Annotated in this window: 51 protein-coding genes and 1 tRNA gene; 35 read left to right on the top strand and 17 right to left on the bottom strand. The window is 65.6% G+C overall.

The genetic code is table 11. The features are described from left to right. The first annotated feature begins 449 nt into the window (after positions 1–449). From AB0N24_RS20810 to recN, 6 genes are read left to right on the top strand one after another with little or no spacing between them, the layout of a single operon-like run. Entirely contained in the window at positions 450–2,312 is a 1,863-nt protein-coding gene (locus AB0N24_RS20810) for a hypothetical protein (protein ID WP_364128478.1), read from the top strand. Positions 2,313–2,318: 6 nt separating this feature from the next. Further along, on the top strand, positions 2,319–3,311 hold the full coding sequence (locus tag AB0N24_RS20815; RefSeq protein WP_364128481.1) for an HAD-IIA family hydrolase: 993 nt from the start codon (positions 2,319–2,321) through the stop codon (positions 3,309–3,311). Between the two features lie 22 nt (positions 3,312–3,333). Continuing rightward, entirely contained in the window at positions 3,334–3,594 is a 261-nt protein-coding gene (locus AB0N24_RS20820; RefSeq protein ID WP_364128484.1) for a hypothetical protein, read from the top strand. A 2-nt stretch (positions 3,595–3,596) separates the two neighbouring features. Beyond that, a complete protein-coding gene (locus tag AB0N24_RS20825) occupies positions 3,597–4,409 on the top strand; it encodes a TlyA family RNA methyltransferase (protein ID WP_364128487.1) in 813 nt (270 codons plus the stop codon). Positions 4,410–4,422: 13 nt separating this feature from the next. After that, entirely contained in the window at positions 4,423–5,445 is a 1,023-nt protein-coding gene (locus AB0N24_RS20830; RefSeq protein WP_364128490.1) for an NAD kinase, read from the top strand. A 3-nt stretch (positions 5,446–5,448) separates the two neighbouring features. Then, positions 5,449–7,188, top strand: a complete 1,740-nt coding sequence (recN, locus tag AB0N24_RS20835) for a DNA repair protein RecN (RefSeq protein WP_364128493.1) — start codon at positions 5,449–5,451, stop codon at positions 7,186–7,188. Positions 7,189–7,211: 23 nt separating this feature from the next. Here recN and AB0N24_RS20840 read toward each other — a convergent pair whose 3' ends face one another. Further along, a complete protein-coding gene (locus AB0N24_RS20840; RefSeq protein WP_364128495.1) occupies positions 7,212–7,730 on the bottom strand; it encodes a DUF2867 domain-containing protein in 519 nt (172 codons plus the stop codon). A 78-nt stretch (positions 7,731–7,808) separates the two neighbouring features. On the opposite strand from AB0N24_RS20840, the gene AB0N24_RS20845 reads away from it, so the two are divergent. From AB0N24_RS20845 to AB0N24_RS20880, 8 genes are all read left to right on the top strand, one after another. Next, on the top strand, positions 7,809–9,602 hold the full coding sequence (locus tag AB0N24_RS20845; protein WP_364128498.1) for a CTP synthase: 1,794 nt from the start codon (positions 7,809–7,811) through the stop codon (positions 9,600–9,602). Between the two features lie 90 nt (positions 9,603–9,692). Next, positions 9,693–10,355 carry an NUDIX hydrolase gene (locus AB0N24_RS20850; protein WP_364128501.1) on the top strand — a complete coding sequence of 221 codons (663 nt, stop codon included), beginning with the start codon at positions 9,693–9,695 and terminating at the stop codon, positions 10,353–10,355. Continuing rightward, positions 10,355–11,410, top strand: coding sequence for a site-specific tyrosine recombinase XerD (xerD, locus tag AB0N24_RS20855; protein ID WP_364128504.1), 1,056 nt, complete (start codon positions 10,355–10,357; stop codon positions 11,408–11,410). Before AB0N24_RS20850 ends, xerD begins: the two co-directional genes overlap by 1 nt. A 107-nt stretch (positions 11,411–11,517) precedes the next feature. Beyond that, a complete protein-coding gene (locus AB0N24_RS20860) occupies positions 11,518–12,018 on the top strand; it encodes a sigma-70 family RNA polymerase sigma factor (protein ID WP_364128507.1) in 501 nt (166 codons plus the stop codon). A 2-nt stretch (positions 12,019–12,020) separates the two neighbouring features. Continuing rightward, positions 12,021–13,040, top strand: coding sequence for a hypothetical protein (locus AB0N24_RS20865; RefSeq protein WP_364128510.1), 1,020 nt, complete (start codon positions 12,021–12,023; stop codon positions 13,038–13,040). Between the two features lie 25 nt (positions 13,041–13,065). Next, entirely contained in the window at positions 13,066–13,554 is a 489-nt protein-coding gene (locus AB0N24_RS20870) for an 8-oxo-dGTP diphosphatase (RefSeq protein WP_364128513.1), read from the top strand. 174 nt (positions 13,555–13,728) lie between these two features. After that, positions 13,729–14,235, top strand: coding sequence for a sigma-70 family RNA polymerase sigma factor (locus tag AB0N24_RS20875; protein WP_364128516.1), 507 nt, complete (start codon positions 13,729–13,731; stop codon positions 14,233–14,235). Then, entirely contained in the window at positions 14,232–15,722 is a 1,491-nt protein-coding gene (locus tag AB0N24_RS20880; RefSeq protein ID WP_364128519.1) for a hypothetical protein, read from the top strand. Before AB0N24_RS20875 ends, AB0N24_RS20880 begins: the two co-directional genes overlap by 4 nt. Before the next feature lie 106 nt (positions 15,723–15,828). Here AB0N24_RS20880 and AB0N24_RS20885 read toward each other — a convergent pair whose 3' ends face one another. The 4 genes from AB0N24_RS20885 to AB0N24_RS20900 all read right to left on the bottom strand — a co-directional run bounded on the left by AB0N24_RS20885 (position 15,829) and on the right by AB0N24_RS20900 (position 20,113). Further along, the gene (locus AB0N24_RS20885) at positions 15,829–16,968 is read right to left on the bottom strand and encodes a bifunctional 2-methylcitrate synthase/citrate synthase (RefSeq protein ID WP_364128522.1); all 1,140 of its coding nucleotides are present in this window, start codon (positions 16,966–16,968) and stop codon (positions 15,829–15,831) included. A gap of 66 nt (positions 16,969–17,034) precedes the next feature. Next, positions 17,035–17,940 (bottom strand): methylisocitrate lyase, encoded by a 906-nt coding sequence (gene prpB / locus AB0N24_RS20890; RefSeq protein WP_364128524.1) that lies wholly within the window; start codon positions 17,938–17,940, stop codon positions 17,035–17,037. Next, a complete protein-coding gene (locus AB0N24_RS20895; protein ID WP_364128526.1) occupies positions 17,941–19,461 on the bottom strand; it encodes an MmgE/PrpD family protein in 1,521 nt (506 codons plus the stop codon). A 10-nt stretch (positions 19,462–19,471) separates the two neighbouring features. Further along, positions 19,472–20,113, bottom strand: a complete 642-nt coding sequence (locus AB0N24_RS20900; protein WP_364128529.1) for a GntR family transcriptional regulator — start codon at positions 20,111–20,113, stop codon at positions 19,472–19,474. A gap of 174 nt (positions 20,114–20,287) precedes the next feature. Here AB0N24_RS20900 and AB0N24_RS20905 point away from each other — a divergent pair, with 174 nt between their 5' ends. Further along, positions 20,288–22,189: an acetate--CoA ligase gene (locus tag AB0N24_RS20905; protein ID WP_364128532.1), complete on the top strand. Its 1,902-nt coding sequence runs from the start codon at positions 20,288–20,290 to the stop codon at positions 22,187–22,189. Between the two features lie 37 nt (positions 22,190–22,226). Here the strand turns inward: AB0N24_RS20905 and AB0N24_RS20910 are convergent, their stop codons facing one another. Next, positions 22,227–22,937 (bottom strand): response regulator, encoded by a 711-nt coding sequence (locus AB0N24_RS20910; RefSeq protein ID WP_364128535.1) that lies wholly within the window; start codon positions 22,935–22,937, stop codon positions 22,227–22,229. Then, positions 22,937–24,646, bottom strand: a complete 1,710-nt coding sequence (locus tag AB0N24_RS20915) for a sensor histidine kinase (protein ID WP_364128538.1) — start codon at positions 24,644–24,646, stop codon at positions 22,937–22,939. Before AB0N24_RS20915 ends, AB0N24_RS20910 begins: the two co-directional genes overlap by 1 nt. Positions 24,647–24,786: 140 nt before the next feature. Between AB0N24_RS20915 and AB0N24_RS20920 the strand changes: the two genes are divergently transcribed. The 10 genes from AB0N24_RS20920 (at position 24,787) to AB0N24_RS20965 (ending at position 34,531) form a co-directional block, all read left to right on the top strand. After that, on the top strand, positions 24,787–26,133 hold the full coding sequence (locus tag AB0N24_RS20920; protein WP_364128541.1) for a cation:dicarboxylase symporter family transporter: 1,347 nt from the start codon (positions 24,787–24,789) through the stop codon (positions 26,131–26,133). A gap of 233 nt (positions 26,134–26,366) precedes the next feature. Then, positions 26,367–27,266 (top strand): AAA family ATPase, encoded by a 900-nt coding sequence (locus AB0N24_RS20925; protein ID WP_364128689.1) that lies wholly within the window; start codon positions 26,367–26,369, stop codon positions 27,264–27,266. A gap of 71 nt (positions 27,267–27,337) precedes the next feature. Beyond that, complete coding sequence (locus AB0N24_RS20930) at positions 27,338–28,180, top strand: ScpA family protein (protein ID WP_364128692.1); 843 nt, start codon at positions 27,338–27,340, stop codon at positions 28,178–28,180. Between the two features lie 101 nt (positions 28,181–28,281). Next, complete coding sequence (locus tag AB0N24_RS20935; RefSeq protein ID WP_364128694.1) at positions 28,282–28,866, top strand: SMC-Scp complex subunit ScpB; 585 nt, start codon at positions 28,282–28,284, stop codon at positions 28,864–28,866. A 109-nt stretch (positions 28,867–28,975) separates the two neighbouring features. Beyond that, entirely contained in the window at positions 28,976–30,169 is a 1,194-nt protein-coding gene (locus AB0N24_RS20940; protein ID WP_364128544.1) for a pseudouridine synthase, read from the top strand. A gap of 3 nt (positions 30,170–30,172) precedes the next feature. Further along, positions 30,173–31,282, top strand: coding sequence for a prephenate dehydrogenase (locus AB0N24_RS20945; protein WP_364128547.1), 1,110 nt, complete (start codon positions 30,173–30,175; stop codon positions 31,280–31,282). Then, a complete protein-coding gene (cmk, locus tag AB0N24_RS20950) occupies positions 31,282–31,995 on the top strand; it encodes a (d)CMP kinase (protein WP_364128550.1) in 714 nt (237 codons plus the stop codon). The genes AB0N24_RS20945 and cmk overlap by 1 nt, the downstream gene beginning before the upstream one ends. A 64-nt stretch (positions 31,996–32,059) precedes the next feature. Then, positions 32,060–32,743, top strand: a complete 684-nt coding sequence (locus tag AB0N24_RS20955; protein WP_364128696.1) for a lysophospholipid acyltransferase family protein — start codon at positions 32,060–32,062, stop codon at positions 32,741–32,743. 10 nt (positions 32,744–32,753) lie between these two features. After that, positions 32,754–34,304 carry a ribosome biogenesis GTPase Der gene (gene der, locus AB0N24_RS20960; RefSeq protein WP_364128553.1) on the top strand — a complete coding sequence of 517 codons (1,551 nt, stop codon included), beginning with the start codon at positions 32,754–32,756 and terminating at the stop codon, positions 34,302–34,304. Positions 34,305–34,454: 150 nt separating this feature from the next. Next, positions 34,455–34,531: transfer RNA gene (locus tag AB0N24_RS20965), tRNA-Pro, on the top strand. A gap of 88 nt (positions 34,532–34,619) precedes the next feature. Here the strand turns inward: AB0N24_RS20965 and AB0N24_RS20970 are convergent. Beyond that, positions 34,620–35,510 (bottom strand): DNA-formamidopyrimidine glycosylase family protein, encoded by an 891-nt coding sequence (locus tag AB0N24_RS20970; RefSeq protein ID WP_364128556.1) that lies wholly within the window; start codon positions 35,508–35,510, stop codon positions 34,620–34,622. A 147-nt stretch (positions 35,511–35,657) separates the two neighbouring features. On the opposite strand from AB0N24_RS20970, the gene gcvH reads away from it, so the two are divergent. The 5 genes from gcvH to AB0N24_RS20995 all read left to right on the top strand — a co-directional run bounded on the left by gcvH (position 35,658) and on the right by AB0N24_RS20995 (position 38,732). Continuing rightward, the gene (gene gcvH / locus AB0N24_RS20975; protein ID WP_104175459.1) at positions 35,658–36,044 is read left to right on the top strand and encodes a glycine cleavage system protein GcvH; all 387 of its coding nucleotides are present in this window, start codon (positions 35,658–35,660) and stop codon (positions 36,042–36,044) included. Between the two features lie 134 nt (positions 36,045–36,178). Beyond that, on the top strand, positions 36,179–36,655 hold the full coding sequence (locus AB0N24_RS20980) for an FHA domain-containing protein (protein ID WP_104175460.1): 477 nt from the start codon (positions 36,179–36,181) through the stop codon (positions 36,653–36,655). 23 nt (positions 36,656–36,678) lie between these two features. Then, positions 36,679–37,395, top strand: coding sequence for a MerR family transcriptional regulator (locus tag AB0N24_RS20985; protein ID WP_214955041.1), 717 nt, complete (start codon positions 36,679–36,681; stop codon positions 37,393–37,395). Continuing rightward, complete coding sequence (locus AB0N24_RS20990; RefSeq protein WP_364128560.1) at positions 37,395–37,895, top strand: bifunctional nuclease family protein; 501 nt, start codon at positions 37,395–37,397, stop codon at positions 37,893–37,895. Before AB0N24_RS20985 ends, AB0N24_RS20990 begins: the two co-directional genes overlap by 1 nt. A gap of 240 nt (positions 37,896–38,135) precedes the next feature. After that, a complete protein-coding gene (locus AB0N24_RS20995; protein WP_307050961.1) occupies positions 38,136–38,732 on the top strand; it encodes a MerR family transcriptional regulator in 597 nt (198 codons plus the stop codon). A gap of 110 nt (positions 38,733–38,842) precedes the next feature. Here AB0N24_RS20995 and AB0N24_RS21000 read toward each other — a convergent pair whose 3' ends face one another. Beyond that, on the bottom strand, positions 38,843–39,679 hold the full coding sequence (locus AB0N24_RS21000) for a ParA family protein (protein ID WP_364128563.1): 837 nt from the start codon (positions 39,677–39,679) through the stop codon (positions 38,843–38,845). 310 nt (positions 39,680–39,989) lie between these two features. Here AB0N24_RS21000 and AB0N24_RS21005 point away from each other — a divergent pair, with 310 nt between their 5' ends. After that, the gene (locus AB0N24_RS21005) at positions 39,990–43,385 is read left to right on the top strand and encodes a pyruvate carboxylase (RefSeq protein ID WP_364128565.1); all 3,396 of its coding nucleotides are present in this window, start codon (positions 39,990–39,992) and stop codon (positions 43,383–43,385) included. Between the two features lie 113 nt (positions 43,386–43,498). Here the strand turns inward: AB0N24_RS21005 and AB0N24_RS21010 are convergent, their stop codons facing one another. Continuing rightward, a complete protein-coding gene (locus AB0N24_RS21010; protein ID WP_364128568.1) occupies positions 43,499–45,337 on the bottom strand; it encodes an AMP-dependent synthetase/ligase in 1,839 nt (612 codons plus the stop codon). A gap of 226 nt (positions 45,338–45,563) precedes the next feature. Here AB0N24_RS21010 and AB0N24_RS21015 point away from each other — a divergent pair, with 226 nt between their 5' ends. After that, complete coding sequence (locus AB0N24_RS21015; protein ID WP_364128571.1) at positions 45,564–46,655, top strand: ROK family glucokinase; 1,092 nt, start codon at positions 45,564–45,566, stop codon at positions 46,653–46,655. Between the two features lie 3 nt (positions 46,656–46,658). On the opposite strand, the gene AB0N24_RS21020 is transcribed toward AB0N24_RS21015, so the two are convergent. Genes AB0N24_RS21020 through AB0N24_RS21030 form a run of 3 tightly spaced genes read right to left on the bottom strand, consistent with a single transcriptional unit; the run spans position 46,659 to position 48,762 of the window. Beyond that, positions 46,659–47,183 (bottom strand): hypothetical protein, encoded by a 525-nt coding sequence (locus AB0N24_RS21020; protein ID WP_364128574.1) that lies wholly within the window; start codon positions 47,181–47,183, stop codon positions 46,659–46,661. After that, positions 47,183–47,977 carry an alpha/beta fold hydrolase gene (locus AB0N24_RS21025; RefSeq protein WP_364128577.1) on the bottom strand — a complete coding sequence of 265 codons (795 nt, stop codon included), beginning with the start codon at positions 47,975–47,977 and terminating at the stop codon, positions 47,183–47,185. Before AB0N24_RS21025 ends, AB0N24_RS21020 begins: the two co-directional genes overlap by 1 nt. Next, positions 47,974–48,762 (bottom strand): alpha/beta fold hydrolase, encoded by a 789-nt coding sequence (locus AB0N24_RS21030; RefSeq protein ID WP_364128580.1) that lies wholly within the window; start codon positions 48,760–48,762, stop codon positions 47,974–47,976. Before AB0N24_RS21030 ends, AB0N24_RS21025 begins: the two co-directional genes overlap by 4 nt. 111 nt (positions 48,763–48,873) lie before the next feature. Here AB0N24_RS21030 and AB0N24_RS21035 point away from each other — a divergent pair, with 111 nt between their 5' ends. After that, positions 48,874–49,617, top strand: a complete 744-nt coding sequence (locus AB0N24_RS21035) for a lysophospholipid acyltransferase family protein (protein WP_364128583.1) — start codon at positions 48,874–48,876, stop codon at positions 49,615–49,617. Positions 49,618–49,722: 105 nt separating this feature from the next. Further along, the gene (locus tag AB0N24_RS21040; protein WP_364128586.1) at positions 49,723–51,114 is read left to right on the top strand and encodes a class II 3-deoxy-7-phosphoheptulonate synthase; all 1,392 of its coding nucleotides are present in this window, start codon (positions 49,723–49,725) and stop codon (positions 51,112–51,114) included. 71 nt (positions 51,115–51,185) lie between these two features. Here the strand turns inward: AB0N24_RS21040 and pknB are convergent, their stop codons facing one another. After that, complete coding sequence (pknB, locus tag AB0N24_RS21045) at positions 51,186–53,309, bottom strand: Stk1 family PASTA domain-containing Ser/Thr kinase (protein WP_364128588.1); 2,124 nt, start codon at positions 53,307–53,309, stop codon at positions 51,186–51,188. A 103-nt stretch (positions 53,310–53,412) separates the two neighbouring features. Next, positions 53,413–54,762: a LysM peptidoglycan-binding domain-containing protein gene (locus AB0N24_RS21050; protein WP_364128591.1), complete on the bottom strand. Its 1,350-nt coding sequence runs from the start codon at positions 54,760–54,762 to the stop codon at positions 53,413–53,415. Positions 54,763–55,003: 241 nt separating this feature from the next. On the opposite strand from AB0N24_RS21050, the gene AB0N24_RS21055 reads away from it, so the two are divergent. Continuing rightward, on the top strand, positions 55,004–55,357 hold the full coding sequence (locus AB0N24_RS21055; RefSeq protein ID WP_364128594.1) for an Rv2175c family DNA-binding protein: 354 nt from the start codon (positions 55,004–55,006) through the stop codon (positions 55,355–55,357). A 54-nt stretch (positions 55,358–55,411) separates the two neighbouring features. Here AB0N24_RS21055 and AB0N24_RS21060 read toward each other — a convergent pair whose 3' ends face one another. Together AB0N24_RS21060 and AB0N24_RS21065 are read right to left on the bottom strand one after the other, a co-directional pair. Beyond that, the gene (locus tag AB0N24_RS21060) at positions 55,412–56,506 is read right to left on the bottom strand and encodes a polyprenyl synthetase family protein (RefSeq protein ID WP_364128596.1); all 1,095 of its coding nucleotides are present in this window, start codon (positions 56,504–56,506) and stop codon (positions 55,412–55,414) included. Continuing rightward, entirely contained in the window at positions 56,503–57,033 is a 531-nt protein-coding gene (locus AB0N24_RS21065) for a hypothetical protein (RefSeq protein WP_364128599.1), read from the bottom strand. The genes AB0N24_RS21060 and AB0N24_RS21065 overlap by 4 nt, the downstream gene beginning before the upstream one ends. Between the last annotated feature and the right edge of the window lie 29 nt (positions 57,034–57,062).

A 57,062-nucleotide genomic window follows, 5' to 3' on the forward strand; every position in this document is an offset into this window, starting at 1 on the left:
TCTCTCACTCCCTGCAAAGACCGGCCGGGCACCCAAACCCCGCACCGCCGTCGTAAACTCACCGGAAACTGAGAGAGCGTCCGGGATTCTCCCGCGGAAAGTGAGAGAGCGTCGCCCTGAGATTTAGCTGGGATCCGGGAACCCGTTCCTCTATTGCCCTAGGGTGCGCGCCCCGGGGGCGCGCCTCGGTCCAGTGTCCCCAGGTTCCGTCCACCAGGCCGAAGGCTGAACCGGCTCGCTATTGAGCTGGATTCGTTGGCCTTGTGAGGCTTGACACGAGAGTGCCTTGCGGGGCCGGGACGGTTAGTTCGTGAGCGGTGACTCGCCTAGAATTGCATGAGATGTACGGACTTGGAAGCGCTTTATTTCGGGTTGCGTAGGAAAACGAAACACGGATATGAGCGGCTGCGATTGCGCCAGTGGTCGGCTCACAACAGGAGGAATCCAACATGGCTGAGCACAACGGCGGAAATCGAAGCGGCAAGGATCGCGGCAGTTACGGAGGCGGCCGACCGTCAGGTGGGGGCCCGTTCCGGGCATCAAATAATTCAGGCGGCGATCCCCGCGGATTCCGCGCCAAGGATGACCGCGGCGAGCGGCCGTCGCGCGAGGGGACCGGGGATCGTAAGCCGTTTGGTGACCGTCCGTCCCGTGAGGGCGACCGTGACCGTAAGCCGTTTGGTGCGGGTGACCGCGACCGTAAGCCGTTCGGTGACCGTCCGTCCCGTGCGGGTGACCGTGACCGTAAGCCGTTTGGTGCGGGTGACCGTGACCGTAAGCCGTTTGGTGCGGGTGACCGTGACCGTAAGCCGTTTGGTGCGGGTGACCGTGACCGTAAGCCGTTCGGTGACCGTCCGTCCCGTGAGGGCGGAGCAGAGCGTCGCAGCTTTGGTGCGGGTGACCGTGATCGTAAGCCGTTCGGTGAGCGTCCGTCCCGTGAGGGTGGCGGTGAGCGTCGGAGCTTTGGTGCGGGCGATCGTGACCGTAAGCCGTTTGGTGCGGGTGACCGCGACCGTAAGCCGTTCGGTGACCGTCCGTCCCGTGAGGGAGACCGCGACCGTAAGCCGTATGGCGACCGTCCGCGCCGTGAAGGCGACGGCGAACGTCGTAGCTTTGGCGGCGGCGACAACCGCAAGCCCTTCGGTGACCGCCAGGAGCGTGCCCCCCGTAGTTTTGACCGTGGCGAATCAGGCCCTCGCGAGTTCGGCCGTGACCGTCCCGAGGACCGTCCCGCCCGCGTCCCGAACGCCCGCGACCTGCGCAGTGCCAACCGTCCCGACCGTGAGCGATCTCCCGAGATCGACGATGACGTCACGGGCCAGGAGCTGGACCGCGCCACCAAACACGAGATCAAGACCCTCGAAGCCAACAGTGCAGAGTGGGTTGCGCGCCACCTGGTAATGGCCGGGCGCCTCATCGACGAAGAACCGGAACTCGCGTTCCAGCACGCCCTTGCCGCCAGCCGCCGTGGCGGACGCCTGTCAGCAGTCCGCGAAGCCGTGGGTCTGACCGCCTACGCCGCGGGCCACTACGGCGAAGCCCTGCGGGAATTCCGCACCTACCGCCGGATCAGCGGCTCCAACGTGCACCTGCCCGTTATGGCCGACTGCGAGCGGGGCCTGGGCCGTCCCGACCGCGCCCTCGACGTCGCACGTTCCGAGGAGGCCAACGACCTCGACGCACCCGGCAAGGTTGAACTGGCCATCGTGGCCGCCGGCGCCCGTACGGACCTTGGCCAGCTGGATGCTGCCGTGGCCGAACTGGAAATCGCGCAGCTGGACATGAACCGCGCCTTCTCCTACAGCCCGCGTCTCTTCCGGGCCTACGCAGATGCCCTTGCAGCTGTAGGCCGCGAACAGGAAGCCGGGAAGTGGCAGCGCCAGGCCGTTGTTGCGGAGAATGCGCTCGGTCTCGGAGGCGACGAGGAACCCGACATCATCGACCTCGGCTGGGACGAGGAAGAGGAAGCCCGCGAGGAGGAAGCACGGCGCCGCCTGCTCGCCGAGCAGAAGGCTGACAGCGCTCCCGCCCCCTCCGCGGCCGTTCCGGACGCAACTCAGGCAGCCGTTGTCGAGGCCGCCGCGTCCGACGCCGCCGCTCTCGATGAAGGTTCCGACGACGCCGAGTCTGATTACTTTGAGTCCGACGACGCTGAATCGGACGAGGACTCCGTAGAGGAAGACGAGTTCGAGGCCCGCAGCACCGATGAGGCCGGCAGCGATGAAGCCGGCACCCATGAAGCAGGTACCGACGAAGGCGCCCACGATGCCGGCGATACCGATTCCGCACAGTCGGATAGCGAGAAGGAATAGCCGCGCATGAGCGCTGATTCATTGATCTCAAGGTTCGACGCCCTACTGTCGGACCTCGACGGTGTTGTCTATGCCGGCCCCCACGCGATTCCGGGTGCCGTTGAGGCACTCCGCCAGCTGGCCGGAATCGACGTCGGGCTTGGCTACGTGACCAACAACGCCTCCCGGACACCCGCGCAGGTGGCGGCTCACCTGCGCGATCTTGGCGCTCCCGCTGAAGACGAACAGGTTGTCAGTTCGTCGCAGGCTGCCGGCGAGCTGCTGGCCGGGCTCCTCCCTGCAGGGGCCCGGGTGCTGGTAACGGGCAGCCCGGCGTTGGCGCATGAGGTGGAGCTAGTGGGGCTGACCCCGGTTCACAGCGCCAAGGACAATCCGGTGGCCGTGGTCCAGGGTTTCAATCCCGAGATCGGCTGGAAAGACCTCGCCGAAGCCTCGTACGTCATTGCCGGCGGCGCCCTCTGGGTCGCCACCAACACGGACATGTCCATCCCGCAGGCCCGCGGCATCGCTCCGGGCAACGGAACCCTGGTGGCTGCCGTGGCGGCGGCCACCGGGCAGCGGCCGCTGGTTGCCGGAAAACCCGAGGCCCCGCTGTTCCGCACCGCCGCCAAGCGGCTCAGTTCCGAGCGGCCGCTCGTTGTCGGCGACAGGCTGGACACCGACATCCTCGGCGGGAACAACGCCGGGTTCGCCACCGTGGCGGTGCTCACCGGCGTCGACACGCGAGAGTCGATCCTCGCCGCCCGCACTGCCGAGCGGCCTGACTACCTCATCAATGACCTCAGCGATCTGTACCGCCCGTACCCTGCTGTAGAGGAGCACGACGGCGGCACGTTCCGTTGCGGTGCGGCCTCCGCCGTCGTGCGGGGGGAAGCGGTCCACATCAGCGGAGTTCCGGGGGACCTGGACTCGTGGCGTGCGGCCTGCTCGGCGTGGTGGACAGCCAATCCGGAGGCAGCCGCTCGTCAGGCGCCGGCCGTCGAGTGGCTGACGCCCTAAGCCGACTCACTAGACTGGGAATATGACCGAGCTGAACAATTTTCCGGAAACGGACTCAGATCGGGCTGGGGTCAGCTGGCCTGCAGCTCCGGCCGGCAACGGCGAGCCGGCCAGCCACAACACGGGCGCAGTCCGGGACGCCACAGTTGCCGCTGTGCTGGGCCGCCTGGCCGGCATTCCGGAGCTGCCCGTTGGCGGGCACGCGGAGGCCTATTCGGCACTTCACGATGCACTGCTGGACGCACTGAACGAAGACGACCCGTCGGCTGCGGGTGACGACTGAGGATGGCCAGGCTGGACCAAATGCTCGTCACCCGGGGACTGGCGAGATCACGCACCCATGCCGCGCGACTGATTGCCGGCGGCAAAGTCAGCTCGGACGGCACCGTTTTCGTGAAAGCCTCCACCCAAGTGGACGACCTCACACCCCTGGACATCGCTGACGACGGGCAGGACACCTACGTCAGCAGGGCGGGCCACAAACTGGCCGGGGCGCTGGACGCCTTCCCGGAGGTCATTGCGGAAGGAAAACGCTGCCTGGACGCCGGCGCCTCCACCGGCGGCTTCACGCAGGTCCTGCTTAGGCGCGGCGCGGAACACGTGGTCGCTGTCGACGTCGGGCACGGCCAGCTGGTTCCCGAGCTCAGGAACGACGCACGGGTCGCGGTGCACGAAGGCCTGAACGTGCGCTACATGACGCCGGATCAGATCGGCGGCCCGGCCGCGCTGACTGTGGCTGACCTGTCGTTCATCTCGCTGACCCTCGTAGTGGCGCCGCTCGCGGCGTGCACGCATCCCGGCGGCGACCTCGTGCTGATGGTCAAGCCGCAGTTCGAGATCGGCAAGGACCGCCTGGGCCGCACCGGAGTGGTGAATTCCGAGCGTGAACGCCGGATGGCGGTGGAAAAAGTCGCCAATGCGGCGCTCGACGCCGGGCTGGATCTGCACGGCCTCGCGGCGAGCCCGCTGCCGGGCCAGGACGGAAACGTCGAATACTTCCTGTGGATAAAGCGCAGGATCACCACAGACTTGCCTAAGATCGAAGAGCGGGACGCAGCCGTTGCTGCGTTGCTCGGAACAATCTGGCCGAACCACTAGAAAGCGGAACCCGATGAGCAGGCGTGTACTGGTCCTTGCCCACACCGGCCGCGAGGAATCACTGAAGGCTGCCTGGGAGGCGTGCATCCAGCTGCATGCCTCCGGCATTGTCCCCGTGATGCAAAAATCAGAGCTCGAGGACATGGAGGGGTTGTTCGGCAGACTCGAAGACCCCGTGGAGATCCTCCACGACCACATCCAGCTTCCCGACGTCGAGCTGGTCATGGTCCTCGGCGGGGACGGCACCATCCTCCGGGCCGCGGAACTCGTCAGGGAAGTGGATGTGCCTCTTTTGGGCGTCAACCTGGGCCATGTTGGATTCCTGGCCGAAAGCGAACGGGCCGACCTTGCCCAGACCGTGGAATGGATCGCGAGCCGCGACTACACGGTGGAAGAACGGATGACCATAGACGTCCAGGTCTGGGTCAGGGGACAGAAAATCTGGCACACCTGGGCCCTGAACGAGGCCGCCATCGAGAAGGGCAACCGGGAACGGATGCTCGAAGTGGTCACCGAAGTGGATGAGCGCCCGCTGACATCGTTCGGCTGCGACGGCGTGGTGATGGCTACGCCCACCGGTTCAACCGCCTATGCCTTCTCCGCCGGCGGCCCGGTGGTGTGGCCGGAAGTTGAAGCCCTGGTGATTGTTCCCATCAGCGCCCACGCGCTGTTCGCCAAGCCCCTGGTGGTCTCGCCCCGTTCCAGGCTGGCCGTGGAGGTCCTGAACCGGACCGATGCCCAGGGTGTCCTGTGGTGTGACGGTCGCCGTTCGGTGGACCTCCCGCCGGGCGCCCGCGTCGAAGTGACCCGCTCGGCCACGCCGGTCAGGCTGGCGCGGACGCACCAGACACCGTTTTCGGCGAGGCTGGTCCGTAAATTCCAGCTCCCCATCCACGGCTGGCGCGGGCCCATGCCGCAGGCAGAGTCCGTCCATACCGGGCCCGTACCCATCATCCGTACCCCCAGGCCCATGGTGCCGCCTGCGGGTCCCCGGCCCGCCGGGACGTCCGAGACTGATCCGACGACTGCGAAGTGAACCATGCTTGAAGAACTGAGAATCCGCGACCTCGGCGTCATCACCGACGCAACCCTCCCGCTCGGCCCGGGCCTCAGCGTGGTGACCGGTGAAACCGGCGCCGGCAAGACCATGGTGGTCACCGCCGTCGGACTCCTTTTGGGTGCCCGGTCGGATGCGGGCGCCGTGCGGAGCGGCGCGAAAAGCGCCTCCGCGGAGGCCGTGCTCAAACTCGACGCCGGACACGTGGCCGTCGTCCGCGCGCTGGAGGCGGGTGCGGAGGTGGAGGAGTTCGACGGCGGCGCTGAACTGATCCTTGCCCGTCGCCTGGGTGCGGACGGACGCAGCCGTGCGTACCTTGGCGGCCGCGCCGCCCCCGTGGGGGTCCTCGCGGAGATCGGCGAAAGCCTGGTGGTGGTCCATGGCCAGTCGGACCAGATCAGGCTGAAGGGGGCGCTTGCCCAGCGCGGTGCCCTGGACAAGTTTGCCGGCGACACCCTGGCAGGCCCGCTGGGTGCATACCAGGCCCTGTACAGCCACTGGAAAGCCAGCCAGACGGAGCTGGACACGCTGCGGGGCGCAGCACGGGACAGGCTGCGGGAAGCCGAATCGCTGGAGATCGCGCTGGCTGAAATCGACGAGGTGGACCCGCAGCCGGGTGAGGACGAGTCCCTCAAGGCGGAGGCCGTGAAACTGGCCAACGTCGAGGAACTCAGGATCGCGGCAAACACCGCGCACCAGGCGCTCATCGCGGAGGACTACGGTGATGAGGGCGACGCCACCACCCTGGTGGACGCGGCGAAGCGGACCCTGGAACATGTGGCCGAGCACGACGCCGAACTCGGCGCGGCAGCCGCCCGTCTGGCAGAGGTGGGCTTCCTGCTGAACGACATCGCCACGGACCTGGCGAGCTACCAGGCAGGACTGGACTCAGAGGGTCCGGAGCGGCTCGCTGAAATCGAGGACCGGCGCGCGGGCCTGGCCAAGCTGGTCCGCAAGTATGCCCCCAGCATCGACGAGGTCCTGGTGTGGGCGGAGAACGCGCGCGTCCGGTTCGACGAACTGCAGGACGACTCCACCCGGATCGAGGCGCTCGATGCGGAAGTCGCCCGGACCGAGGCGGAACTGAAGAAGCAGGCCGCCGCGATCAGCAAGGTCCGGGGCAAGGCCGCCAAGGATCTCTCGGCACGGGTCAGCGCCGAACTGAAGGCGCTTGCCATGGCCGATGCGACCCTGGTGATCACCATCGAGCCGGCCGCCCAGCTGATGCCGTACGGCGCGGACGAGATCTCGTTCCTGCTCCAGCCCCACTCCGGTGCGCCGGCCCGGCCGCTCGGCAAGGGCGCCTCAGGCGGTGAACTGTCCCGCGTGATGCTGGCCATCGAGGTGGTGCTCGCCGCAGTGGATCCGGTGCCCACCTTTGTGTTCGACGAAGTGGACGCCGGCGTGGGCGGGCGGGCCGCCGTCGAGATCGGCCGCCGGCTGGCCATGCTGGCCCAGCATGTGCAGGTCCTGGTGGTCACGCACCTGCCTCAGGTCGCCGCGTTCGCCGACCAGCACATCACCGTCACCAAAACATCAGTCAGGGGGGCCGACGGCGGCACCGCCACCGGGTTCACCTCCAGCGACGTGCGGCTGCTCGATGGCCCCGAAAGGGTCAAGGAGCTCGCCCGGATGCTTGCCGGCCAGGAGGATTCCGAGACAGCCCAGGCGCACGCCCAGGAGCTGCTGGACGACGCCAAGCTGCTGCCCCAGCGGGCCTGAGGGCGGGAAGTGGGAGGCGCGGCCTAGGGACGCTGCAGGCGGCCCGCCGCCCGGACCATCATCGCGTGCACCACCAGGGGGTGCAGCGCGCGGACAGGCGCGAAGTACAGCCGGCCCCGCCAGCCCTTGAGCCGCACTGTGGTGGTGACCCGAAGGAGCCGGGCTCCGGCGTCGAACGCCACCCCGCAGCGGAAGTCCAGGTGCTTGTCGTCGGCGCTGATGAGCGCCTCCTCGCCGCGGACATCCGAGACGGCGAAGACACCCTGCGGGGCCCTGTTGATTCCGGCCAGGCCCACCAGGCCCTGGCGCAGGCCCATCAGGGCCGTCACCCATGCCGGTATTGACTGCGGCGAGAAGAGCGTCTCCGCCCAGACCCGCGGATCGGAAGGGCACCCCGCCGGTACTGGGACAACAATCACATCGGCATAGTCCGGGACCGGGATCGAGTCGAGCGCGAGGGACCTGAAGACGGGGCTGGAGCCTGCCCGGGCCAGGTCCTGCGGGTGTTCCGGGGTTTCGCCGGACAGATCCTCGGTGGTCACCCCTTGATCGTAGGGGGACGGCACGGGAGACTGAAGCATTTGGGGAATCCGATTTTCGACCCGTGGAAGGCTCAATTGATGATAGGCTCGAATTCCGTGGTGCAGCGATCAAATTCCCGTGTAAATTCCCGGTTCCCGGGCTCGTCCAAGACGACCAAACACATCTTCGTCACCGGCGGTGTGGCGTCCTCGCTAGGCAAGGGACTGACGGCTTCGAGCCTCGGACACCTGCTGCGGGCACGCGGTTTGTCTGTAACTATGCAAAAGCTCGATCCTTATCTGAACGTGGATCCGGGCACGATGAACCCCTTCCAGCACGGCGAAGTCTTCGTGACTGACGACGGTGCCGAAACGGACCTCGACGTCGGCCACTACGAGCGCTTCCTCGATGAGAACCTCGAAGGCTCGGCCAACGTGACCACCGGCCAGGTCTACTCCACGGTCATCGCCAAGGAACGCCGCGGCGAGTACCTCGGCGACACCGTTCAGGTCATTCCTCACATCACCGATGAAATCAAGCGCCGGATGCGCCTGCCCGCCGAGGGCAAGAACGCCCCGGACGTCATCATCACCGAGATCGGCGGCACCGTAGGCGACATCGAGTCGCAGCCGTTCCTCGAATCCGCCCGCCAGGTGCGCCAGGACATCGGCCGCGGAAATGTCTTCTTCCTGCACGTTTCCCTCGTGCCGTACATTGGCCCGTCGCAGGAACTGAAGACCAAGCCCACGCAGCACTCCGTTGCCGCCCTGCGCTCCATCGGCATCCAGCCGGAGGCCATCGTGATCCGTTCGGACCGCGAAGTCCCGCAGCCGATGCGCGACAAGATCGGCCGCATGTGCGACGTCGACATCGACGCGGTCATCGGCTGCCCGGATGCCCCGAGCATCTACGACATCCCGAAGACCCTGCACACGCAGGGCCTGGATTCCTACATCGTCCGTGCCCTTGATCTTCCGTTCAAGGATGTTGACTGGACCAGCTGGGACAAGCTGCTCGAAGCGGTCCACAACCCCAAGCACGAGGTTGAAGTCGCCCTGGTCGGAAAGTACATCGACCTCCCGGACGCCTACCTGTCGGTCACTGAGGCCCTCCGTGCCGGCGGTTTCGCCAACGACACCAAGGTCAAGATCCGCTGGGTCCCGTCAGACGAGTGCGAAACCCACGAGGGAGCGGTTAACTCACTCTTCGGCGTTGACGCCATCTGCGTGCCCGGCGGGTTCGGCATCCGCGGCCTCGAAGGCAAACTTGGCGCGCTGAAGTTCGCCCGCGAAACCAAGCTGCCGGTCCTGGGCCTTTGCCTGGGCCTGCAGTGCATGGTCATTGAGTACGCCCGGAACGTGGTGGGACTCGAAGGCGCATCGTCCAGCGAATTCGAACCGGACTCCAAGTACCCGGTTATCGCCACCATGGAAGAGCAGCTGGACATCGTCGACGGCAAGGGCGACCTTGGCGGCACCATGCGCCTTGGCCTCTACGAAGCCAAGCTCGACGAGGGTTCCGTGATCGCCGAGACCTACGGCAAGACCACCGTCAGCGAACGGCACCGTCACCGCTACGAAGTCAACAACAAGTACCGTGACCAGATCGCGTCGAAGGGCCTCGTGTTCTCCGGAACATCCCCGGATGGCAAGCTCGTGGAGTACGTTGAGCTTCCCCGTGAAGTCCACCCGTACTATGTGGCCACCCAGGCGCACCCGGAGCTCAGCTCCCGGCCCACCCGGCCGCACCCGCTGTTCGCGGGCCTGGTCAAGGCCGCCCTGGACCACCAGAAGGGCGGGGACGTCCTCCCCGCCGCCAAGGGTGAGGCAACACCCAGTGCGGAAACACCGGCTGGGACCGGCGGCACTGCCCGCAAGGTCTCGGCCAAGTAAACACCCAGTGCGGAAACACCGGCTGGGACCGGCGGCACTGCCCGCAAGGTCTCGGCCAAGTAAACACCAACTAAATCAAAGGACGGCGCGATGCCCGGTATGCCTGAAACCCCCAATGCTGCACGGCAGGTTTCGGATGCGCCGAGCCCGCGCCGTCTTTTGTCGTCCCGGAAGGTGTACGAAGGACGCATCTGGGACGTCGTCAGCGACAGCTTCCAGCTCAGTGAACACGGCGACGAACTGGTCCGTGACTACATCGACCACCCGGGTGCGGTGGCCGTCCTGCCGATGAATGACGCCGGCGAGGTGCTCCTGATGAAGCAATACCGGCATCCCGTGGGCATGGACCTGTGGGAGATCCCGGCCGGGCTGCTGGACGTCGAGGGCGAGGACTTCGTAGTGGGCGCCGCGCGCGAGCTTGCTGAGGAAGCGGACCTGGTGGCCGGGACCTGGAACGTGCTGGCGGACTTCTTCAACTCACCGGGATCTTCCAGTGAGGCGATCCGTATCTACCTGGCCCGGGACCTGAGCGACGTGCCCGATCACGAACTCCACGTCCGCACGGATGAGGAAGCCGAGATCGAGCTGCACTGGACGCCCTTGGACGAAGCGGTGGCGGCCGTCCTGGCAGGCAGGCTGCACAACCCGTCCGCCGTCGTCGGAATTCTTGCCGCAGCGGCTGCCCGCGCCGACGGCTTCGAGCATCTGCGTCCGGCAAACGCCGCCTGGCCCGCCCATCCCAGCCAGCGCTGATGGGCAGCACCGTCACTCCCGCGCCGGAACGTACCGGTGCCGAGAACACGCTGGCGGAACGTCCCGTTGCCCCGGCTTTAAAAACCGCCCCGGCGGACACCGGCCAGGCTGACCGGCCGCGCAATGCCATTGACCGCGCCGTCAACGACTATCTCCAGCACATGGGCGTGGAGCGCGGGCTCGCAGCGAACACGCTCTCCGCCTACCGCCGGGACCTGGCCCGCTACGCAAACTACCTCGCCGCGTGCGGCCCTGACCGCCCCGGCGAGGTCACCCGCCGGCACGTCACCGGGTTCGTGCAGGCACTCTCCGACGGCTCCGACGGCGGGACAGCCCTCGGCGTCAGGTCCGCTGCAAGGACCGTGGTGGCGGTCCGCGGCCTGCACAAGTTCTGGGCCCTGGAAGGAATCACGACGGCGGATCCCGCCAGCGATGTTCACCCGCCGATGCCCGGCAAGCGGCTGCCCAGGGCTATCAGCGTCGACGAGGTCACCCGGATCCTCGAAGCGGCCGGCACGGACACGGCAACAGGCCTGAGGGACCGGGCGCTGCTCGAATTCCTCTACTCCACCGGCGCGCGCATCAGTGAAGCGGTGGGCCTGGACGTCGACGATATTTCGCTGCAGCCGGACCAGGCCGGCCCGGCGATCGTCAGGCTGTTCGGCAAGGGGTCCAAGGAACGCCTGGTGCCCCTTGGCTCATACGGCGCACGTGCCCTAGACGCCTACCTGGTGCGCGGACGGCCGCTGCTCGCCGCCAAGGGCAAGGGCACGCCGGCGCTGTTCCTGAACGCCCGCGGCGGGCGCATCAGCAGGCAAAGCGCCTGGACCATCCTCAAAGCCGCGGCGGACAAGGCCAGCATCACCAAGGACGTTTCCCCCCACACCCTCCGCCATTCCTTTGCCACGCACCTGCTGGAAGGCGGGGCGGATGTCCGGGTGGTCCAGGAGCTCCTGGGACATGCCTCGGTCACCACCACGCAGGTCTACACGCTGGTCACGGCCGATACCCTGCGCGAGATTTACGCCGCGGCCCACCCCCGCGCACTCGGCTGACACCCTCGGCGACACAAGGGGAGAATTGTTTTTCCGCCGACTGTAATAACCGTGCCCCCGCCAGACACTTAACGGTTAGCAAGTGAGTCAGGATTTTAGGGGGAGGAATGTTGGTTACAAGGGAGCGCTCATTCACGGCGTTGCACTCGGAGAACTTCGGACGTATCTACCGGTACATCGCTTATCGAATCAGCGATACAGACCGGGCGGAGGAGCTTGCCGGGGACGTCTTCAGGATTGCCTGGGAGAAAGACCTCCCGGAAGAACCCGGGATTGGCTGGCTCATTGCCGCCGCCCGGAACGTTGTGGCCAACGAATACAAGGGCCGCAACCGCCAGCAGCTTCTGCGGGAAGGGCTGCAGGAGCGGGCGAGGGTCGCAGCGGCGACCAATGACAATGAAAGCGACGCCGTGGCAGACGTCCTTGCGAAGCTGAATGACAAGCATCGGGAGGTCCTGATGCTCGCCTACTGGGATGGGCTCACCACAGCTGAACTCGCCGAAAGCCTCGGCTGCTCCATCTCCGCTGCAGGCGTCCGCCTGCACAGAGCCAGGAAAGCATTCGCCGGCGTGGTCCCGGCACACCTGATGAACGAAAGGACGGCCTAGCCATGGATCGGATCGAACAGCTCATGAAGAACGCAAAACCGCAGATTCCCGGTCCCCGGCAGCAGACCGTCCCGGCCAACCCTGAGCCCGCCGGCGACGAAGCGGAGGCACAGGCTGCCCACACGTTCTCCGGAACCTTCACCGACGGCGACGGCGTCACTTCCCTGGACCGTGCACGGCAGTCCAAACGCCGAACCGCCATTCGCGCCGGCGTCGCAGGACTTGCAGCCGCGGCCGTCGTGACGCTGGCGGTCGTGGCCGGCAACATGGGAGCCATTAACTCTCCGGCACCCGGACCGGCCGCCAGCAACACGGACAGCGATGCAGCTCCGTCGCCCAGCCCGTCTGCAAGCCAGACTGCCACTGCGGCAACAACTCCGGCCTCACCGTCCGCGTCCGCAGCACAGTCATCCGCGCCGTCGTCGGAACCGGCGTCTGTCCCGGGAGCAGCAGCCTGGCAGACCTTCGCCAGCGCCAACGGAAAGGTCGCCTTTGACCACCCGGCAGGCTGGAAGGTTGTGCCGCTTTCGGGGGACGGAGTTGGCAACGTTGTGAAGCTCCAGGTGACCGACAGTGCCGGCAAGCCCGTCGCGGACCTCGTCTACGGTGATACCGGCGGCGCCCTGGGCGGCGCGTGCAGCAGCGAACCCCGGGCGTACACCGTCCTGGACACCGTGGAGATGCAGTTGCCGTACAACTCCGGGGCAAGCGATGTCACGCCAAGATTCACCTTCCGCGCCCTCGAGACCGGATCCGGCGTCAACGCGTCATTCGGCATCACTACACGCAAGGCCGGTGCAGACGGACAGTCGTGCATGTTCTACAACGTGGTGAACGGCCCCCAGGAGTCGCCGGTCTACATGTTCGCGGACTCGCTGCAGGTGAACTCCGCTCCTTCGCCGGACGGCGCAACGGGTGTCAAGTCGTTCAGCAGCGTTGCCGAAGCCCGGGCATACATGCAGACATCCGGATACCTCGACGCCAAACGCATGATCACGTCGCTGAAGATCACTGCCGGCTGAACCCGGCCGGGTTACGCTGTTGACCATGACCTCCGTTCCCGTGACCCTGTGTTTCCTGCTTCGGGACGCCGAAGCAGGGCTCGAGGTCCTGCTCGGCCTGAAGAAAACCGGATTCGGCACCGGCAAGATCGTGGGCCTCGGCGGTCACGTCGAAGCAGGCGAAAGCGACGCCGAAGCAGTGTGCCGGGAGGTTCTCGAGGAAGCAGGCGTCATGGTCCGGGAGGAGGACCTCCGGCACGCCGGCGTAGTGGAATTCGTGTTTCCCTCGCGGCCGGAATGGAACATGCGTACGCGCCTGTTCACCACGCGGCGCTGGGAAGGCGAGCCGACCGAGAGCGCCGAAATCGCACCGGAATGGTTCCGTGCGGCGGCGCTTCCCGCGGACCGCATGTGGCAGGACGCTGATCATTGGCTCCCGGTGGTGCTCTCGGGAACGGAGATCGACATTGTGATTGTCCTCAACGATGACAACGAAACGGTCCGGAAAGTGCTGGACAAGGCGGCCAACCGCTAGACGGCACATCAGGTATATGGCAAGGCGCCGGCGTAATCCGCCGGCGCCTTTGCCGTCCCCGGCAATCGGCAAAAACAGCAGGAGAATAATTCCAACGGAATGTAACCGCACCACCGCCTGCCGGAAACTACACAGTTAACCTGCAGATCAGGGCACTACGTAATAGGGGGAACCGTGCTTTCTGAGCGCGAACTGGCATTTATTGCCCTTCACAAGGACAACTACCCGCGCGTGTACTCGTACATCCGGCGCCGGATCGATGATGCGGAACTCGCTCAGGAGCTCGCCGCCGATGTCTTCCGTGTGGTCTGGCAGAAGCCGCAGACGACAGGGTCTGAAATCGCCTGGCTGCTGACAATTGCCCGGAACCTGGTGGGAAACGCCTACCGGGCAAGGGACCGCCAGCAGGCGCTCCAGGAGAAGCTTCGCTTCGCCACCACAACCACTTTCGAAGGCAGCGACGAGAACGCGGCAGTACACGATGCCATGGCAACGTTGCGCGACAAGGACCGGGACATCCTGCAGTTGGCATATTGGGACGGGCTGACCATGGCCGAAATAGCCGGAGTGCTGCAGTGCAGCGAATCTGCGGCCAAGGTCCGGCTGCACCGGGCACGGACGGCATTCAGAAAGCATCTGCCCGCCCACTCGGAATCGATCACACAGAAAATGGGTGCATGACCATGGATCCGATCAAGAGCCTGATTGAAGGCACGGACCCGCTCCACGCCGATTCTGGCGGCGTCCCTGACGGTGAAACCGCCCTGCGCCGCATGCTCTCCGAGCCGGCAGCCTTCAGCGACGACGCAACCGTGGGTATCGCCTCCATGGATGACGCCCGACGGCGCCGCCGCGCCAAAGTTGCCGGGCTGCTGACTATTGCGGCAGCGGCCGTCGCCGCCGGTGTGCTGGTGGCCGGCAACCTCGGAGCCCTGACCTCAGCGCCGGAGCCCGCAAGCACCGGGACAGCCACGGACAGCGCCGCCCCGACACCGACTCCTTCGGCCACTGACACGCGCACTGCCACGCCTACCCCCACGCCCAGTGCTGCGCCCGTCGCGTGGACGAAATTCACCGACGCCACCGGCCAGGCGACGTTCGAACTCCCGGCCGGTTGGACGGTGACGGAGGCACCGACCACGATCCAAGGGGCCGGATACAACGTCATTGAGGTCAAAAATACCGATGGCAAGAAAGTCGCGAGCCTGGACCTGATTTATGACCGGGCGGCAGGCTACACCTGCCCGGCGCCTAAGCCCTTCTCCACCTTGGATGCTGTGGTCGTGGACATTCCCCAGAAGGCGGCGAAGCTGAAGGAACGGGGTCCCTCGGAGTTTGTGTTCCGCGTCATTCAGTCTGACAAGGTCTACGGAAGCATGGCACTCAATGATGCTGAACTGGCGCCCGGGACGACGACGTGTGTCCTCCACAACAGCATCCTGGGACCCGAGGACGTTCCCATTGTCAGCTTCGGCGATACGTGGTCCCTGCAACAGGACGGCAAGGACGCTCCACTGACGTTCGCCTCCATGGCAGAAGCTGAGGCCTTCATGCAGACCCAGGAGTACCGGGACATCAAGCGGATGCTGATCTCCCTTGAATTGCGGTCCGTCACGAAGCAGGTGGAGTGGAAGAGCTACACCAGCGGGAATGGACTGGGCACTTTCGAGTACCCGGACAACTGGACGGTCGCCGGCCGGGAAAACGGCCGCTATTCGGACGTCGTCAACGCATCGGGCCGGACGCTGCTGACGCTCGGCTTCAACCAGACCCGGAATACTCCGAACCTCATTTCTCCCTGCCCGCCTTTCACCGTCCTGGACAGCGCCCCCATGTCCTTCCCGAGCACGCGCCAAGGGGAGCGGGCAATTCCGCCGCAGTTTATCTTCCGGGTATGGGATGTGACGTCTATTGCCGGTGACTCAGCCCCCTTCGCGGCCAACCTGGGCATCGCCGATGAGAGCTGGGGCGTGGACGGCACCACCTGTGACCCCCAGAATGTGGTGGACGGCCTGCCGTCAGGCGAGTATTTCTTCGCCCAGAACTACAACACCGGCGCCGCGTCGGACCTGAAGTTCTATTCCATGGACGAGGCCCGCGCCTACATGGAAACCGAAGAGTTCAAGACACTCAAGCGCATCGTAATGTCCCTGAAGATCAACGGCTGAGAGCCCTGCTACCAGACGAACGACGGCGGGGCCGGTCACCTGTGAAAGGTGGCCGGCCCCGCCGTCGTGCTCCGTCCCTAAGCCCGTGTGGCCCCGGGCGGGGAGTTTACGAAAGGTGCCGTTCCTCCACGCCGTTGTACTCGCTCAACGGACGGATGAGGGAGTTGGCATCGAGCTGCTCCATGATGTGCGCGGTCCAGCCAGTGATGCGGCTGGCAACGAACAGGGGAGTGAAGGTATCAGTGTCGAAGCCCATGAGGTGATACGTGGGGCCCGTGGGGTAGTCGAGGTTCGGTTTGATTCCCTTGGCCTCGTCCATGGCGGTCTCCAGCCCGTTGTAGAGCCCCAGGAGTTCCGGACGGCCGTAGTGCGCGATCATCTTGTCCAGCGCGGCCTTCATGGTGGGGACGCGCGAGTCGCCGTGCTTGTAGACACGGTGGCCGAAACCCATGACCTTCTTCTTCTGGGCCAGGGCATCCTCCATCCACGCCTTCGCCCGGACGGCGGCGTCCTCCAGGGATTCCTCCGGCCGGATGCCGATCTCGTCGAAGGTGTGCATCACGGCTTCGTTGGCGCCGCCGTGGAGCGTTCCCTTAAGAGCGCCGATGGCGCCGGTCACGGCCGAATGCAGGTCCGACAGCGTGGACGTGATCACGCGGGCCGTGAACGTGGAAGCGTTGAAGGAGTGCTCGGCGTACAAAATCATGGACACGTTGAATGCATCGACAACTTCGGGAACGGACTCCTCACCGAATGTCATCCAGAGGAAGTTGGCGTCGTAGCCCAGGTCATCGCGGGGCTCTACCAGGTCCTGGCCGTGGCGGCGGCGCTGGTCGTAGGCCACGACGGCGGGCATCGCGGCGAACAGGTCCATGGCCTTGGCCAGGTTGGCATCGCGCGAGGAGTCCTCGGCGAGTGGGTGCCGTGCGCCCATGACCGATGCTGCCGTCCGGCAGACATCCATCGGGTGGGAGGTGGTGGGCAGGGCGTCGATCACCTGTTTGACCACCGGGTCCAGGGCACGTCCGGCGCGTTCCTTTGCCGTGAACTCGGCCAGTTGCTCCGGCGTGGGCAGTTCACCGTTCCAGAGCAGGTAGGCCACTTCCTCGAAGCTGCACCTGGCGGCCAGTTCCTGGACGGGGTAGCCGCGGTAGAGCAGCGAGTTCGTGTCTGAATTGACCTTGGACACCGCGGTGTAGTCCACCACGACGCCGGCGAGGCCCTTTTTGATCTCATTTTCAGCCATGCTGAAACTCCTTCGTTCCTTGTGCCTGTGGGCCGGCCGAAGCCGGAAGTCCGGGATGGTTGGGGGTCAGTGGGTACCTGGAATCTTGAAATTGAAGACTCCGGTGTCAAAGCGGTTGTAGGCTTCGTAATCCACGAGGTCGTACAGCCGCGCACGGGTCAGCATGCTCTCTACCTGTGCCTCCTGGGTGCCGTCGGACCTGATCGATTCCAGAGTACGCTCCGCGGCGCCCATGGCACTACGGAGCAGCGTGACCGGATAGATGACCATGTTGACGCCGACGCCCTGGAGCTGGTCGACCGTGAACAGATCGCTCTTGCCGAACTCGGTCATGTTGGCCAGGATCGGTACATCCACTGCATCACGGATGGCTTGGAATTCGCTGAGATCCTTCATGGCCTCCGGGAAGATGGCGTCCGCCCCGGCCTCGACGAGTGCCTTGGCGCGTTGTTGTGCCGCTTCCAGCCCGTCCGTGGCGCGGATGTCCGTCCGGGCCATGATCAGGAAGTTGGCGTCGCGCCGGGCGTCCGCCGCGGCGCGGATGCGCTTGGTGGCGGTGTCCAGGTCCACCACGTTCTTGCCGTCGAGGTGGCCGCACCGTTTGGGGTTGAACTGGTCCTCGATGTGGCAGCCGGCAAGGCCGGCGTTTTCGAGTTCCTGGACGCTGCGGGCAACGTTCATCGGTTCGCCGAAGCCGGTGTCCGCGTCCACGATGGAGGGCAGGTCGGTCATCCGGGCGATCTGCCCGGCCCGGGTTGCCACCTCGGTGAGCGTGGTCAGGCCGATGTCCGGCAGGCCGAGGTCGTTGGCCAGGACCGCGCCGGAAATGTAGACACCGGCGAAGCCCTTCTCCTCGATCAGCCGGGCCGAGAGCGGGTTGAACGCACCGGGGAACTGGGCGATGGTCCCGGACGCCAGCAGCTCGCGGAACCGGATCCGCTTCTGTTCCGGAGTGACCTTCGAGTACAGCATTTAGAACAGTCCCTTGGGGGCGGCGGCGAGGTCGATGACGCCGTCGGCTGCTTTGATGTTGAGCTGGTCCAGCTCGCCGGCGGCCAGTTCCGGGAGCCGGGCTGCGGCGGCGAGGAACCGTTCGATCTCCTCTTCCGCCACCAGCCCCGCGGCGAGTGTCCGGAATTTGTTGACGTACTGTTCCCGGGCGAACGGCCGGGCGCCGAGCGGGTGGGCGTCGGCCACGGCGATCTGATCGGTGATGACGGTGCCGTCGTTGAGCGTGATCTCCACGGTACCGCCGAAGGCCTTCTCCGCGATGTCCAGGGAGTGGTAGCGGCGGGTCCATTCCGGGTCTTCGACTGTGGTGACCTTGTGCCACAGCTCCACGGTGTCCGGGCGGGCCGCACGTTCCGGTGCGTAGGAGTCCACGTGGTGCCAGGCGCCGTCCTGCAGCGCGACGGTGAAGATGTACGGGATGGAGTGGTCCAGCGTTTCGCGGCTGGCCGTGGGGCTGTACTTCTGGGGGTCGTTCGCGCCGGAGCCGATCACGTAGTGGGTGTGGTGGCTGGTTTTGATCAGCACGGACTTCACGTTGGCGGGGTCGGTCACCTCGGGGTGTTCGCCGTGTAGCTTGCGCGCCAGGTCGATCCATGCCTGGGCCTGGTACTCGGCGGAGTGTTCCTTCGTGTAGGTGTCCAGGATGGCGCGCTTGGCCTCGCCGGGCGTGGGCAGCGGCACCAGGTAGGACGCGTCGGGGCCGTCCAGCATCCAGGCGATGACGCCGTCTTCGCCTTCGTAGATCGGGACGGGGGAGGTCTGCCCGCGCATGGAGCGGTCGACGGCTTCGACGGCCATCTTCCCGGCGAAGGCCGGGGCGTGGGCCTTCCAGGTGGAGATCTCGCCTTTGCGGGACTGCCGGGTGGCGGTAGTGGTGTGCAGCGCCTGGCCCACGGACTGGAAGATGGTCTCCACATCGAGGCCCAGCAGGGTACCGATGCCGGCGGCGGCGGACGGGCCGAGGTGGGCCACATGGTCGATCTTGTGCTTGTGCAGGCAGATGGCCTTGACCAGGTTCACCTGGATTTCGTAGCCGGTGGCGATGCCGCGGACCAGGTCCGCTCCGCTGGAACCGACGTGCTGGGCGACGGCCAGGAGGGGCGGGATGTTGTCGCCGGGGTGGGAGTAGTCCGCGGACAGGAAGGTGTCGTGGTAGTCGAGCTCGCGGACAGCCACGCCGTTGGCCCAGGCGGCCCACTCAGGGGATACACGCTCGTCGATGCCGAAGACCTTGGATCCCTGGCCGCCGGTGGTGGGTCCGTGCGTCAGGGCCTGGGCGCGCGCGGCAACGATCGGAGCGCGGTTCAGGGAGGCGATGGCCACCGAGGCGTTGTCGATCACGCGGTTGATCACCATGTCAATGACCTCATCGGAAACGGCGACAGAATCAGCCGCGACCTTCGCGATCTTGTAGGCGAGCTGGTCCTCGCGGGGCAGGTTTTCCTCGCTCTTGTAAACGCGGACGTGGTGTTCCTTGACCATGGTGCTCCTTTTAGTGAGGTGTATGCGCGACTTTGACGTGGGAAAGACTTCGGTGCAGGTGAAGAGTGGTGGCAGCCTGGGCCAGGCGCGGATTCCGGGCGGCGATCGCTTCTGCAATGGCGGCGTGCTCGGCGGCTGCGGCCGTGAGCCGCTGCGCGTCGTCGGCGGCAAGCCTGCGGACCCGGACCAGGTGCACCCGCAGGCTGCGCATCGCCTGGGCGAGGTAGGCGTTGGATATTGCCGCATCGATGGCTGTGTCGAGCCGGCCCACGAGCTCGTAGTAGGCGTGGCGGTTGGGATCGCTGCCGTTGATCAGTGCCGGGGCCTGTAGCAGTTCGAGACGGAGTTGCTCGAAGGTCGCGGCTTCCCCGCGCTCGGCGGCCAGCGCCGCCGCCTTTCCTTCGAGGGTTTCGCGCAGTTCGAACAGTTCGTCGATATCCTCCAGCGAAATATCGGTGACGACGACGCCGCGGCTTCCCGCCGTCGTCGTCAGGCCTTCTGCGGTCAGCCGGCCCAGGGCCTCCCGAAGGGGAGTGCGCGAGATGCCGAGCCGTGCCGACTGCTCCACTTCCGCGAGCACCGTTCCGGGCAGGAGGCGCCATTCGATGATGTCGTCGCGGAGGGCCGCGTAGGCCTTGTCGCTGGCGCGCATCACTACCTCCTTCATTGGTTGACGATCATCAGTGTATACACAGAAGGCTCATTTGCCCAGTAAAAGCTCCGCCGTCGCTAAATTCCTTCCTTCTGTGTATACAAAGAGCTTGTGCGTGCCACCGCCCGGGGCTAGCATGGGCGTCATCACAATGTCGTGGACGGGATGCATCTCATGGTTACCAGGAGTTATCAGGACACTTATGCACAGAGCCAGGAGGAGCCGGATAGATTCTGGCTGGATGCTGCCGGAAGGATCTCCTGGGCAAGGCCTCCGCAGCAGGCCCTGGATTCCAGCCGGGCACCGCTGTACAGCTGGTTTCCGGACGGCGTCCTGAACACCTCCTACAACGCCCTCGACCGCCACGTGGCAGCCGGGCGGGGCGAACAGGATGCGCTCATATACGACTCCGCCATGCTCGGGACCCGGCGCCGCTACAGCTACGCGGAGCTCACCGAACTGGTGGCCCGCTTTGCCGGTGTGCTGCGCAGCCAGGGTGTGGGCAAAGGGGACCGGGTGGTCATCTACATGCCAATGATTCCCGAAGCCGCCATCGCCATGCTGGCAACGGCGCGGCTTGGTGCGGTCCATTCCGTGGTCTTCGGCGGTTTCGCGCCCAAGGAGCTGGCCGCCCGTATCCGGGACGCCGCGCCATCCGTGTTGGTCACGGCGTCCGGCGGCATCGAACCTTCGCGCCGGATCGAATACCTGCCCGCGGTGGAGGAAGCCGTCCGCCTGGCCGGCGCCCCCGGGGTCCCCGTGATTGTCACGGCGCGGGATGGATTTGCCTCCGCAGCTTCGGACTACCCCGGCTGGCTGGACTGGGAAACGGAGATGGCGGCTGCAGCGCTGGCAGCGCCGGTCGACGTCAAAGCCACAGATCCGCTCTACATCCTCTACACGTCCGGAACCACAGGCACTCCCAAGGGAGTGGTGCGGGACAACGGCGGCCATGCCGTGGCGCTGAGCTGGACCATGGAAAACGTCTACGACATCGGGCCCGGGGACGTTATGTGGACCGCTTCCGACGTCGGCTGGGTGGTGGGGCACTCCTACATCGTCTACGGCCCGCTGCTGGCCGGCGCCACCACCGTCCTGTACGAAGGGAAACCGGTGGGCACACCTGATGCTGGATCCTTCTGGCGGGTGATCCAGGATCACAAGGTCAATGTCCTTTTCACCGCGCCCACCGCGCTCCGTGCCATCCGGAAGGCCGACCCTGAGGCGAATCTGTTGGGGGACTATGACATCTCCAGCCTCCGGACACTCTTCGCCGCGGGGGAACGGCTCGACACGGACACCTTCCACTGGGCCTCACACGCACTGGGCGTCCCGGTGGTGGACCACTGGTGGCAGACCGAGACGGGCTGGGCCATCTGCGCCAACCCGCGGGGACTGGAAGAGCTGCCGATCAAAGCAGGATCGCCGAGCGTTCCGATGCCGGGGTTCAAACTCAACATCGTCGACGGGCTGGGGGAGGATGTCGGGGCCGGGACTGAAGGCAACATAGTGCTGGGTCTGCCGCTGCCGCCCGGAACGTTGACCACCCTCTGGGGCAACGACGAACGCTATGTCTCCTCCTACCTGCAGGCGTTCGAGGGCAGCTATGCCACAGGTGACTCCGGTTACCGGGACGAGGACGGCTACGTCTTCGTGATGGGCCGCACTGACGACATCATCAATGTGGCGGGACACCGGCTGTCCACCGGTGCCATGGAGCAGGTCCTCGGCCAGCACCCCGCGGTGGCCGAGTGCGCGGTGATCGGCCTCTCGGATCCGCTGAAGGGCCAGCGGCCCAGCGGATACGTGGTGCTCAAGGCGGGCGTGGACGTGCCCGAGGACATTCTGGTTAAGGACCTGATCGCGCTGGTCCGCCGGGACATCGGGGCGGTTGCGGACTTCAAGCACGTGGCAGTGGTGGAGGCCCTGCCCAAAACCCGTTCGGGCAAGATCCTCCGCAAGACCATGCGGCAGATCGCCGACGGCGAGGAGTACGTGGTGCCGTCCACGATTGAGGACGCCGGGGTCATCGACCAGCTGATCGGGACCCTTCGCGCCGCCGGCCCCCGGAAGTAACAGGGCGGGATCAGCCCTGCGCTCGCCGCTCCGGACGTCAGCCCCGGTTCCAGCGGTACTCGTTCTCGGGCCTGCCCGGCGCGCCGTACCGGGCGGTCCGGGAGACGGTTCCGGCGTCAGCCAGGTATTCGAGGTAGCGCCGGGCGGTCACGCGGGACATCCCCAGGGAGTCCATCACCTCCGTGGCCGAAACTGCGTGCTGCTGCTGCTTCATGAACTCCTTCACGGCGTCGAGGGTCGACGTCGACAGGCCCTTGGGAAGCGGCAGCTCGCTCGGGGCCCGCAGGCTCGCGAAAGCCTGGTCAACGTCGCTCTGTGAGGCCCCGGACCTGGCCCCTCCCGAGCCGGCGCCAAGCTGCTCCCGGAACTGCTGGTAGCTGGCCAGCTTGTCCGCAAACGTGGCGAAGGTGAAGGGCTTGATGAGGTACTGGACAACGCCAATCGACACGGCGCTGCGCACGATGTTGAGTTCGCGAACGGCCGTAATGGCAATAATGTCGGCCAGCAGGCCTGAAGCCCGCATCCGCCGGGCAATGTCCAGGCCATGGAGATCGGGAAGGTTCATGTCCAGCAGGACCAGCTCCACCGGGTTGCCGGCGGCCGAGAATTCTGCCAGCAGACGCAGCGCCGATTGACCGTCGGGGGCCGTGCCGGCAAGCGAAAAGCCTTTGAGCCTCCCCACGTAGGCGCCGTGCGCCGCCGCTGCTACGGGTTCATCCTCAACGACGAGGACCCTGATATCGCTCATTAAAGCTCCTTGGTGGTGCCGGCTGTGGTGCCGGCTGTGGTGCCGGCCGGGGCGCCTGGTGCGGCGTCGGAGGCGGTGCCCGAACCGGTGCCTGAACCGGTGGCGGCGGGGAGGTGAATGTGGAAATGCGCCCCGCGGGGATTCGTGATGGTCATGGTGCCGCCGAGCCGGTGGACCGCCTGCCGCACCAGCGCCAGGCCGAGCCCCCGCCCGTACTTCCCGGGCGCCTTTGTGCTGAAACCGTATCGGAACACGTCGTCCACCGCATCGGGGTCGATTCCGCGGCCGGAGTCCTCCACGGTGATATCCACGCCCCGGACGCCCGTATCCACCGACAATTCGACCCACTTGGGGGCCGGGGCCTCGGCTGCTGCGTCAATGGCGTTGTCCAGCAGGTTGCCGAGGATGGTCACCAGGTCCTGCACGGCCACGCCGGCAGTCCCGGCCGTACTGTTTGCCTGCAGGCCAAGTTCGACGCCGCGCTCGTGCGCTTCTGCCGCCTTGCCCATGACGAGGGCGCTCAGGACCGGTTCCTCCATGGAGCCCACCATCTCGTCCGTGAGCTGCTGGCTGAGCTCCAGGTCCTTGGTGGCAAAATCCAAGGCTTCGTCCGCCCGCCCCAGTTCCATCAGCGAAACGATCGTGTGGAGCCGGTTCGCGTGCTCATGGGTCTGGGCCCGCAGGGCGTCGGAAAGAGTGCGCATGGTTTCCAGTTCGCTGCCCAGGGACTCGATCTCCGTACGGTCGCGGATGGTTGCGACCGTCCCAAACACCGCCGGGCGCTGCCGGCCGGCAGAGGATGCGGGTCCCACCGCAGGCCCCTGGTTGATCACCAGGACGCGGGGTCCGGCCAAATGGATTTCATCCAGCACGGTCCTCCCGGATTCGAACAGGTCCTTCAGGCTGGTTGCCAGCGGGAGGTCACTGATCAGGACGGCGTCGGCAGGGTCCACCCCCGAGGAGCGCGGGGCCAGCCCCAGGAGTTCCGCGGCCTTGTCGTTGTACATCACCACACGGCCCTTGGGATCGATGAGGATGACGCCTTCCCGGACGGAGTGCAGGACGGACTCGTAGTAGGCGAACAGCTGGGCGAGCTGTTCGGGCCCCCAGCCCCGGGTGACATTGCGCAGGTAGCGGCCCAGCAGCCAGGACGCCACTGAGCCTCCCACCAGGAGGGCAAACGCAATCGCCAGGATCGCCGGCAGCCGGCCGGCGAGAGCAACGTCCACTGTATTTACCGTCACTCCGGCGGCCACCAGGGCCTTCACGTTTCCCGATGCGTCCTTGACGGGTGCGATGGTCCGTACGGAAGGCCCCAGCGTGCCGGCCGTGATTTCGGTGAACACCTGGCCGTTCAGGGCGGCGTCAATGGATCCGATGTAGGGCTTGCCGAGTTCCTCGTTCCGCGGGTGGGTCCACCTGGTCCGGTCCGGAGCCATGATGGTGATGAAATCCGCGTCGGCGTCGCCCATGACATCCAGCGCGTAGGGCTGAAGCACGGCGGATGGGTTGGCCGACCCGGCGGCCTGCAGCACGAGGGGATTGTCGGCAATGGCCGTGGCAATGCCCGACATGCGCCGTCCTGCCTCGTTGTAGGCATGGTCCCGGGCATCAATGAAGGTGGCCGTCCCTACTGTTGCGGTCAGCGCGAGCATGAACAGCAAATGCGCCACGAACAGCCGGCGCGCAATGCTCCACCTATGCCTCATTCCAACCTTTCATGACCAATATGAACGCAACGGTGAGCCAGGTCACGCCATGCCCAATGATGGATATCACACCGGACGGACGTGAAGAGCCCAGAGAATGTGCCGCAACGTCTTCCAGATTATCCATAAGGAGACACATCATGGCTTCTCAACGAGGAGAGTCAACCGCGCCTGTAAAAGCAAAGCGCAAGGGACTCGACAAGTCGCACTACCTCTACATGGCCGTCATCGTCGCCGTCATCCTCGGTGCAGTGATCGGATTGCTGTTCCCGGAGGTCGGCAAGTCACTGAAACCGCTGGGCGACGGCTTCATCAAGCTGATCAAGATGATGATCGCCCCCATCATTTTCTGCACCATCGTGCTCGGCATCGGTTCCATCGCCAAGGCTGCCACCGTAGGCAAAGTCGGCGGCCTGGCCCTGGGCTACTTCATCCTGATGTCCACCTTCGCCCTGGCCATCGGCCTGGTCGTAGGCAACATCATCCACCCGGGCGAAGGGCTCAATCTGACCCCGTACGATCCCAACAAGAAGGCGGCCACGGACAGCACCGTCGACTTCCTGCTTGGCATCATCCCCAGCGACATTCCGGTGCTCCCCACACTCCTGGCTGCCATCCTGGTCGGCTTCGCCCTCCAGAAGATGGGCCCCCAGGGTGCACCCATCCTCAAAGCCATCGGGCACGGACAGGCACTGGTCTTCCGCATCCTCATCATGATCATGTGGCTTGCTCCCGTCGGCGCCTTCGGTGCGATCGCCGCCGTCGTTGGTGCCACCGGCTTCCAGGCAATCGTGAGCATGTTCACCCTTATGATCGCCTTCTACATCACCTGTGCACTGTTCATCGTCGTGATCCTTGGCGGACTGCTGCAGGTCGTGGCTGGGGTCAACATCTTCCGGCTCATGAAGTACCTGGCCCGGGAGTACCTGCTGATCTTCTCCACGTCTTCCTCCGAGGCCGCACTGCCCCGCCTGATCGCCAAGCTGGAACACCTGGGTGTCTCCAAGCCGGTTGTCGGCGTCACGGTTCCCACGGGCTACTCGTTCAACCTCGACGGAACCGCCATCTACCTGACCATGGCGTCGTTGTTCGTGGCCAACGCCATGGGCACCCCGCTGGACCTGGGCGCCCAGATTTCCCTGCTGGTCTTCATGATCATCGCTTCCAAGGGCGCCGCCGGTGTCACCGGCGCCGGCCTGGCAACCCTGGCGGCCGGCCTCCAGGCCCATGCACCGCAGCTGCTGGGCGGCGTGGGCATGATCGTCGGCATTGACCGGTTCATGTCCGAGGCCCGTGCCCTGACCAACTTCACCGGTAACGCGGTGGCCACGGTCCTGATCGGCACCTGGGTCAAGGAGATCGACGGCGGCCAGGTGGAGCGTGTCCTGTCCGGCGAAGAGCCCTTCGACGAGCAGACCATGATCGCCGGCCACCACCACGTCGCTGAACCGGAAGCTCCGGCCAAGCCGGTTGCCGCGAACGCCTGAGCCAGTACCTGAGCCGGAACCGAAACCGCCCGTGCAGGATCATCCTGCACGGGCGGTTTTTCGTGCCCGCGGCATCAACCTTCGACCTTTACCAGAAGGTAAAGGCTCAATCAAGGGCGCGTGTCAAGTTCCGTTGAATCACGGTTGCGGCGCTGTAACCTTGGGTGGAAGAACCATCGGCGCTGAACATTCAGCGGCAGGACATCAACGTCATCGAAAGTGTGGATAGATACGTGAGCAGCGAACAGGGTTCCGCAACTCTGGAAGGCACCGAACTCGACCTGGAAGACGCCGTTATGGGTCCCACCGGGCGCCCCTACCGCGAATTTCCCGAGCCTGCGCCGCTGTCGTCCCACGGCCCCGCCCGTGTGATCGCCATGGTGAACCAGAAGGGCGGAGTCGGTAAGACGACCTCAACCATCAATCTGGCCGCCGCGCTTGCCGAATACGGCCGCCGTGTCCTGCTGGTGGATTTCGACCCCCAGGGGGCGCTGTCCGCCGGTCTCGGGACGAATCCTCATGAACTGGACCTGACGGTCTACAACGTCCTGATGGACCGCAAAGTGGACATCCGCGACGCCATCCAGCACACCGGCGTCGAGAACGTTGACCTTTTGCCGGCCAACATCGACCTCTCCGCCGCGGAAGTGCAGCTGGTCAACGAGGTTGCGCGTGAACAGGTGCTGGACCGTGCCTTGAAGAAGGTCGAGGACGACTACGACGTCGTCCTGATCGACTGCCAGCCGTCGCTTGGCCTGTTGACGGTCAACGCCCTCACCGCCGCCCACGGCGTCATCATCCCGCTGATCTGCGAATTCTTTGCCCTGCGCGCAGTCGCGCTGCTGGTGGAAACCATCGACAAGGTCCAGGACCGGCTGAACCCCCGGCTGCAGGTGGACGGGGTGCTTGCCACGATGTACGACGCCCGCACACTGCACAGCCGCGAGGTCATCAGCAGGCTGGTGGAGGCGTTCGGGGACAAGGTCTTCGAGACCGTCATCAAGCGCTCCATTAAGTTTGCCGACGCCACAGTGGCCGCGGAACCGATCACCAGCTACGCCGCCACCCACATCGGTGCCGACGCCTACCGCCGCCTGGCCAAAGAGCTGATTTCGCGCGGCGGCGCGCCCTAGCCAAGGCTGTGGCACTGGCAGGCTCCCCGCTCGCTCCCAGCCGCCCCCAGGCACAGCCAGAGGCAGGGCCGCTGGCGGATTCTCCGGCAGGCCCGGCGGCGGAGCCGGCCAAAAAACCCGGCTTCGAAGTCAGGCTTGCCAACTTCACGGGTCCCTTTGACCTGCTGCTCGGCCTGATCACCAAGCACCAGCTGGACATTACGGAAGTGGCCCTGGCCACCGTGACCGATGAATTCATCAAGTACATCAAGAACCTGCAGCAGCTGGGCGAGGAATGGGCGCTCGATGAGGCCAGCGAATTCCTGGTGATCGCAGCCACCCTCCTGGACCTCAAGGCCGCCCGGCTCCTGCCGGCGGGCGAGGTCGAGGACGATGAGGACATCGCCTTGCTCGAGGCGCGGGACCTCCTCTTCGCCCGGTTGCTTCAATACAAGGCCTTCAAGCACGTGGCCGGACTGATCAATACCACCCTGGAGCTCGAAGCCCGCAGCTACCCCCGCCAGGTGGCCCTGGAAGGCCACTTCGCCGCGCTGCTGCCGGAACTGGTGTGGCGCCATACGCCGGGGCAGTTCGCTGCCTTGGCGGAAGCCGCCCTGAAACCCAGGGAAGCCGCCCCGACCCAGGTTGGCCTGGCACACCTCCACGGCGGCACCGTCAGCGTCAAGGAGCAGGCCGAAATCCTTGGACTGAAACTCCAGCAGGGAAGGCCGCTGTCCTTCCGGGCACTGATCGCCGACGCCGAGTCCACGCTCGTCGTCGTGGCCCGTTTCCTGGCCCTCCTGGAAATGTTCCGGGACAAGGTGGTTGCGTTCGACCAGCTCCTGCCGCTGGGCGACCTCACGGTGCACTGGACGGCAGCGGACGATGAGTGGAGCAGCCAACATCTCAGCGAGGAATACGAGGAACAGCCGTGAGCGCTACGTCGCCGGATCCAGCCACCAGCGGGGACGGGGAGAGCGGACTGAATGTGGCCGATCTCCCCGGCGGCGCACGCGCCGCCATCGAGGCAGTGTTGATGGTGATTGACCAGCCGGCCACCGCCACGGAGCTCGCCGCCGGGCTGAACCTGACGGTCGACGCCGTCGAGAAGCTGCTCGCGGAACTTCAGCGCGAGTATAACGGCTATACTGTTAATGCCCCGGACACGGACGTTGCCAGTACTGTGTGTATCAACACTGCTGGCCACAAATCCAGCCCCCGGGGTTTTGAATTGCGGAATATCGCCGGAGGCTGGCGCATCTATTCCCGCGCGGAGTTCGCCGATGTCGTCGGCGGGTTCGTGCTGGAAGGACAGACAGCCAGGCTGACGCAGGCGGCGTTGGAAACGCTCGCCGTCATCGCATACCGCCAGCCCGTATCAAGGGCCAGGGTGTCTGCAATTCGAGGAGTTAATGTTGACTCTGTCGTGCGGACGCTGCTGCAGCGGGGAATGATCGAAGACTCGGGAACCGATCCCGAGTCCGGAGCCATCCTTTACCGCACGACGTCTTATTTCCTGGAACGCATGGGAATCGGCTCGGTGGCTGAGTTGCCGCAGCTTTCACCCCATCTTCCGGGGCTTGAAGGCATCGAAGAGTTCTACGACGCCGGAAGAATGTAGGCAGTATCCCTGCCTGCGCACGAATATCCACCAGGGCGGACTTAATCCGCCCGGCTGGCCAGTGTTGTCGGGAGACAACCTCGCCGGCCAACATAACGAAGGACGGGTCATGACACAGGCGGGACGCCAGGGTTCACCACGTAACGGTTCGGGACGCAACAGCGCCGGACAAAGCAAAGCCGGACGCAATCCGGCACAGGGCGGCAGCCGTGCAGGCGGTGCCGGCTACAAGGGCGGCAGCGACCGTCCCTTCAAGCACCCCAAGCCTCGGGAAGAGGCCTTCATCGATCCGGACCTGCAGGGTCCGGCCGGTGAGTCGGCAGACCGCCCGGCATCCGGTGACTGGAAGCAGGGCAAGCCTGCAGCCCGGAAGCCCGGTTCACGCAAGCCCGGCGCCGGCAAGGCGCCCGGCACTCCCGGAGCCCTCAAGCCCAAGCCGCGGTCCGCTGCGGCCAAGACGTTCGGTACGCGCGCATTCGGTGGCGAACGGTTCGGCCAGAACCTCGGAGCCGTCCGCAAGCCTTCGCGCAAGCGCGGACCCCGGGGCGATGTTCCGCAGTCCGAAATGCACGATGCCGACGGCATCCGCCTGCAGAAGGTCATGGCCTCCGCCGGCGTCGCATCACGCCGCGTCTGCGAGGAAATGATCGCCGAAGGCCGCGTTGAAGTGGACGGCAAGGTGGTCACCGAACTCGGTGTCCGCGTCGATCCGAAGACTGCCGTGATCCACGTTGACGGCCTGCGCATCCAGCTGGACGAAAACATGGTCTACATGGTGTTCAACAAGCCCAAGGGCGTTGTGTCCACCATGGAGGATCCGGACGGCCGTCCGTGCATCAGCGATTTCGTCCGCAACAGCCACGGCGAACGCCTCTTCCACGTGGGACGCCTCGACGTCGCCACCGAGGGACTGCTGCTGTTGACCAACGACGGCGAACTCGCCAACCGTTTGACGCACCCGTCCTACGAGGTGCCCAAGACATACCTGGTCCAGGTCCGCGGCCCGTTCCCGCAGGGAATCGGCGCGCAGCTGAAGTCAGGCGTTGAACTCGAGGACGGATTCGCGTCGGTGGATTCGTTCAAGCTGGTGGACTCCACCCCGGGCCACGTGCTGATCGAGGTTGTGCTGCACTCCGGCAAGAACCGCATCGTACGCCGCCTCTTCGACGCCGTCGGCTTCCCTGTCCTGCGGCTCGTGCGGGTCAAGGTGGGCCCCATCGGCCTGGGAGACCAGCGCCAGGGGAGCATCCGCAACCTCGGCAAGCAGGAAGTCGGCCACCTGCTGGCATCCGTAGGGCTGTAGCGCATGTCAGCCTTTCGTACCCACGGCCGGGGGCACCTGAACGGCCCGGCGGTGGTTATCGGAACGGGACTGCTGGGAACGAGCATCGGCCTCGGGCTCCGGGGGCGCGGCGTGTCCGTGTTCCTGTCCGATCCGTCACCCACCAACCAGGCGGTCGCCGTTGACATCGGGGCAGGCCTTCCCTTGTCGCGCCTTGGCGACGAACAGCCTGAACTCGTTGTGGTCGCCGCGCCGCCGGACGTAACAGCTGACGTGGTGGAACGGTCGCTGGCCGACTACCCGGCCGCAACCGTCGTGGACATCGCCAGCGTCAAGGCCGGTATCCTGGCCGACCTGCGCGGTCGCGGCGTGGATCTTTCCCGCTACGTGGGGACGCATCCGATGGCCGGCCGGGAAAAGTCAGGACCTGTGGCGGCCCGTGGCGAACTCTTTACTTCCATGCCGTGGGTGGTGTGCCCGTCGGAGGAAACGTCGCCCGCCGCACTGGAGGCTGCCCGTGCCTTGGCGACGGACCTCGGTGCCATGGTCACCCAGTTCGGCGCCGAGGAACACGACCAGGCTGTGGCACTCGTGTCGCACCTTCCCCAGGTCATGTCCTCCCTCGTTGCCAGCCGGCTGCAGGGTACGCCCGTACACGCCTTGTCGCTTGCCGGCAACGGCCTGCGCGATGTCACGCGGATTGCGGCCAGCGATCCCACGCTGTGGGTCCAGATCCTTGGCGGCAACGCGGGGCAGTTGGTCGACATCCTGCACGGGGTCCGCGAGGACCTCAACCGGCTGATCGGTACCCTCGAAGATCCGACGGCACCGGGCGCCCGCCTTGACCTGGCACAGCTGATCAGCGAGGGTAATGCCGGGCAGTCCCGCATTCCGGGAAAGCACGGCGGCCCCCCGCAGGCGTACTCCTGGCTGACCGTCCTCGTGGACGACCGGCCGGGGCAGATCGCCCGCCTCCTGACGGAGATCGGCGAGATCGGTGTCAACCTCGAGGACCTGCGGCTGGACCATTCCTCCGGGCAGAATGTAGGAATGGTGGAACTGTCGGTTTTGCCCAACAAGCATGATCTGCTGATCGAAGCACTCAACGACCGTGGATGGCGGGTACTGCAGTAATGACACAGGAACTCATCGATACCGTACCCATGCTCCGCCAAGGCAGGCCGTTGGTTGTTGCCATCGACGGCCCTTCGGGGTCCGGAAAATCAAGCGTCAGCCGCGAAGTGGCACGCCGCCTGCGCCTCGCCTACCTGGACACGGGCGCCATGTATCGTGCCCTGACCTGGTACTGCCTGCAGCAGGGCATTGACCTGAACGATGCCGCCGCCATCGAGCAGGCCTCCGAAGACCTGCCGCTGGAAGTCAGCACCACCCCGAACGAGGAATACGTACGGGTCGGTGGAACAGACGTCACCCTGGCCATCCGGGAACCGGCCATCTCCTCGGCCGTCAGTGCCATCGCCACCACTCTCGGTGCGCGGAAGGAACTGGTGCGCCGGCAGCGTGAGCTGATCGAGGTCCACCACCGCCGCATCGTGGTGGAAGGACGCGACATCACGACCGTCGTCGCGCCCGGCGCAGAAGTCCGCATGCTGCTGACTGCCAGCGAGGAGGCCAGGCTTCGCCGCCGGGGCGTCCAGCTTGGCGGCACGCAGAGCGCAGAACAGCTGGCTGCCCAGGTCACCCAGCGCGATGCCAAGGACTCCACCGTGGTGAACTTCACCACAGCGGCGGACGGCGTTGTCACCTTGGATTCTTCGGATCTGGACTTCGACGGCACAGTTGACGCGGCCCTGGGCATAGTCAACAAGGTCGTTAATCGTGACTGACGCCGAAGGGCACCTGCCCCGCCCGTTCCCCGGGGGCGCTTCCGTCCTTCCGGGCGCCTGGACCATGGCCTGGAGCCGGCCCGTCGGCTGGTTCCTCGACCACGTCGTCTACCGGACAACTGTCCACGGACGGGAGAACGTTCCAACCGCGGGTCCCGTGATCTTCGCGGGGAACCACATCAGTTTCCTGGACGGGCCGGTGATGTTCGGCGCCTCACCGCGTCCCATGCACATCCTGGTCAAGAAGGAAATGTTCAAGGGTTTCCTGGGGCAGGTTCTCAAGGCCTCGGGCCAGCTGCCGGTGGACCGGTCCGGTGACCGCGCCGCACTGCAGATAAGCAAGTGCGCGCTCGACGCCGGCCGCTGCGTCGGTATCCTCCCGGAAGGAACCCGGGGGAGCGGCGAGGCATCCACCATCAACAACGGGGTGGCCTGGCTCGCGCTCAACTCGGGTGCGACGGTGGTTCCGGTTGCCATCCTGGGCACCAGGATCGCCGGCGAGCACCTCGACGCAGTTCCCCGGCCCGGCCGGAGACTGCACGTCAGTTTCGGCGAGGCCGTAGCAGTGGGCCGCAGGCCCGGCGAGACAGGCCGTGTTTCAATGGACAGGGCGGGAAACGAGATCCGCGCTGCTCTGGCACGGCATGTCCAGCAAACGATTCAACTCAGCGGGCAGCCTTTGCCCGGCGCGGATTCCCCGCAAGAACGTCATGAAGAAGTAGCCGGGACGCCGGCAGATCACCACTAAGGAAAGTGCAATGAGCGATACGACTCAAGCCTCCGGCAAATTTGGCGCCGGCGAAGACGAATACACGCCCACCGGCACGGACCAGGTGGCAGAGCATCTTGCTGCCCTGGACGATGACGAGGCCGAGCGTCGTGCTGCCTCCCTCCGGGCAGGCCTGGACGACTACGATCTGGACGAGGAAGACGCCGCCCTCCTGAGCGGCGAATATGACGACCACGACTTCGACGGCCCGGTCAAACTGGATCCCGTCCTGGCGATCATCGGCCGGCCCAACGTGGGTAAGTCCACCCTGGTGAACCGTATCCTCGGACGCCGCGAAGCCGTCGTGGAGGACACCCCCGGCGTCACGCGTGACCGTGTTATGTACTCGGCCACCTGGAACGGGCGGAACTTCACCGTCGTCGACACCGGCGGCTGGGAGCACGATGCCCGCGGCATCCACGCCCGCGTAGCCGAACAGGCCGAGATGGCCGTGGAGCTTGCCGACGCCGTGCTGTTCGTCGTTGACTCCGCCGTCGGCGCCACCGCCACGGACGAAGCCGTTGTGAAGATGCTCCGCAAGAGCAAGAAACCGGTCATCATGGTGGCCAACAAGGTGGACGACTTTGCCCAGGAAGCCGATTCGGCAACCCTGTGGGGCCTCGGCTTCGGCGAACCGTACCCGGTGTCCGCACTGCACGGCCGGGGCGTCGCCGACCTCCTGGACCACGTCATGGACACCCTGCCTGAGTTCTCCACCATTGAAGGCCTGGAGCGCTCCGGCGGTCCGCGCCGCATCGCCCTGATCGGGCGTCCCAACGTGGGCAAGTCGTCGCTGCTGAACAAGCTGGCCGGCTCCGAGCGCGTTGTGGTGGACAACACCGCCGGCACCACGCGTGACCCGGTCGATGAGTTCATCGAGCTCGGCGGGCGCACCTGGCGCTTCGTGGATACCGCTGGCATCCGCCGCCGCCAGCACATGGCACAGGGCGCTGACTTCTACGCCTCGCTCCGTACCCAGAGCGCCCTGGAAAAGGCGGAGGTCGCCGTCGTGCTCCTGGCCGTGGATGAAGTGCTCAGCGAGCAGGACGTCCGCATCTTGCAGCTTGCCATCGAATCCGGCCGAGCGCTGGTTCTCGCATTCAACAAATGGGACCTGCTGGACGACGAACGACGCACTTACCTCGAGCGTGAAATTGAGCAGGACCTGGCTCACGTGGCCTGGGCTCCGCGTGTAAACATTTCGGCGCTGACCGGCTGGCATAAGGACCGTTTGGTTCCTGCCTTGGATACGGCACTGGAAAGCTGGGACAAGCGCATCCCCACCGGCCGCCTGAACGCGTTCCTCGGCGAACTGGTGGCGGCTCACCCGCACCCGGTCCGCGGCGGCAAGCAGCCCCGCATCCTCTTCGGCACCCAGGCTTCCAGCCGTCCGCCCAAGTTTGTGCTCTTCACCACCGGTTTCCTGGATCCGGGATACCGTCGTTTCATCACCCGGCGCCTCCGCGAAACCTTCGGTTTCGAGGGCACACCCATTGAGGTCAACATGCGTGTCCGCGAAAAGCGGGGCAAGAAGCGTTAATTCCGACACACCCTTGCCCGTGACACCCACAAAGTGTCACGAGCACCCTCCGGAATCGTGTAAGCTTTTGGAGGTGGTTCGGCCGGACTGCTGAGGTGAAAATCCCGGGGAAACCCGAGAGTAAACCGAGGCGGAGAACGGCGGAACTAACGGGCTGTAGCGCAGCTTGGTAGCGCACTTGACTGGGGGTCAAGGGGTCGCAGGTTCAAATCCTGTCAGCCCGACCAAAGAAACCGCTCCACCGCAGGGAAGAATCCCGGCGGCGGGGCGGTTTTTCTTTGTGCCGGTTTTTGCCGCCCGTGCCTTTGTGCGGCGCTACTTCAGGAAACGCGAGGTCCGCCGGTCGGCCAGGATCTTCCCTCCGGTCTGGCATGTAGGGCAGTACTGCAGGGCACTGTCGGCAAAAGACACTTCCCGGACCGTGTCCCCGCAGACGGGGCAGGGCTGCCCGGTCCGGCCGTGGACCCGCATGGTGCTCCGCTTTGCATCCTTCAGTTCGTTGGGCGCCTTGCCGACGGCGTCCGTTACGGCCGCACCCAGGACACTGTGAACGGCGTCGTACAGGACGCGGACAGTGTCCGGATCCAACGACTTTGCGATGGCGAAGGGCGAGATCCGGGCAGCGTGCAGGATTTCGTCGCTGTAGGCGTTGCCGATCCCCGCGATCACCCCCTGATTGCGTAACAGTCCCTTAATCTGCTGGGTGCTGGCGGAAAGAATTCCGGCGAACGCACCCAGCCCGAACGAATCGCCCAACGGGTCGGGACCCAGGCTGGCGACCCCCGGGATATCCGCCGGATCCCTGACCACGTAGAGCGCAAGACTCTTCTTGGTGCCGGCCTCGGTCAGGTCGATTCCGAGATGGGTTTCGCCGCTGTCGGTTTCCGGGCTGTTCCTGGCGAATTCCAGCCGCGCGGCGATATACCCCTTGCCCCGCGGCAGTACGGCATTCGAGGGCGATTCCGTGTACCGCAGCCAGCCGGCCTTGGCGAGATGGAACGCCAGGTAGATTCCGCCGGTATCCAGGATGATGAACTTCCCCTGGCGCTGGACGTCGGTGATGGTCCGGCCTTCCAACGCCGTGTACGGCGGGTCCGCCGTCTTGAGGACCGCAAACGAGACGATCTGGATTTTCGTCAGCACGGCTCCGCGAAGCTGGGTGCCCAGGAAAGCGCTCAGCCCGGCCACTTCGGGAAGTTCTGGCATGTCACCACTGTGCCACAAGGGTCCGACGGGGCGCTCCCTGCCGCGGCAGTTGATATGCATATACTTTCAGCGGCGGCTTGTTCTGCAGACCTCCGATGACATTGCTGATTGACCGATATTCCTGGTTGACCCGATGAAAGGCCCCTGATGAGCAACATTCCCGAAGACCTGTCCTACACTGCCGAACACGAGTGGGTTACCGCGCCGAACGCTGACGGCGTGGTGCGCGTCGGCATCACCGATTTTGCCCAGGACGCGCTGGGTGACGTCGTCTACGCCCAGATGCCCGAAGTCGGCACGAAGGTAACCGCGAATGACGTCGTGGGCGAGGTGGAGTCCACTAAGAGCGTGAGCGACATTTATGCTCCCGTGACTGGAGAAATCGTTGCCCGCAATGAAGCGCTGGACACCGATTCGGCGCTCATTAACAGCGATCCCTACGGCGAGGGCTGGCTGATTGAAGTCAAGCTTGCAGAGGCTGATGCAGTGGAGTCCCTGCTCAGTGCATCGGAGTACGAACAACAGGTAGGCTAAAGACAACTGGCATGGCGGTCCGGCTGTTAAGCAATTAACAGCCGGACGACACGCCGATTACCGGATCAGCCAGGCTTTTCCGGAGGGTACGCGTTGTTTGCAGGGGGACATCTGCAACGGAAGAGGAGGAATCCATGGTTGGTCACGAGAAGAACCACAGCAGTGGTGATTACGGCACGGGCGGAGTGAAGGCTTCGGAGACCACCTCGATCCACCTCACGCCAATCCGTGACGAGCCGATCATTGAGCCCAGGCTGTCCCGGGAGGAACGGGTTGCCGTCGAGGCGCTTCCGTTCGGTTCGGCACTCCTGGTTGCCCACAGCGGACCCAATGCGGGCGCGCGTTTCCTGCTGGACTCGGACGTCACCACGGCCGGCCGCCACCCGGACGCGGACATCTTCCTTGACGACGTCACCGTGTCCCGCCGCCACGTCGAATTCCGCCGGACTGCCCGCAGCTTCGAGGTCGTTGACACCGGCAGCCTCAACGGCACCTACGTCAACCACGACCGTGTGGACAGCGTGGAACTCAAATCCGGAAATGAAGTCCAGATCGGCAAGTTCCGGCTCACTTTCTACCTCAGCCCTGCCCGCGCAGCAGGCAACGTCTGATCCCGGGGTAGTTGCCTGTGGCACTGGCACAACCGGAACGGCGCGGACCCCAGGTCCTGAACATCGGGGAAGTACTCGCGCAGCTGAGCGACGACTTTCCCGGAATGACTGCGTCCAAAATCAGGTTCCTTGAAGAAAAGGGCCTGATTAACCCGCAACGCACGCCCGCCGGCTACCGGCAGTACGCGGACACCGATGTTGAGCGGCTTCGATTCGTCCTTGCCCTCCAGCGGGACCAGTATCTTCCGCTGAAGGTCATCAAGGACTATCTGGACGCCATTGACCGCGGCGAACGCCCGGAGAACCTGCCGCCCGGCGTCACGGTGTCGCCCCGGATCGTTTCCGACGAGCTCGCTACCGAACTCCAGAACAAAGTGCGCAGGCTGAGCGAGGACCAATTGCGGGCCGAGTCCGGCGCCAGTGTGCCGCTCCTGCAGTCCCTGCTGGACTTCGGCCTGATCGGCCACGTCAACGGGAAGTTCGACGAGCACGCCCTGCAGGTGGCACGCGCGTGCGTGCAGTTGGAAAGCCACGGCCTCGAACCCCGCCACCTTCGGCCGTTCCAGGCCGCCGCGGAACGGGAGTTCGGGCTGGTGGAGCGGGCCGTCGCGCCGCTGACCTCCCGCAAGGACGCTGCATCCCATGCCCGGGCCGCTGAGGCAGCCCGGGAAATCAGTGATCTGTGCCTGACGCTGCACCGTGCCCTGGTGCAGGACCGTATATCGCGAATGGACATCTGATGATTGAAGTGGAGATCGTGGGCGTGAGGATCGAGCTGCCCTCGAACCAGCCGCTGGTGCTGCTGCGGGAGATCCACGGAGAAAGGCACGTGCCCATCTGGATCGGCACCCCCGAGGCCAGTGCGATTGCGCTGGCCCAGCAGGGAGTGGTGCCGCCGCGGCCCATGACACACGACCTTCTGATCGACGTCGTCGAGTCGCTGGGCCACTCGATCGTCAGCGTGAACATCGTTGCTGTTGAAGACAACATCTTCTACGGCCAGCTGCAGTTTGAAGACGGCACCACCGTGAGTTCCCGGGCCTCTGACGCCCTGGCCCTGGCGTTGCGGGCCAAATGCCGCATCTGGTGCGCGGACTCGGTCATGGATGAAGCCGGTGTCCGGATTACCGAGCACGACGAAGGCGAGGACACCGAGCCCCCCACCGTGGACGAGGAGCGCGAACTGCGGCGCTTCCGGGAGTTCCTGGACGACGTTGAACCGGAAGACTTCGACGGCTGAGACCACATTAAGGTTGAAGTTGAAGCTGAAAGTTTCGACACGCCCCTGAAATGGGCCAACGTCTTTGACCTTGGGGCGTGGCAGGCCTAACGTCGAAGGTATCAAGTTCCCATTGCATACAACAGCCGCGCAAGTCACACTGGAATGTGCAGCCCCGGCTGAATTACACGGATGAATTTCAAATCTGTGATCGCTGTTGCTGCGACTTCCTTAGGGGAGCATACGACGAGGAGGGTCCACGTGAGTCCGAAAGGCGAAGCAGGCGAGCTAAAGCAGGCTTCAACGGCAGGCGTAGCCCTGCCGGCGAGTGGTGCCCAGGGCCTCCTCTTCACGGAAGACCTCCCCGTCCTGGACGAGGACGCAGGCTACCGCGGACCGACCGCCTGCAAGGCCGCAGGCATCACCTACCGCCAGCTCGACTACTGGGCCCGCACGGGTCTCGTTGAGCCGGCCGTGCGCGGTGCCGCCGGCTCCGGCTCGCAGCGTCTCTACGGGTTCCGCGACATTCTGGTGTTGAAAGTGGTCAAGCGGCTCCTGGATACCGGTGTCTCGCTGCAGCAGATCCGTTCTGCGGTGGAGCATCTGCGCGAACGTGGCGTTGAAGACCTCGCCCAGATCACCCTGATGAGCGACGGCGCAAGCGTTTACGAGTGCACGTCCGCGGATGAGGTCATCGATCTGGTCCAGGGCGGCCAGGGCGTCTTCGGGATTGCCGTCGGCCGCGTGTGGCGCGAAGTGGAAGGCAGCCTCGCGGCGCTTCCCAGCGAGCATGCCGTCGAGCAGTCCTTCCCGGATGATGAACTCAGCAAGCGCAGGGCCGCCCGCAAGATCGGCTGACCGGAGAAGCCTGGCTGGATGTCAGGTCAACACGGGACCAACAGAAAAGGCCGCCTTCCATCAGGAAGGCGGCCTTTTCTGCGCTTTGACGTCCGGAACCCGGAAGCGCGCTACCGCAGGCTGCGTTCCCGGGCTGCCCCAGTGGAATCCACACCGTTGGAGGCCAGGAGGTTGTCGAGCAGTGTGTTGAACAGGCTGGCGGCGTTCTTGGCCGAATCACCCGGCCAGTGATGAACAGAATGGGCGGCGCCCTGGATCTGCTGCCAGTTTGCCTGCTCCGGAATGTGCGGGGTCAGCAGCAGTTCACCGAACATGGACTGCATCTCGGCCAGGCGGAAGGCGTGCTCGGACGAACCGGTGCGGACACGGTTCGCGATGATCCCGGCGGGGGAGAGGTTCGGGGCAAATTCCTGGCGGAAGAGCTGGATGGCGCGCATGGTGCGCTCCGTGCCGGCCACCGAAAACAATCCCGGTTCGGCAACGAGGGCCACCTTGCTGCTGGCCGACCATGCCATCCGGGTCAGGCCGTTCAGCGAGGGCGGGCAGTCGACCAGGATCAGCTGGTACTTATCGGTGCCAGCCAGGACTGCCGAAAGCCTGCGCAGGTCCCGGCGGCCGAGGTCCGGGCGGTCGTAAATCCCGGTGTATGCGGAACCGAGGGCCACGTCCAGGACGGCGGGCCGGGCTCCGTTGTAGTTTTCGCGGGCCACCCAGCTGCTCGTGACGACGTTCTCCGCCAGGCGGGCCCGGCGCGGTGACTTGAGCATCCTGCCGATATCCAGTTGGTCATCGGGCTGGACGCCCAGTGCGGTGCTGGCGTCCGCATGGGGATCAAGGTCCACCACGAGAGTGGGGATGCCGGCGGCCAGGGCCGCAGATGCCAATCCGGTGGTGACGGAAGTTTTGCCGACCCCGCCTTTGAGGCTGCTGATGCTGACTACTTGCACTTGAAAAACCAATACCTAACGCCGGTTGCCGTGTTGGGGTAGTGCCGGCTCCGGCTTGCCCGGAGCGGAGGGCGGGCTTGCGCCACCCCCAACTCATCATATGTTGCCGCGCCCGTGAATCCCGTTTCATTGGGCGTGTGTGCGGCGCATCCGGCGGGACCCCGACGGCCGCTACCACCCCGGCGTGCCTATTCCCGCCCGCATGACGGATAATTCTGTGATGGTCGACACAATGATTTGTGTTTCCCCGCGCACGTCTTACACACTGTGACCACTTACCGATACACCCGCGCAATGATGCAGGAGAAGTATGTTTTCCAAGATTCTGGTGGCTAACCGCGGCGAGATCGCGATCCGCGCCTTCCGTGCCGGCTACGAGCTGGGCGCCAAGACTGTAGCTGTGTTCCCCAACGAGGACCGTAACTCCATCCACCGCCAGAAGGCTGATGAAGCGTACCTGATCGGCGAAGAGGGCCATCCTGTCCGCGCCTATCTCGACGTGGACGAAGTGGTGCGGGTGGCCAAGGAATCCGGCGCCGACGCCATCTACCCCGGTTACGGCTTCCTCTCCGAAAACCCGGACTTGGCCCGGGCCGCCAAAGCAGCGGGCATCACGTTTGTCGGGCCGCCGGCCGAGGTGCTTGAGCTTGCCGGCAACAAGGTCGCCGCTCTTGAAGCTGCGCGGAATGCCGGCGTGCCGGTGCTCAATTCCAGCCAGCCCTCCAGGGACCTGGATGAGCTGATCGCCGCTGCCGACGAGATCGGCTTCCCCATCTTCGCCAAGGCCGTCGCCGGCGGCGGTGGACGCGGCATGCGCCGCGTGGACACCCGGGAAGCCCTGCCCGAAGCGCTGCAGGCCGCCATGCGCGAGGCCGATGCCGCGTTCGGTGATCCCACCATGTTCCTGGAGCAGGCAGTCCTGCGCCCCCGCCACATCGAAGTCCAGATCCTGGCCGATGCCGAGGGCAATGTCATGCACCTCTTCGAACGCGACTGCTCCATCCAGCGCCGGCACCAGAAGGTCATCGAGATCGCACCGGCCCCCAATTTGGATGAAGGCATCCGGCAGGCGCTCTACCGCGACGCGGTCAAGTTCGCCAAGGCGCTCAACTACGTCAACGCAGGCACCGTCGAGTTCCTCGTGGACACCGTCGGTGAGCGCGCCGGACAGCACGTGTTCATTGAAATGAACCCCCGCATCCAGGTGGAGCACACGGTCACCGAGGAAGTAACTGACGTGGACCTGGTCCAGGCACAGCTGCGCATCGCGTCGGGCGAGACGCTCGCGGACCTCGGCCTGTCCCAGGAGACCGTCCAGCTCAAGGGTGCAGCACTGCAGTGCCGCATCACCACCGAAGACCCGGCCAACGGCTTCCGGCCCGACGTCGGAAAGATCACCGGCTACCGCTCTGCCGGCGGAGCCGGTGTAAGGCTCGACGGCGGCACCGTCTACTCGGGTGCCGAGATCAGCCCGCACTTCGACTCGATGCTGGTCAAGCTGACCTGCCGCGGCCGCAACTACCCCGCAGCCGTGGCGCGTGCCCGGCGCGCCCTGGCGGAATTCCGCATCCGCGGTGTGTCCACCAACATTTCCTTCCTCCAGGCGGTCCTGGACGATAAGGACTTCATCGCGGGCGATGTGGCGACGAACTTCATTGACCAGCGCCCCGAGCTGCTCAAGGCCCGCGTCTCCGCGGACCGCGGCACCAAACTGCTGACCTGGCTGGCAGAGGTCACCGTCAACAAGCCCAACGGCGAACTCACCGTCCACTCGAACCCCGCTGCGAAGCTGCCCGCCGTCGGGGACACCCCCGCCCCCAAGGGTTCGCGCCAGCGGCTGCTCGAGTTGGGTCCCGAGGGCTTCGCCAAGGCCCTGCGCGAGCAGACTGCCGTGGCCGTCACCGACACCACGTTCCGCGACGCCCACCAGTCGCTGCTGGCCACCCGCGTCCGTACCCGCGACCTCGTCGCGGCGGGCCCCGCCGTCTCCGCGCTGCTCCCTGAGCTGCTCTCCGTGGAGGCCTGGGGCGGAGCCACGTACGACGTCGCCCTGCGGTTCCTCGGCGAGGATCCCTGGGACCGGCTCGCAGCCCTTCGGAAGGCCCTGCCCAACATCTGCCTGCAGATGCTGCTCCGCGGCCGGAACACCGTGGGCTACACACCGTACCCGGAGGAGGTCACCGATGCCTTCGTCAACGAGGCCGCAGCCACCGGAATCGACATCTTCCGGATCTTCGACGCCCTGAACGACGTCAACCAGATGGCTCCGGCCATCCGGGCGGTGCGGGCCACCGGCACAGCCGTCGCCGAAGTCGCCCTCTGCTACACCGGCGACATGCTCGATCCCGACGAAAAGCTCTACACGCTGGACTACTACCTGGAGCTGGCGCAAAAGATCGTCGACGCCGGCGCGCACATCCTGGCAATCAAGGACATGGCGGGCCTCCTGCGCCCTGCAGCCGCTGCGAAGCTTGTCGCGGCCTTGCGGGACCGTTTCGATCTCCCGGTCCACCTGCACACCCACGACACGGCAGGCGGGCAGCTGGCCACGCTCCTGGCCGCCGTGGATGCGGGAGTGGACGCTGTGGACGTCGCCTCGGCGTCCCTGGCCGGCACCACCAGCCAGCCCTCGGCATCCGCCCTGGTTGCCGCCCTGGCCCACACCCCGCGCGACACCGGCCTTGGCCTGGCCAAGGTCAGCTCGCTGGAACCGTACTGGGAGGCCGTGCGGCGCGTCTACGCCCCGTTCGAGTCCGGCCTGCCGGGTCCCACCGGCCGCGTCTACCAGCACGAGATCCCCGGCGGCCAGCTCTCCAACCTGCGGCAGCAGGCCATGGCCCTTGGCCTCGGCGAACGCTTCGAGGCCATCGAGGACATGTACACGGCAGCCGACCGCATCCTGGGCCGGCTCGTGAAGGTCACGCCGTCCTCCAAGGTAGTGGGTGACCTCGCCCTGCACCTGGTGGGCCTCAACGCCGACCCCGCTGACTTCAACGAGAACCCGCAGAACTACGACATCCCGGACTCCGTCATCGGTTTCCTGTCCGGCGAACTCGGGGATCCTCCCGGAGGCTGGCCTGAGCCGTTCCGCACCAAGGCCCTCCAGGGCCGCAGCATCAAGGTACGCGACGCCGATTTGAGCGCCGAGGACAGCGCCGCCCTGAAGGGTGATTCCAAGACCCGTCAGCAGACCCTGAACCGGCTGCTCTTCGAGGGTCCCACCAAGGATTACCTGAAGAGCGTGGAGACCTACGGCAACCTCTCGGTCCTGGACACCCGCGACTACCTGTTCGGGCTCCAGCGCGGAGCGGAACACGAGATCGAGCTCGAGAAGGGCGTGCGCCTGATCGCCTCCCTCGAAGCCGTTTCGGAGCCGGATGAGAAGGGCATGCGCACCGTGATGTGCACGCTCAACGGGCAGTCCCGGCCGGTTGTGGTCCGCGACCGCTCCGTTGTCAGCAACGTCAAGGCTGCTGAGAAGGCAGACCCGACCCAGCCGGGCCACGTCGCCGCGCCGTTCGCCGGTGCCGTTACGCTGACGGTCAAGGTGGGCGACGCCGTCAACGCCGGCGATACGGTCGCCACCATCGAGGCCATGAAGATGGAGGCCTCCATCACGACGCCGGCGGCCGGAACGGTTTCCCGGCTGGCGGTATCCGCCGTGGAACAGGTCCAGGGCGGAGACCTGCTGCTCGTGGTCGAGTAGCCCAGCGGAGTAAGCGACAAACGGAAAGGCCTCCCGGCGAATGCCGGGAGGCCTTTCCGTTTAATGTCCGTCCCGGCAATCGCCGGGACGGTCAGATGCAGCTGGCGCTGGATCTAGTGCTGTCCTGACGGCTCGGCGCGGGCCGGGCGGGGTGCAGCGTACATGTCCACGATGACCGACTCGAAGTCCCTCATCACCTGGGCCCGCTTGACCTTCATTGACGGGGTCAGGTGGCCGGATGCCTCGGTGAAGTCCGACGGCACGATCCGGAACGACTTGATGGCCTCGGCCTGGGACACGGACTGGTTGGCGTGCGTGATCAGGTCCTGGATGGCAGCCTTGACCACAGGATGGTCCGCCGCTGCTGCAAGGGTGGTGCCGGCAGGCAGCCCGTGGCGCTGCAGCCAACCCGGCAGGGCTTCCTCGTCCAACGTCACCAACGCGCCGATGAACGGCCTGTTGTCTCCCACCACGAGGACCTGCGACACGAGAGCGTCAGCCCGGATCTGGTCTTCCAGCAGGGCGGGCACCACGTTCTTGCCGCTGGCCGTTACGATGATTTCCTTCTTGCGGCCCGTGATGGTCAGGAAGCCGTCACTGTCCATTTGGCCGATGTCGCCGGTGCGGAACCAGCCGTCCACGAAGGTGTCGGCCGCGAGGTCGTCACGCTTGTAGTAGCCGCGCATTACGCAGACGCCCTTGGTGAGGATCTCGCCGTCGTCGGCTATCTTCACTGCATTTCCGGGCAGGGGGGCGCCCACTGTTCCGATCCTGATCAGCTGGGGAGTGTTCACCGTGATCGGGGCCGTGGTTTCGGTCAGGCCGTAGCCTTCGAGGATCTGCATGCCGATGCCCTGGAAGAAGTGCCCCAGGCGTTCGCCCAGGGGTCCGCCGCCGGACACGGCGTGGGCCACCTCGCCGCCCATGGCCGCGCGCAGTTTGCTGTAGACGAGCTTGTCGAAGAGCGCATGCCGGAGCTTGAGGCCGAAGCCCACAGACCCGGCCTGCCGGGCACGCGAGTAGGCGATGGCGGTGTCGGCCGCCTTGTGGAATATGGCACCCTTGCCGCCGTCCTCGGCCTTCGTCAGTGCGGAGTTGTAGACCTTTTCGAACACCCGCGGCACCGCCAGGATAAACGTCGGTTTGTAGCTCTGCAGGTCGGGCAGGAGGTGCTTGATGTCCGGCGTGTGGGCCACGGTGACACCGGCAGCCACGGCCAGGACCGAGATGAAGCGGGCGAACACGTGGGCCAGCGGCAGGAACATAATGGTCCTGGCCTGCTCATGGACGATGCCGGACAGCGAAGTGGCCAGGGCGTTCTCGGAAAGCTCCACGAAGTTGCCGTGCGTCAGTTCGCAGCCCTTGGGCCGGCCCGTGGTGCCCGAGGTGTAGATGATCGTGGCGACGTCAGAGAGCGAAGCCAGGCTCCTGCGTGCTTCCAGGTCTTCGTCGCTGACGGCCGTACCGGCGGCGCGCAGCTCCTCCAGCCCTGCGCCCTCAAGCTGCCAGACGTGGGCAAGCGAAGAGAGTCCTTCGGAGGTGGCGGCCTGCCGGATGATGTCCTCGTGGCGCGCTGACTCGCCAAAGGCGGCGACTGCACCCGAGTCACCCAGGTTCCAGGCCACCTGAGTGGGTGAGGACGTCTCGTAGATGGGAACGGAGATGCCGCCGGCGAACCAGATGGCGAAGTCCACCAGTGCCCACTCATACCGGGTGCGGGACATGATGCCGATGCGGTCCCCGGCTGCGACGCCACTGGCCATGAGGCCCTTGGCCAGGACGCGGACGTCCGCGAGGAAGTCGGAGGCGGAAACATCCTGCCACTGCCCGGCGGCATCGAGACGCGAATACAGGGACGGGTTCGAGGCCTTGGCGGCTTGCCGCAGCACCAGGTCGGTGATGTTGGTTTCCGGGGGTACTTTGACCAAGGGCGGAACACTGAATTCGCGCACGATAGCTCCTTTGTTATCCATAGACCCGCAGGGGGTACTGCTAACACTAGTACGCCCGTTGCGGAGGTATGTTCTGATTAACCTACTGGCGAGTAACTTTACGGTTAAGTGCAGGAATCCCGCCAGTCCGGCCCGTCTGGGGCCATCTCTGGAGCCCCGCCTGCAGCCGTTTCGCACATGGCCGGCGGCGCAGGGAAACAGGGGCCGGGCAATAGAATGGGGAACCATGCACACACCTTCGCCCGGCGACCTGCCCAGACCCTACCGACGGACGGCCGCCTGGCGGCGGAGGAAGCCTTCGGCGCAGGATTCGCTCTCTGCAAGCCAGAGCTTCCGCGAGCACCTCCGGCTGGGCCGCAAGGGGCTGGCGATCGGCGTGGACATCGGGGGAACCAAGGTTGCCGCCGGTGTGGTGGACGCAGACGGCCGGATCCTCAGCCAGGGCAGGCGTTCCACGCCCGGGAACGATCCCCGGGCGGTGGAACAGGTGATCGTGGAACTCGTGGAGGAGTTGGGCCGCGGCCACCGCATCTGGTCGGTGGGCATCGGCGCGGCCGGCTGGATGGACCTCGACGGCGGGACGGTGCTGTTCAGCCCGCACCTCGCCTGGCGCAACGAACCCCTGCGGGAAAACCTCCAGCGCCTGCTGCGCCGGCCGGTCCTGCTGACCAACGACGCCGATGCCGCAGCGTGGGCGGAGTGGCGCTTCGGTGCAGGGCAGGGACAGAACCGGCTCGTCTGCATCACGCTGGGCACCGGGATCGGCGGTGCCATGGTGATGGACGGCAGGGTGGAACGCGGACGGTTTGGCGTCGCGGGTGAGTTCGGCCACCAGATCATCATGCCCGGCGGGCACCGGTGCGAATGCGGAAACCGCGGCTGCTGGGAACAGTACGCGTCCGGAAACGCCCTCGGCCGCGAAGCCCGTGAGCTTGCGGCTGCCAATTCACCTGTGGCGCAGGAACTCCTGAAAGCCGTGGACGGGCAGGTGGACCGGATCACCGGGGCCATCGTGACGGATCTGGCCAAGGCAGGGGACCCCACCTCGAGGGAATTGCTGGAAGACGTCGGGGAGTGGCTGGGCCTCGGCCTTGCCAACCTCGCGGCCGCGCTGGATCCCGGAAAGTTCGTGATCGGCGGAGGGCTCTGCGATGCGGGAGAACTGCTGGCGGCGCCGGCACGCAAGGCTTTTGCCCGGAACCTGACCGGGCGCGGCTTCCGGCCGGCTGCCGAGATTGCACTGGCAGCACTGGGGCCCAACGCCGGACTGATTGGCGCCGCGGACCTGTCCCGGGTCAGCAGCCGGATGCACGGCTAAACGCTAAACCCGGGCGCCGTCGTCGTGATCGTCTTTTTCCTGTGGCAGCTGCATGATCAGGTAGATCACTGACAGGACGAACGCTGCGACAATGCCCAAAATGGCCATCAGAGGCGCCGACCGCCAAAACATGGCGGCGAGCACCAGGGCCACGGGTCCGCCCACAGCCCCCAGCCAGGCCAGCATGGTCAGGGGATTTGTTCCGGCAAGGCTTGGCGGTTCCTCGGGAACGAACGGGTCGTCGTCGTCCGCTTCATAGTCCCGGGGCCCGGTGCCCGCCGCCGCGTGGTCCGGCCGGGGGAGCGGCTCATGGGACGCGGCCTGGCGTTCCGACGCCGAGGGCTCCGTCGGGGCGGCGCCGGACAGCCCCAGGGGATCGAAGTCGCGGAACGGCCGTTTGGACGGGGCGCTGCCTTCTCCGGCCGGAGCCTCCGGGTCGCGGCCCTCGAGCCGCGAGACCAAATCCAGCCATACGGCGTCGTCCTGGTTCGCGCTCTGGTCCGAGGAATTGGAGTCGGATCTGGTCATCAGCCGTGTCCTTCAGGGCGAGAGGGAGTAGCGTCCACGTGTCCCGGCACCACTCTGCGGATGAATTCCGCGGTCCCGCGAAAAATCTCCTCGGCATCATTGTCCAGGGTGGCCACGTGGTAGCTGTTTTCCAGGGCGCTGAGCTCCAGCGGGGCGTTGGTGAGGCCACGGCGCAGCGCCACAATGCTGGAGTCGGACACCACGTGGTCCACCGTAGAGCGGAACACCCGCACGGGTGCGGTGATCAGGGGCAGTAGCCGCAGTGTGTCCTTGAACATCTTGTTGAGTTCGTGGGCCGCCGCCACCGGTGTCCGCGGGTAGGCGCCCTCGTCCATGTCCGGCTTCAGGATGTCGTTCGCAATGGCGGGAGTGCTTTTCATCACCAGCTTCAGGATGCCCGCGAGGGGGGCGCGGGGATCGTCGATGACCAGGCCCGGGTTGACGACGATTGTTCCCGACACAGGGCGCCGGGCGGCCACCCTCAGGGCGAGTGCGCCTCCCATGGACAGGCCGGCCGTGAAGACGTGGTCGCATTCGGCCTCAAGCTCCAGGTAGGCAGCGTCGTAGGCGGCATGCCAATCCTGCCAACGGGTCCTCGCAAGTTCCTGCCAGCTGGTGCCGTGTCCTGGCAGGAGCGGCATCCGCACGGCAAAGCCGGCGTCCGCCAGGGATTGGGCCCAGGCCCGCACGCCGTGCGGGCTGCCGGTGAAGCCATGGGAAACGGCGACGCCAACCGACGGGCCGTCGCCGGTAAAGGGGCTGCTGAAAGGGCTGTGGTCGGCGGCGATGCTCATGATGTCTCCGAGGATACGTGGTGCGGCGCGTGCTCATGGAAAAAGCGGGTCGAATTCTCGAAAATCACCGGCGCATCGTTGTCCAGTGTGGCGACGTGTCCGCTGTTTGGCAGCGGGATGACGCCAAGGTCAGCTGACCCCAGCCGCCGCCTGATCATCGCCAGGGACGACGGCGGCACAACGTCGTCGTTGTCCGATTTGAAGACCAGGACCGGGGCGGTCACGCGCGGCAACCCGCGGCGGGCGGCAGCAAACAGCTTCTTCAGTTGGTGGACGGCCGCGAGCGGTGTCCGTGAATAGTCGCCATCCTCGGTCGTGGCCGCGGTGGGGTTGGCCTCCACAATCGGCAGGGTGGTCCGCTGGAAGTACTTCAGGATGCCGATGATCCGCACCCTGCGGTCGTAGAAGCTGAGCCCCGGGTTGACCACGGCCACTCCGGCAACGGGGTGGCGGGACGCCGTCCGCAGGGCGACGGCGCCTCCCATGGACAGCCCGGCGACGTAGCAGGCCTCAGTCCGGCCCGCCAGCTCAACATAGGCGGCATCGAAGGCTCCGGCCCATTCCCGCCAGCCGGAACGGGCCAGCTCGCGCCAGTCGGTCCCGTGCCCGGGCAGGAGGGGGACGGAGACCGCAAACCCCTGCCCGGCCAGGTGCAGGGCCCACGGCATGACGCTGAGGGGACTCCCGGTGAAGCCGTGGCAAATCGCGATGCCAATCCTGGCATTCCTGCCATGGCCGGGGTAACTGAAAGCGGCAGGCGTCGACGGTTTGCTGCTTTCTCTCATACGCCCATCGTGTCACTCTTCGCCACAAATCTCACTAGAGTAGGGTTGCATTGAAGGCCTGGCCGGACCCGTCGGAGGGCCGGCCAGACGCCCTCCGGAGAGGTACGCCACGTGTTTTATTGGTTCATGAAGACGTTCGTTCTGGGACCGGTGCTCAAGCTCCTGTTCCGGCCCTGGGTCAAGGGGCTCGACAACGTCCCCGCCGAAGGCGCAGCCATCCTGGCCTCCAACCATCTGTCCTTCTCCGACTCCATCTTTATGCCCCTTATGGTGCCGCGCCCCGTAATTTTTTTGGCGAAGTCCGAGTACTTCACCGGCAAGGGCCTCAAAGGCAGGCTGACGGCCCTCTTTTTCCGGCTGACGAACCAGCTGCCCATGGACCGTTCCGGGGGAGCGGCCTCCGCCGCTTCGCTCAACGCCGGAATGGACGTCCTCACGCACGGCTCGCTGCTTGGCATTTATCCGGAAGGAACCCGAAGCCCCGACTCGCGGCTTCACCGTGGAAAGGTCGGCGTGGCGAAACTCGCCCTGCAGGCCAGGGTTCCGGTGATTCCCGTGGCCATGATCGGAACGGACAAGGTCCAGCCCATCGGGAAACGGATGCCGAACATCCGGCGCATCGGCATGATCTTCGGTGAACCCTTGGACTTCAGCCGGTATTACGGCATGGAGGACGACCGCCTGATCCAGCGGTCCGTCACGGACGAAATCATGTACGAGCTCATGCGCCTGTCCGGGCAGGAGTACGTGGACGAATATGCGGCCGTGGTCAAACTGCGGCTGGCGGGCAAACCCAATGAGGGCTCGGACGGTTCCGGCGGCGGCAGCGGCCCCGCGGAACCCGGGAAAGCCTGACGCCGGTTCATCGACGCTTGTTCCCGTTACCGGTTCTGTGACGCCTGTTTGGGACGAATGACGGTAGCGGTGCGGAAACCCGGATCCGGGAACTAGTCTTGTAGTGTGACTGAGCTATCTGCAAAACCTGCCTCCCTGCTGACCAGTACCGCCCAGAGCGGTGCCGCCAACTATCCGGGACTGGACCACTGGCGGGAACTGCCGGTCTCCCAGCAGCCCAGCTGGCAAAACAAAGAGGTCTTTGACGCGTCTGTGAAGGAACTTTCCGTCCTTCCGCCGCTCGTCTTTGCCGGCGAAGTGGACATCCTGCGTGAACGGCTCGCCGCTGCCGCGCAAGGCAAGGCCTTCCTGCTCCAGGGCGGGGACTGCGCCGAAACGTTCGAGGCAGCGACGGCTGACAAGATCAGCGCGCGGGTCAAGACCATCCTGCAGATGGCCGTCGTCCTCACCTACGGTGCGGCGATGCCCGTCATCAAAATGGGCCGCATGGCCGGACAGTTCGCGAAGCCGCGATCCTCCAACGACGAAACGCGCGAAGGCGTGACGCTCCCCGCCTACCGGGGTGACATCGTCAACGGCTACGACTTCACCCCGGAATCCCGCGCCCACGACGCCGGCCGGATGCTGAAGGCGTACCACACGTCCGCCTCCACGCTGAACCTCATCCGTGCCTTCACCCAGGGCGGCTTCGCGGACCTCCGCCTGGTGCACCAGTGGAACAAGGGCTTCACCGAAAACCCGGCCCACGCCCGCTACGAGTCGCTGGCGCGGGACATCGACCGTGCCATCAAGTTCATGGCGTCCTGCGGTGCGGACTTCGAGGCCCTCAAGCGCGTGGAGTTCTACGCCAGCCACGAAGCGCTGCTGCTCGATTACGAACGCGCACTAACCCGCATCGACTCCCGCACGGGACTTCCGTACGACACCTCGGCGCATTTCCTCTGGATCGGGGAACGCACCCGCGAGCTCGACAACGCCCACGTCGATTTCCTTTCCCGCGTCCGCAACCCGATCGGCGTCAAGCTGGGCCCCTCGACGTCCGGCGACGACGCGCTGCGGCTGATCGACAAGCTGGATCCGAACCGCGAACCGGGCCGGCTCACCTTCATCACCCGGATGGGCGCGGGCAACATCCGCGAGAAGCTCCCCGCCATCGTCGAAAAGGTCACGGCCTCCGGCGCGCAGGTCCTCTGGGTCACCGATCCCATGCACGGGAACACGGTCACCTCGCCCAACGGCTACAAGACGCGCAACTTCGACGACGTCATTGACGAAGTGCGCGGCTTCTTCGAGGTCCACCACTCGCTGGGCACCATTCCGGGCGGCCTGCACGTCGAGATGACGGGTGACGACGTCGCGGAGTGCCTCGGCGGCGCCGACCCCATCGACCAGGAAGCATTCCTGGACCGCTACGAATCGGTCTGTGATCCGCGCCTGAACCACATGCAGTCCCTGGAAATGGCCTTCCTCGTCGCAGGGGCACTGTCCAAGCGCTGATCCCGCACCGGTTGACAGAAAAAAGCTCCGCCCGGCTTCACCAGCCGGGCGGAGCTTTTTCGTGGGTGGAACTAGACGACGGTGAGGGTTACGACGGAACCCTCAGGCACCTGGGTGTTCACCGGATCCTGGTCCCGCACTGTTCCAAAGAAGCCGCCCAGGATATTGTTCACCCGGACTTCGAAGCCGAGCTTCTCCAGCGCCTTGCGGGCATCGTTGGCCTGTTTGCCGATGTAGCTGGGGACATCCACGAGCTTGGGGCCCTTGGACACCGTGAGCGTGACGGACTCGCCGCGCGTCAGGGCGGCGCCGGAAGACGGCTCCTGGGCTACTACAGCGCCCTTGGGGACCTTCTTGTCGTTGACCGTTTCAGGAGAGATGACGGCCTTCAGGCCGGCGGCCTCAATCGCTTTGACCGCGGCACCCTGCTCCTGCCCGCGCACGTCAGGCACGGGTATGGGCTCCGGTCCCTTGGAGACGGTCAGGCTCACAGGCGTACCGTGCCGGGCGGGAGTGCCGGCCGCAGGATCCTGGGCAAGGACGGTGCCTGCGGGCTCTGTTTCGCTGAAGTTCTCGGTGACAGTGCCCAGTGCCATCTCGGCGCCGTTGAGCTCGTTCTTTGCCTCGTCCAGGGACTTACCGGTCATTCCGGGCAGGGGAAACAGCTGGGGACCTTTGGAAACGAAGAGCGATACCGGCTGGAACTTGCGGATTTCCCGCCCCGCCTCAGGTTCGGTGCCCACCACGAGCCCCGCCCGGATGTCGTCGTCGAAAACGTCCTTGGTGGTGGACTGGAATCCGGCCGTCCCCAGCAGCTGCTGGGCTTCCGCCACTGTCTTGTTGGCGACCCGGGGAATCGTCCCGGGGGAGCCCGGCCCCATGCCGAAGAACCAGCCTGCGCCCGTTGCCAGCAGCGCCGCGATCACCAGGATGATGATCCAGAGGAGGCCCCGACGGCGGGGGTTGCCTTCGCGGAGCGACCGGACCGGCGTTGACGCTGCCTTTGACTGCGCCCTCGCCGCGTCGCGGTCAAGCCTGCGCTGTGCCCGTTTGCTCATCGGGGACGCGGTGTCCGGTTCGTCCCCGGCATCCCCGAAAGCGGCTTCCGGCTCAGCCGGGGCCGCCAGGGCACCGAACTGGCCCGGGTGCCGCGGTGACGACGAGAGTACCGTGGTGGGATTGTTCTGGCGCGAGATGATTTCTGTTGGATGCTGTCCTGCGGACAGGACCTCTGTTTGGTCCTGATGTGCAGGGGGCGGCAGCCCGACAGGAGGGTGTGCAGGCGGGCGCAGCCCGGCCGGTGAATGGGCGACGGCGGCGATCGCCGCCGGGGGCTGAAGATCCAGTTCCGCGTCGGTGAGGTTGGTGCGGATGTGCCTTAGCTCCGACAGGAGCGCGTTGCCGTCCACCGGGCGCTGCTCGGGGTCCCTTGCCGTGCACCACTGCACGAGCTCGTCGACTTCGGCGGCCAGCCCCGGCACCTCGGCCGAAGGGGCTTCCACTGACGAATTCACATGCTGGTAGGCCACCTGGATGGGGACCTCGCCGTCGAACGGCTGCTTGCCGGTGATCATTTCGTACAGCATGATGCCCACCGAGTAGATGTCGCTGCGGGCATCCGCGGTCCTGCCGAGCACCAGCTCCGGAGACAGGTAGGCCACCGTGCCGATCAGGGCACCGGTGCTCGTTGAGGTGGTGACCGCCCGGGCCAGGCCGAAGTCTCCCAGTTTGATGCGCCCGTCATCGGCGATCAGGACATTTTCCGGTTTGATGTCCCGGTGGATCAGGCCGGCTGCGTGGGCCGACCCCAGCCCTTCCACCACGGGGTCGATCAGGGCCAGGGCAAGGCGGGGAGACAGCGCGCCCTTCTCCTTGATCACGTCGCGGAGGGTGTGGCCCTTGATGTACTCCATCACCAGATAGGCGGTCGGTCCGTCCGAGCCTTGGTCCAGGACGCCTACGACATGGGGGTGGGACAGTTTGGCCGCGGCCTTGGCTTCCCGGCCCAGCCTGTCCAGGAAGTTACCGTCGTTCACCAGGTGCGGATGAAGGACCTTGAGTGCAACGTCGCGCTCGAGCCGCTGGTCCGTTGCGAGGTAAACGGTGGACATTCCGCCGCGCGCCAGTCTGGACTGGACCCGGTAACGGTTGTCCACCAGCGTTCCAACGAGGGAGTCCGACACTTTTTCCTGCACCCTACGATCCTAAGTGCTACACGGAATCGGGCCCGAATCGACATGCAATCCGGACCCGTATCGTTACCCACCCGGCACGCTTTGGAACGAGTGCCGGAACGGATTAGCTGAAGTTCTTCTTGTGTGCCTTGATCGCAGCGACGTAGGACTTGGTGTCTTCGTACATGCCGTACTTCTTGACCGAGTATTGGCCCTGGTAGTACCCGGCGATGGCGTGGTCCATGTCCTTGCTGGTACTGATCAGCTGGCGGATGATGGCCACGCCTGCAGTTGCGTTGTCATAGGGGTCGAGCAGGTTCAGCTTGCGGCCCACAAGGTCCGAAGCCCATTCGCCCGACGCCGGGATGACCTGCATGGTGCCAATCGCGTTGGCCGGTGAGACGGCGCGCTGGTCGAAACCGGACTCCTGGTAAGCGAACGCCAGGGCGAGCGAGGGATCCACGCCCATCCGCCGCGCGGTGTCCGCGACGATCGACTTCATCTGTTCCCGGCTGGGCACGGGGGAGGCGTTGAGCAGGGCCTTGTTCTGGTTGGCGGACGAGACCACGGCCGCCGGGTAGGTGAACCCGAGGAACGAACCCGGCACCAGGGGAGTGACGCTGGCGGCGGGCTGGATCGAGGCTCCGGGGATGACCAGCTTGTTCCCCGGGTAGATCATGCTGGACATGGTCAGCTTGTTCGCGGACAGGATGTCTGACAGCTTGACGCCGTGTTTTGCGGCAATGGCGGACAGCGTGTCGCCGGACTTGACCGTGTAGGAGCCGGAACTCGCGGCCGGTGCCGGGGCCTGCGCCGGAGCCGGTGCGGGGTTGGCGGCCGGGGCCGGGGCCGCGGACTGGCCACTGCCGATCTTGACCTTTTGTCCCGGGTAGATGACGGAGCTCATGTTGAGGCCGTTCCAGCTCAACACCTCCGACAGCTTGACGCCGTGCCGTGCGGCGATGGCGCCCAGGGTGTCGCCGGATTTGACGGTGTAGACGCTGCCGCCGGTGCTGGCTGTGGCTGCCGCGGGGGCAGCAGGCTTGGCGGCGGGGGCCGCAGCCGAACCGGTCAGTTTGATCTTCTGCCCCGGATAGATGACGGTGTTCGGCTGCAGGTTGTTCAGCTTCAGGACTGCGTAGGTGTCCAGACCGTAGCGGCCCGCGATGCTGCTGATGGTGTCGCCGCGCGCAATGGTGTACTCGGCCGGCGCCGCGGGCTGGGCGGGCCGCAGGGAGCTGGGAAGGGACGTGGAAACCGACGCCGCAGGGATGACGCCTGACTTCAGTGCCGCTTCCTGGGCCTGCATGGCCGCAGCGAGCGTGGCGGGCACGGTCCGCGGCCGGGATTCGGCCAACGCAGGCTGGGCCATGGCCATTGAGGACAGGACGACTGCCGGGAGGGCGGCCGTAGTTGCCGCAATCACAGGCAGGCTCGGCCTGGGGTGCTGCTTTGGCGATCGGGGCGTCGTCATGGGGATGATCCTCTTCTCAGCGGCGAGTGCTGTCGGTCAGGCCTGTGTTACGAACGATACTAGTGTTACTAAAGTTAGTGTTGGTGCAAATGTGATCTATGTGAATCTCTCACGAAATACCGATTAGCACAAGAATTGTCGGGCATTGTCCATATGCCTTTTTCGGAGTGTCGATTTGCGGGTTCAGGCCGCCGCTTCCCGCTGACTAGGCGCAATAGCGCTTCCGTGGCAATCTTGTTCCGTGAGTACTGTAGAAAGCCTTGTAGGCGAATGGCTGCCGCTGCCCGACGTTGCAGAAATGATGAACGTTTCCATCACTAAGGTCCATGGATTGCTGGACGAAAAGGCGCTGGTCGCGCTCAGGGTCGGCGACCGTCGAATCCGCTCGGTGCCCGCCGACTTTATGCAGGACGGCCATCCGGTGGAAAGCCTCAAGGGGACCATCGTTGTCCTGTCGGATGCCGGCTACTCCGATGAGGAACTGATTACGTGGCTTTTCACCCCGGATGAATCACTGCGGGGCCGGCCTATCGACGCATTGCGTGAAGGCCGCAAGACGGAAATCCGCCGCAGGGCACAGTCCCTCGCCTGGTAGTACTGGCCAGGATCCCCGCTAAGTCCCGATGAGCGCCGGGCCGCGCCGCTGAATTCAGGCGGCGCGGCTGACGGTTGCCTCGGCCAGCTTCCGCAAGGCCGTCTTGGGCAGGTCTTCCAGCGGCAGCAGGTCGAGTTCCGTGAATGCTGCCCGACCGAATTCCTCGATCAGCACTTCAGTTGCCTGGAGCGCTCCGCAGTCCACAATGATGCGCCGGATTTCCTCCACGTCCGCATCCGAGAGGTCCGGGCTTCCGAGCTTGGCGTCAAGGAAGCGGGATTCTTCCGGTGCCGCCTGGTCCAGGGCGAAAGCCACCAGGACCGTGCGCTTGCCTTCCCGGAGATCATCGCCCGCCGGCTTGCCGGTGGTGACGGGATCGCCGAAGACTCCCAGGACGTCGTCCCGGAGCTGGAAGGCTTCGCCGAGGGGCAGGGCGAACGCCGAGTAGCCGCGGAGCAGTTCATCGGAGGCGCCTGCAAGCGCACCGCCCAGGGCAAGCGGGTGCTCGGTGGAATATTTCGCCGACTTGAACCGGATGATGGACTGGGCGCGGCTTACCGCTCCGGCGCGGTCGCGCATGGGTCCGGCGACCTCTTCCAGGATGTCCAGGTACTGGCCCGCCATCACTTCTGCCCGCATCAGGTTAAAGATCAGCCGTGCCTGGCTTCCCGAGGCCGCCGCCTCGCCGATGTCCGTGAACGTCTCCTCGCTGAACGAGAGGCACAGGTCCCCGGTCAGGATGGCGGCGGCATGGCCGAAGCGTTCCCTGTCCAGGGCCCAGCCCTGGGCTTCATGCAGCTGGCTGAAGCGGCGGTGCACACTGGGGCCTCCGCGCCGTGTGTCCGAACGGTCAATGATGTCATCGTGGATCAGTGCCGCCGCCTGGAACAGCTCCAGCGCCGATCCCGCTGTGACCACCTCGGCGGCCGCCGCGTCTCCGCCGGCGCCGCGCCAGCCCCAGTAGCACATGAGTGCCCGCAGCCTTTTGCCTCCGGTGACGAGGTTGGAGATGGACCCCATCAGCGGATCGATGTCCTGGGATATGGCGGACATCACGGATTGGCGGGTGGCCAGGAAGTCGTTGAGCTTGCCGGCGACGGCGGCCACGAAGGCCGTCTGCTCAAGGCGCAGCTGCTCTGCGACCGTCACTTGGCGGACTCGGCTGCGACGTTGGCGCCAATCGTGAACGTGGAGACCCCGCCGGTCTCCACCACTGCTATGTTCACGGTTTCGTTGTCACCACGGAGGAAGTCCTTTGACGCTACTGCGCCCACATTCTCCCCGGGCACAGCCTTGAAGCCCTGGGCTTCCAGCTCCTTCGTATAGAAAGCCACGACGGCGGCAGCCGGGGAGGTGATGTTTCCCACCAGGGCAGCGGTCGCCGGAGTGGACGTCTTGTCGAAGCTGCTCGAGACCACCTTTGATCCGGGCATGACCGGCAGCAGTTTTTCCGGGAAGCCGGAGACGAGTGCGCCGACGGTTGCCGTGGTTCCGGGTGACGCCGAAGGGCTCGCCGGTGCAGTGGTGGATGCCTGTTCAGTGACGGAAGCTGAAGCGCTGGCCGTCCCCGAGGCCTTGGCGCCGGGATCGGCCGGGGTGCATGCCGCCAGGGCCAGCACGGCGCCGGCCACGATCACGGCAAAGCCCGCAGGCTTGAGCTTTCCAATTACCTTCACAGAAACTGTCCTCCTGGTGTTGACGCCGG

The sequence above is a fragment of the Arthrobacter sp. NPDC093128 genome, from assembly GCF_040683875.1.
Taxonomy (GTDB): Bacteria; Actinomycetota; Actinomycetes; order Actinomycetales; family Micrococcaceae; genus Arthrobacter.

What these genes read in the sequence shown, in the direction of transcription:
- AB0N24_RS20810 (WP_364128478.1), top strand. Translation starts at nt 450, where the DNA reads ATGGCTGAGCACAACGGCGGAAATCGAAGCGGCAAGGATCGCGGCAGT.
- AB0N24_RS20815 (WP_364128481.1), top strand. Translation starts at nt 2,319, where the DNA reads ATGAGCGCTGATTCATTGATCTCAAGGTTCGACGCCCTACTGTCGGAC.
- AB0N24_RS20820 (WP_364128484.1), top strand. Translation starts at nt 3,334, where the DNA reads ATGACCGAGCTGAACAATTTTCCGGAAACGGACTCAGATCGGGCTGGG.
- AB0N24_RS20825 (WP_364128487.1), top strand. Translation starts at nt 3,597, where the DNA reads ATGGCCAGGCTGGACCAAATGCTCGTCACCCGGGGACTGGCGAGATCA.
- AB0N24_RS20830 (WP_364128490.1), top strand. Translation starts at nt 4,423, where the DNA reads ATGAGCAGGCGTGTACTGGTCCTTGCCCACACCGGCCGCGAGGAATCA.
- recN (WP_364128493.1), top strand. Translation starts at nt 5,449, where the DNA reads ATGCTTGAAGAACTGAGAATCCGCGACCTCGGCGTCATCACCGACGCA.
- AB0N24_RS20845 (WP_364128498.1), top strand. Translation starts at nt 7,809, where the DNA reads ATGATAGGCTCGAATTCCGTGGTGCAGCGATCAAATTCCCGTGTAAAT.
- AB0N24_RS20850 (WP_364128501.1), top strand. Translation starts at nt 9,693, where the DNA reads ATGCCCGGTATGCCTGAAACCCCCAATGCTGCACGGCAGGTTTCGGAT.
- xerD (WP_364128504.1), top strand. Translation starts at nt 10,355, where the DNA reads ATGGGCAGCACCGTCACTCCCGCGCCGGAACGTACCGGTGCCGAGAAC.
- AB0N24_RS20860 (WP_364128507.1), top strand. Translation starts at nt 11,518, where the DNA reads ATGTTGGTTACAAGGGAGCGCTCATTCACGGCGTTGCACTCGGAGAAC.
- AB0N24_RS20865 (WP_364128510.1), top strand. Translation starts at nt 12,021, where the DNA reads ATGGATCGGATCGAACAGCTCATGAAGAACGCAAAACCGCAGATTCCC.
- AB0N24_RS20870 (WP_364128513.1), top strand. Translation starts at nt 13,066, where the DNA reads ATGACCTCCGTTCCCGTGACCCTGTGTTTCCTGCTTCGGGACGCCGAA.
- AB0N24_RS20880 (WP_364128519.1), top strand. Translation starts at nt 14,232, where the DNA reads ATGACCATGGATCCGATCAAGAGCCTGATTGAAGGCACGGACCCGCTC.
- AB0N24_RS20885 (WP_364128522.1), bottom strand. Translation starts at nt 16,968, where the DNA reads ATGGCTGAAAATGAGATCAAAAAGGGCCTCGCCGGCGTCGTGGTGGAC.
- prpB (WP_364128524.1), bottom strand. Translation starts at nt 17,940, where the DNA reads ATGCTGTACTCGAAGGTCACTCCGGAACAGAAGCGGATCCGGTTCCGC.
- AB0N24_RS20895 (WP_364128526.1), bottom strand. Translation starts at nt 19,461, where the DNA reads ATGGTCAAGGAACACCACGTCCGCGTTTACAAGAGCGAGGAAAACCTG.
- AB0N24_RS20900 (WP_364128529.1), bottom strand. Translation starts at nt 20,113, where the DNA reads ATGCGCGCCAGCGACAAGGCCTACGCGGCCCTCCGCGACGACATCATC.
- AB0N24_RS20905 (WP_364128532.1), top strand. Translation starts at nt 20,288, where the DNA reads ATGGTTACCAGGAGTTATCAGGACACTTATGCACAGAGCCAGGAGGAG.
- AB0N24_RS20910 (WP_364128535.1), bottom strand. Translation starts at nt 22,937, where the DNA reads ATGAGCGATATCAGGGTCCTCGTCGTTGAGGATGAACCCGTAGCAGCG.
- AB0N24_RS20915 (WP_364128538.1), bottom strand. Translation starts at nt 24,646, where the DNA reads ATGAGGCATAGGTGGAGCATTGCGCGCCGGCTGTTCGTGGCGCATTTG.
- AB0N24_RS20920 (WP_364128541.1), top strand. Translation starts at nt 24,787, where the DNA reads ATGGCTTCTCAACGAGGAGAGTCAACCGCGCCTGTAAAAGCAAAGCGC.
- AB0N24_RS20935 (WP_364128694.1), top strand. Translation starts at nt 28,282, where the DNA reads ATGGTGATTGACCAGCCGGCCACCGCCACGGAGCTCGCCGCCGGGCTG.
- AB0N24_RS20940 (WP_364128544.1), top strand. Translation starts at nt 28,976, where the DNA reads ATGACACAGGCGGGACGCCAGGGTTCACCACGTAACGGTTCGGGACGC.
- AB0N24_RS20945 (WP_364128547.1), top strand. Translation starts at nt 30,173, where the DNA reads ATGTCAGCCTTTCGTACCCACGGCCGGGGGCACCTGAACGGCCCGGCG.
- cmk (WP_364128550.1), top strand. Translation starts at nt 31,282, where the DNA reads ATGACACAGGAACTCATCGATACCGTACCCATGCTCCGCCAAGGCAGG.
- AB0N24_RS20955 (WP_364128696.1), top strand. Translation starts at nt 32,060, where the DNA reads ATGGCCTGGAGCCGGCCCGTCGGCTGGTTCCTCGACCACGTCGTCTAC.
- der (WP_364128553.1), top strand. Translation starts at nt 32,754, where the DNA reads ATGAGCGATACGACTCAAGCCTCCGGCAAATTTGGCGCCGGCGAAGAC.
- AB0N24_RS20970 (WP_364128556.1), bottom strand. Translation starts at nt 35,510, where the DNA reads ATGCCAGAACTTCCCGAAGTGGCCGGGCTGAGCGCTTTCCTGGGCACC.
- gcvH (WP_104175459.1), top strand. Translation starts at nt 35,658, where the DNA reads ATGAGCAACATTCCCGAAGACCTGTCCTACACTGCCGAACACGAGTGG.
- AB0N24_RS20980 (WP_104175460.1), top strand. Translation starts at nt 36,179, where the DNA reads ATGGTTGGTCACGAGAAGAACCACAGCAGTGGTGATTACGGCACGGGC.
- AB0N24_RS20990 (WP_364128560.1), top strand. Translation starts at nt 37,395, where the DNA reads ATGATTGAAGTGGAGATCGTGGGCGTGAGGATCGAGCTGCCCTCGAAC.
- AB0N24_RS21005 (WP_364128565.1), top strand. Translation starts at nt 39,990, where the DNA reads ATGTTTTCCAAGATTCTGGTGGCTAACCGCGGCGAGATCGCGATCCGC.
- AB0N24_RS21015 (WP_364128571.1), top strand. Translation starts at nt 45,564, where the DNA reads ATGCACACACCTTCGCCCGGCGACCTGCCCAGACCCTACCGACGGACG.
- AB0N24_RS21020 (WP_364128574.1), bottom strand. Translation starts at nt 47,183, where the DNA reads ATGACCAGATCCGACTCCAATTCCTCGGACCAGAGCGCGAACCAGGAC.
- AB0N24_RS21025 (WP_364128577.1), bottom strand. Translation starts at nt 47,977, where the DNA reads ATGAGCATCGCCGCCGACCACAGCCCTTTCAGCAGCCCCTTTACCGGC.
- AB0N24_RS21030 (WP_364128580.1), bottom strand. Translation starts at nt 48,762, where the DNA reads ATGAGAGAAAGCAGCAAACCGTCGACGCCTGCCGCTTTCAGTTACCCC.
- AB0N24_RS21050 (WP_364128591.1), bottom strand. Translation starts at nt 54,762, where the DNA reads ATGACGACGCCCCGATCGCCAAAGCAGCACCCCAGGCCGAGCCTGCCT.